Below are 57,671 nucleotides of genomic sequence, written 5' to 3' on the forward strand. Positions count from 1 at the left end.
ATGCAGAAGGTCATGCTGAAGGTTTAGCTGAAGGACGTGCGGAAGGCCGTGCTGAAGGTTTAGTTGAAGGCCGAGCTGAAGGACGTGCGGAAGGTTTAGCAGAGGGGTTAGCAAAAGGAGCACAAAAAACTTTACTGCAAAATATTAAAGGACTGCTTAATTTCGGTATAGATGAATGCAGTATTAAAAAAGCATTGAATTGTACGGATGAGCAGATCCGGGAAGCAAAAGCCAATTAGATAAGATCTTAAGGCAAGGTAAGTTACTTTGCCTTAAGTTTTAATTTAAAGTAGAGATATAAGTACATGGCAATATTGATAAGTTATACAATGGATGATGAACGTTTTTATGGGGCTTTTATGTGTGAAAAGGTTTATAGAGATCAACTTGCGACTGAGAACTGAGTCAAAATAGAAATAGCTGGAGGTAGGGTCAAAGGTTATGCTGAAGGCTTAGCAGAAGGAGCACAAAAAACTTTACTGTAAAACATTAAAGGCTTGCTTAGATTCGGTATGGATGAAAACAGTATCAAAAAAGCATTCAATTGCACGGATGAGCAAATAATAGAAGCAAAAACTAATATTGAGAGGCTATATATTCATCTTAATTTTAAAGATCTGCATTTTCAGTAATAAGTTAATAATAGTATTTGTTTTACAATTCTTAGTAATCGCGCATTCAAATCTTTGAAAAGTTTACATTGCGCGACTTTGTAATAGCTTATGAGTTTTAATGTGAAAAAACGCCGAAGTGTTGTTTGGCAAATTCGACTTTTTCATCAATACTCATGGATTTGGCGTTAGGCAGTGCTTCAATAAGTCTTAATCTCGGCAGTAATCCGGCGTTATTGGCAATTTGTATGGCAAGTCCGGGTCTTGCATTAAGTTCAAGCAGCATCGGTCCTTTATCTCGGTCAAGCACTATGTCGGTGCCGATGTAGCCAAGCCCCGACATTTCATAACAGGACGAGGCGAGCTTTAGAACTTCATCCCAATGCGGAACGCTTAATTTAAATAAATCTTTATGCGTATCGGGATGATATTCAATCGGATCGTTATGCTGAACGCCGCGTACTGCTCTTCCCGTACGTACGCAAATTCCCACACCGACAGCACCTTGATGTAGGTTGGCTTTACCATCGGAGGCCGCTGTAGAGAGGCGCATCATACACATAATCGGAAAACCTTGAAATACGATCACACGGGTATCCGGTACGCCTTCATAACTGTAACCGTCAAAGACTCTGTCAAAGTGAATCAGATCTTCAATTAAAGCTATGTCCTGTTTGCCGCCTAATGAGAATAATCCTGCCAAAATGTTTGATGCATGGCGGCGCAGATCGTGGGTGTTTATCGTTTGCCCGGAGGCTTTGGTAAAAGATTTTCCGTTGCTAGACGTAATCACCAAAATGCCTTTGCCTCCCGATCCCTGGGCAGGTTTAATGCAGAATTCTTTATGTTTTCCGATAATTTCAACAATATTTTGAACATCATGCTGATCGCGGATCACGCCTAAAAGTTTTGGAGTCGTAATACCGTTTTTAAGCGCAATCTCTTTAGTTTTAAGCTTATTGTCAACTAAAGGATAGAGATTTCTTTTGTTGTAGCGCCCGATATAATTTACGTTGCGCTGATTCATGCCCATAATCCCGAAGTTAATGAGATTCATCGGGTTTGTATAGCGCTCTTTAATAGGTCTTAAAAGATTTTTAAAAACCATCATAAGACCTCTTATTTATTATCATCGCTTTGTTTAGAAGACGGAAAACCTTTGGCTTTCTCTTGTTTTAATTCTTTGCGCTCACGCTTTAATTTGCTTGATTCAAGCTCAGTGCTGTCACCGTTTTGGTATTCAATGATATTGTCGGCAAGCGGTTTGAAGCGTTTTAACTCTGAAAGCCTGAATCCGGTGTAATTACCCATAAGCAGCACAAGTGCAAGAATAATAAACTGAAGACCGATAAAGTTAGATGTAAGATGCTCAATTGTAAGACTGCTCATGGCGATATAAGCGCAGACAGCTACAAAAAGCGATCCTCCGCCTTGGACTAACACTTCTTTATAACCTTCTTCTTCCCAGATAATGGACATGCGTTCAATAGTCCAAGACAGAATGATCATCGGGAAGAAGGTAACTTTGATGCCTTCGGTAAGACCGATTTTATAAGTAATGAAGGCGATGGCTCCGATAATGCCGATAACCGTGATTATTACTGCCGATATTCGCGCCACCAGCAAAAGGTTCAAGTGCGACAGCCACGATCTGACGATAAGGCCGATGGCTACGATTGAAACAAAGCCTATAAGTCCGACCGTTAAGGAAGTTTGCAAAAACGCCATGGCAATCAACACCGGCATGAAAGTTCCTGAAGTCTTGATGCCGACGATGATGCGTAAAAATACTACGATGATAACGCCTATAGGCAGCAGCAGAATGCTTTTGAACATTGACTGCTCTTCAATAGGCAGATTATCAAGAGAGAATGAGACGATATCATCTCCAAGGACGCGCGTTGCGGCTACTTTTAGAGCTCCTGCGGTGTTGGCCGGCATGGAACGGCTTACCATGGAGAAACTGATGCGGGCATTCTGACCGCCTTCTACGTCAAGAATGGAACCGTCATGGTTGACCCAAATAAGCTCATTTGATGTAAGTCCCGAATTTCCAGTCGCGGGATCGAAAATTTCATAATTGGTATTGTCAAAAACTGCTACTTTGTCGATTAACCCGCGATTGCGGCGACCGTCTTCAAGATTCAATACTTTAATAACGCGTGCCGGGATCTGACCGATTTCAAGTATTTTTACCAGCAGCTGGGCTTTTGAATATTTGGCATAAAGTAAAGAGGCTATTTCTTTTTGCCGCTGCAGCTCGTTTATAACTTGTACCGTATATGAAAAAGGGGATGAAGAACGAGACATGGCAGCAGATGCTATTTCATTCATCGCTGTAGCATACGGTTCAGGCTCTACATTTTTTGAGAGCTCGGGAACGGTCATTGAAGAACCTTTTGAAGCATCATCAACTAAAAAGTCAGCTTGATAGTAAAGTGTCTGTAAGCCAAAAGGATCACGTTTGGTCCACTGCACGTAAGCTGCGTTGTCTTTAGTTATATAGCTGGTACCGAAGCCGATGCTTGAAGTGTTTTGCTTTATTTGCGAAAAACCGGGCTGGACACCGGGGAGAGCAAGATTAACGGTTACGGCGTTTGATTCAATCGGTTCAAATTCGACTTTAGCCTCTACTGACCAAACGGTACGCTGCTGTCCTGGCAGAAAGGGAATTTCAAAAACAATATGCTGATAAAGCATTAATGCAATACCGATCACGAACAAAATAGCGGTAACGATATAAAAAACGCCGCGTGATACCATGATGAATGTCCTTTAAAATTCCAGAATTTATTATTTTTCTTTTTGGGCCGTATTTAACTTGTCAATGACCGGAGGCAAGGCTTTTTCAGCATCATCGCCGAGATTGGCCCCGTTATCTGCAGGGTAGGCAATTTTTCCGGCTGATTCATTGATATTTTGCTTGTCATACTCGGCGTTGGGGTTTATCCCTTTATCTTTGGCCGCATTATAAGCGTCCCTGTTTAAAAGTACCAGTACGTTATTTTCGCGCTCGAATATATGCTGTCTTGAAACGTCAACAACGGCAATATCCTGAATGAAGGTGCGTCCGATAAGCAATGAATACTGCATCTTGCTTCTGTCTGTAAGAGTAAATTCTGATGAAGTCGAATAGTCGCCGATTTTAACGTTAAGACTTACGACCGGACGCTTTGTCGTTGTATCTTTTGATGATTGACGAATTTCAGAGTAACGGACATGAGGTGCTTCCATTTCAATGAAGCGATCGTTGGCGGCAAGCGTAAAGCGGTACCATTTTTTACCGTTGCGTTCAAATTCGGTGATGTCGGTAGCACTGATGGAAGAAACAGCGGCACCCGTATCGATGCGGGCATCTATATAAGCGTTAGCTTCCTTAACATAAATAAATTCGTCCTCACCGAAAATCATTTTGCCGTCAGGAGTCGAGTTTGAAGAAGATCCTTGGGAAATTACCGTTCCTTCTTTATTGCTTGCAGAGGCTTTGTTTTTATCTTTCATAAGAGTATAAGTCAAGGTTTCATTTTGACGGCGCAATTGTCTTAATTCCCGCAATACGGAATTACGAAAAGCTTTGTCTTCTTTTTGATCGGCATCGATCCTTGATTTTAAAGCGCGTATATTGGAACGCTGACTGTTAAGCTCTTCATTTATGCTTTGCATAACGCCGGATATTTCTGTTAAGCGGTTGTTGGTTTTATCAAGAGTTTCAGTATCGGCCGCATTGACGGAAAATGCGGTTATGCATGATGATAAAACGACGATTTTTAATAGGTTTAACATCTAAGCCTCGTTAAAATGATCACGGCTAGCTATGTAGCACTTTTTATTGGCGATATTTTACTACGCAAAGCCTAACCTAAGAAAGATAGAAAAGAATTAGCTTTCTTTAAAAATATTTGCAAAATTAAAGTTTTCAGGACTTTAATTTTGCGATGCTCTGACGCATCTTAATCATATTCTTTTCAAACGTTTCTTTTTTCAAAATGGAGACCTTGGTGTAAAGCACGTCATTTATAGCCATATGAATTAAACGCGAGACCGACGCTTCAGAATTGTTCTTAACTTCAGGGCCGACTCCTATGAGCACTTCATCGGCTAGTTTTGATGCCGGAGATAAAGTATGGCTCGTTATCAGGATAATTTTGCCGCCGTTTTCTTTTACGATTTGCAAATTGTTTAAAAGATCAACCGAGCTTCCCGTGTAGGATACTGCCATGACTAAAGTGCCTTTAGTTAAGCAGGCGGATAATGTTGCCTGCTGATGCGGATCGGCTGAAAATTCGCAGGAAATTCCCAGGCGCACGAAGCGGGTGGCAATATCTTTGCAGACGGTCGCCGAGTTTCCGTATCCGAAACAGATAAGGCGCGATGCTTTGCAAATAAGCTGGGCGCTGCGATCAAGAGCGTTAAAATTTAAAAGTTTGAGTGTGTTGTTTAAACCGTCTGAAATATTTTGAAAGATTTTATGACTTATGCTTTCACAGTTATCGTTATTTGAAATGTTTTTATCAAAAGTATTAATGCTGTCAGTGCCAGCAAGTACGATTTTAAGCGATTGTAATCCTGGTAGATTCAGTTTTTTGCAAAAGCGTGAAATTGTGATTTCAGATACTGAAGTAGCGCTTGCCAGATCTGAAATGGTCATTTGTAAAAAGTGATTAAGATTGGCGCTTATATAATTGGCAATTTTTATATCCGCTTTAGTAAAAAGTTTTGAATTTGCTGAAAATAAGCTGATTGCCAAAGTGTTATCATGCAGAACGTAGGCATATTTCTTTTCGTTTGGCATAAAAGCTCCTTAACATATCGTGCTTTTTAACTTAGTGGCAACAAGAAGATCCCAAAAAAGGGATCTTCATAAATGATTTTATCTTATTTGCTCCAATTGTGATGAATGGTTTCGCCGTTGTGGATCAAGGTAAAGGTATGAGCGCCGAAGTAGTCGCGCAGTCCCTGGATTAAGTTAGCTCCGACAATCGGGGTGGACATGGTGTCAATATAGCTTATAGCCTGCAGGAAAGTCGGTACCGGGATCCCGGTAGCAACGGCTAAAGCAGCAACTTTACGGGCTGAGGGCAGGCACTTATTGATTTTTTCTTTAAAGAAAGGAGCGTCAATAAGGTTTTTAAGCTCGGGATCGGAGGCAAATGCATTGGTAATGTCATTGAGGAATTTTGCCTGAATGATGCAGCCGCCGCGGAAGATTTCGGCAATTTTACCTAATCTTAAATTCCAGTTATAGGCATCGGATCCGGCTTTATATAAAGCAAATCCCTGTGCATAAGCGGCAATTTTGCCAAGATAGAGGCATTTTTCGACAATGTCGATAAGCTCTTCTTTATCAATGTTTACAGAGATGGGTTTGACAAAAGCATCTTCACGCGATGCGCGAACCTCGGGATTGGCACTGCTAAAACGGCAGTTGCAGGCGCTGTCGATTAAGCTTAGGTCGACGCCTAAATTAAATCCTGAAATTGCCGTCCACTTGCCGGTCCCCTTTTGTCCGGCGCTGTCTTTGATGTCATCAACAAGCGAGCCTGGAGCATAGGGATTTTTCTCGGCAAGAACTTTAGAGGTAATGCTGATTAAATAACTCTTAAGCTCGCCTTCGTTGTAGCGGCTGAAAATATCGGCAAGTTCGTCATTTGAGAAATTACCGAGACGCTTTAACAGTAAATAGCTTTCGGCAATAAGCTGCATGTCTGCATATTCAATTCCGTTATGCACCATCTTGACGAAATGGCCGGCACCGTCGGTACCCATATAAGCGCAGCACGGTTTGCCGTCGGAAGCTTTTGCTGAAATATCTTCAAGAATTTTACCAACAAGAGCATAACTTTGCTCAGTACCGCCCGGCATGATGGCAGGGCCTTTGCGGGCTCCTGCCGCTCCTCCTGAAACGCCGACTCCGGCGTAGATTATTCCTTTTTTTGCAAGTTCAAGGGAGCGGGCTCTGGTATCTTCAAAGTTTGAATTACCGAGATCCATTACGATATCGTCTTTTTCAATTAAACCGTCAAGAGAATGTAAGACGGCATCAACAGCTTTGCCGGCGGTTACCATAATAATGATTTTACGCGGAACTTTAAGGCTTGCCACCATAGCCTTTATGTCAGTAAACGCTTCGGCATTTTCATGCGGTGTTTCTTTTTGGAATTTTTCCACTAAGTCAACAGTGTAATTATAAACGGCGATTTTGTAACCGTGATCGGCAATATTCAGAGCAAGATTGCTGCCCATTACGCCAAGACCGATTAAAGCAATATCATTATGCCCCATGATAATACTCCTTAATGATATATTAATTTGAATGTCCAAGATTGGTTTTGATGGAATACTATCAGTTTAATCTAAATTTAATGAAAGGTTTATATCAAATTTATTATTTCGCAAAACAGATCAAGAAAAAAGAGCAGTTTTTATCCACAAGCCTTTAAAGGGGATTTAAAAAGTTGTCAATGCGGATTTTTTCTGTGATATAGAGCTCATCTGCAAATTGGATGAGTTCATCGGTTTTGTCAAATTCGTCGGGACTTATCAGGTTATCTGATTTAAAGTTAAGGCGTAAGAGTTGATTTTGATTTAAAAGTTTTTTAGCAATTTGATTGGTAGCTTCTGACTGCAATGATGCTAAAAACTCAGTGAGAGTTCTTATCTTCCAGCCGTTAATAAGTCCCCAGCGTTTGTTTTCATCGTCATAAAAGCCAGAAAAATGGCCTGACCCTAAAGAAATAACCTTGATTTTGTCAAAAGGGACTTTAAAGTGATCGCGCGCAATTGCAATGGCTGACAAAATAGGGTTATTGCCCCACATGCCGCCGTCAGCCAAAAGTTTGCCGTCGACCACGGTAGGGTCGAAATAGGTAGGGGCGCTGCAAGAGGCTAAAATCGCTTCATAAAGATAAGGATTGTCATTTGCAAAACTTGAAAATAAGTGACCGGATCCTGCTTTGAGGTCGGTAGTGGGGATTAACAACGGCAACTTGACGTCATGCAATCGCTTTTTCCCGAAAACCTGGCGCAGCACCGCTTTTAAGCGTCCGTTGTCATAAGAGCTTTGGACTGCTTTTTCCAAGAGTCTCGGTCCGAAGAAAAATTTTTTGGAAAAAATAATCGATCCGGAAGCTTGATATAAAGAAACGATAATGCTCGGATCAATTTTTAACGCCATGCAGGATGCGATTATGGATCCGGTACTGGTCCCCGCGATTAAGTTAAATGCAGGCAATTTGCTGCTTGAACGCAATAGCTCCAGGAGCCTTGCGGCAAAAACTCCGCGGATGCCTCCGCCGTCAATGCTTAAAATCACAAATTGCTGCATGTTCAACCTCTTTTGCAATATGCATATTGTAGACGGTAAAAAAATTTTTTGCAGTCAAAAGTCCGCAATTGTCTGTAGAGCACGCATGAAAACCCACCGTTTTGGAATTTTTTTTGTGATGTAATTTACAAAAATTGCCTTGTGCTAAAATTTGCGCACGAATTTTTCAAGAAAGCGGGATTTAACATGAGCTTTATCGATTCTTTCATGCAGATGGCGGTATTGTTTTTACTGGTTATCGTCGGTTTTTTATGTAATCGCTGCAAATTAATGGATGAGCAGTTTGATAGACGTCTTGCCGCTCTTATCATTAATCTTACCGCACCTTTTATCATTTTAGCTTCGGTAATGGGTGACACTTTGCCTAAAAGAGAAGATATTCTGCCCGTGTTCGTGGCCGGTACTTTAGCTTTGCTCTTTATGGTGGCTGTTTCTTTTCCGGTGACTAAATTAATGCGTTTATCCCCGGAAGAGTCAGGTGTTTATAAGTTTATGTATGTTTTTGGCAACATCAACTTTATAGGTTTTCCGGTTGTCGGATCGCTTTTTGGTACCGAAGCGATTTTTTACGCCAGCGTTCTTACCATTCCTTTTAATATTCTGGTGTTTGCATTAGGAGTTTTGTTTATAACCCAGGGCAAGTCCACCACGAGATTTAATTGGAGAATTCTGTTTTCACCATGTCTTACAGCTACGTATCTTTCAATTATCATTGTGTTCTTCCAGATAAAAGTTCCGCATCCTATAGCACAGTGTTCCTCGCTTATCGGATCGATTACCATCCCCGGATCGCTTTTGATTATCGGATCTACTCTTGCAGGAATTCCGGTCAAATCAATGTTCGGATCTCCTAGAATCTACATCATGTGCCTTATAAAGCTTTTAATCGTCCCGGCAATTATTTATGCCATCTTCCTTATTTCTCCCATTGACAGAAAATATGCGGATGTTTTGGTTGTTTTATGCGCAATGCCGGTTGCATCATACGGAACGATGCTGTGCTTAAAACACGGTATTGAGACTAAAACCATGGCGCAGGGCACTTTCATGACAACGTTATTGTCAGTTTTTACCATCCCTCTGTTAGCTATTATGCTTTGATTTTTAGGTAAACCTTAAATTAAGAAGATCCTGTCATGTGCACTTTGACAGGATTTTTATTTTTTACTTACACTTTAGCCGGATTAATTTGTTTTGTATAAGATTGCATTTGTATACTGTTTCAATTGATTTTTACCTATCAGGTTTTATGTAAAAATGAAAAAATTTTCAGTTTTAGCGTTGGCTGCAGCTGCTGCCTTTATCGGTACTGCAGAAGCCTCCTTTTGGATGAATGCGTCAGGCTCTCATAATTCAGATGCTGATTTAAGCGGAGCCCAAGGCGATGTCAGTATTTCAACATACAACATAGTAGGCGGTTATGATTTTGTAACCGTAGGTTATAAGCGTACTGATTATGACTTTTCGTCATCGTCGTCTGACTGGTACGATTCACTTAATTATCTTTATGTGGATTTACATCATAATTTTGCTTTAAACGATACTTTCGGTGTTTTCGGCGGTCTTACTCTTGCGTCAGGCTTTGAAGATGATTTTCATTTTGACGACAATTATTCCATAAGTCCGCGAGCAGGAATTTCCATCAGTTTTACCGATCGCATTACCGGTTTTGCCGGTGCTTATGCACAGTTTAATGAAGTTGACAACAAATATCTGCCGATTTTAGGCGTCAAAATCGGTAATGACAGCGAAAGAGGTTTATCCGGATCAATCGCTTATCCTGCAACTCGCATTAATTATCGCTTTAACAGCATGCTGGCGCTTGAAGGAACTTTCCTTACCATTAAGGATTTATATCAGTTAAGCGACGATTCAAGCAAATTAAAAAAAGGTTATGTCTTTGAAGAAGGGTACGGCGTGTCCGGAGGCGTGGTTTTAACTCCTTTAAAAGGCATGTCGGTGCGAGCCGGAATTCAATCCTATTTTGATCGTGAATACACATATTACGATCATGGCGGAAATGAAAGAAGCAGCGTGGATGTCGATCCTTCAGTAGGCTTTTATGCCAACTTAAGCTACGGTTTTTAGTTAAGCTCGTCAAATCAGACTTTTTAAGCCCTGTTATAAATTTTGTAACGGGGCTTTTGTTTGTAAGTTTCAGCCTATTTTAATTAGCAGTTTACCTATTTCTTTTCTATTTAAAAAGTCCTTAATCGCAGAGTCTGCGTGGAGAACCCGTTGATACCGACTTCTTAAGTGTTGAAATTTAAGGAGCTCTTTATTTAATGTAAGACTCTCATCACTCCATAGAGCGGCATGTCGGATCTTTCTATAATGACCGCATCGATGCGGACTAATGATTGGCTTTAATAAAATTGAGTTAAAGATATGGTCGTTCTTTAATGATATGGGAACCTGGCAGCTTCTATGGTTGAATTTAAGCGCAGCGGTCATCTGGCAACATTAATCATCAACATTTTTATGTTGTGCTGTGGTTTATTAATAACACAGGTGTTTAATGTCGGATCAGCCAAGTGGCTACTGCAGGATTGCGCTTAATGTTTTTTTCATATAAGAAGACTCCATTAAAAAATGTTTAATAAACATTAAATGGAGTTACATACTTTTTCATTTACACACTCTCTATGAAAGAGGAGAATGAAGCTTTCTGAGTTTACATATTGTAATTTTTAAATCCATCCTTTTTGTTTGAATTTCTCAATCATTGCTAAATCTTCCTCAGTTGGTAGTGTGGCGTTGCTCCTATTCTTTTGATAATTGGATTCCCAATCCTGTAAAAGTTGCATTATTTCTGTAGCAACAATTTTATCTCGGTGTTCAATGTTTTCCAATGTCCAGTCATTGTTTGTACTTGCTATCAATATTTTTGTAACTTCTATTTTCGATTTTTGATATTCCTGTTGTTTTTTCTTGAAATAGCCGTTGCTGGCAATTATATTCAATTTCCGTTCAAATGGAGTTTTATTTCCAATATGCTCTATCATTTCGTAGACTTTTTCTGCGTCCACATCTGGGAAATAGGATTCTTGCCATTTTCGTGGAAGAATATGTTCTAATTGCCAATTATCAGGCAATAATTGTTCTTGATGATTGTATGCGTAACATTTCATGAGCATACGCACAATGTTTCTATGTGGAACGCGTATTTGGCTTTCCAAAAGAGATTTGTCTATTTCGCGAAAGTCGAAATCAGGGTGTGGGTCATTAATAATCTTTGCATTTAGTTTCATGATGTCACTTTTGACAGCATTAATGTTAGGAAACAGCAAAAATCGAGTCATCAACTCTTCTATCAATTTGTTGAGGAATAGAAGGAATTCTGTATTGAACATTTCTCTGTTTCGATGCGATAGATAATAATTAATGACAGGATACTTCCAATACTCATTAGGATATGAAGTTAAGATGTCCAAGGCTTTTCTTATTTTTGCATCATCGTCCCAATTTTCTTCTGGTATATCTTGATTTGTATTTACGACTTTCCATAAGTTTAGTACTGTTTTTAATCTTTCCATTAAATTTGGTTCAAAAAGCCTTTCTGATTTATTGGTCGAATAATATTTTCTTACACCTGGTGTTGTGGAACTAACATCATTCTCTTTGGCTCTAAGATAAAACATGTAGTAATAAAATAATTGTTGAATACTTTCGTGTGCTTCTGTAGCCTCTTTTTCCAATGCCTTCCATTGACTGATAAATTTTTCTTTTTCATCGTCTTTCAAGTTATTGTATATTTTAGCTTTGAATATGTCTGCATCGGAAAGAGGAAGTCCTCTGTTGTTTAATGTAGAGAAAATAGTCAAAGCTGTGTCTTGGCTGTCTGCACAAATGGGGAGTAATATAGCCTGATTTAGAAGGGCATAGATAAAGTCATACACCTTTAAAGGTGATTTTGCGCAATGATCGTCATATAGCTTTTGGAATAGCAGGTAATTCTTAGAGTAGTTATCGTTGGCGTCTGGATTGGCCATACCATCTTTTAGAATGTTTCGTAATATTTCATTGCCCTCATTGTCTACTACTCTTGAGGTTAGGAGAATATTGTTATAATCAACTTTTCCTGTACGGTTGTCTGTACGCCAAATAGCAGGTTCTATTTGACGGATGAAATTTTGAGCTGCGTCAGTTTGTACATCATCTCCTTTGTTAAGTTTTGTATAAATGGCGCGTAAAAGCAGAAACAACGATGTGATGCGCTGTTGTCCATCTATGATTTCTTGTTCACTATTTTCATTTTCAAATGAAACAATACTTCCTAAGAAGTATGAGCCATTTCGGTCTAATCCGCCGATGGTGGTGGCAAATTCCCAAATATCTTCAAATAAAGTTTCAACTTGTTCAGAAGTCCATGCATACGGTCTTTGATATTCAGGAATAATGAAAGGTTTAGTTCTTCCGGTTTTCAAGAGTTCTGCTACACTTTGTTTATTGACGCTTATTGTTGTTGCCATTTTTGCTAATTTCTAAAATTTTATTATTTGGATTTATTTTCTATATTACCATATTCAGTCTTTGAGCTCAGCTGCCTGCGTAAGAGTTCTCTAGCAAGCAATACAATTCCTGTTTAGTTGAAGTCTCTTCATTGTATGTCCATTTAACACTCTTAAAAGGTCAATGCTTATTTAAACCTGTTTACGGATGAAATACTGCAGTGACTGCTGCGGAGGTTAAACAAATTTCAGCTACTGTTGTTAAAGGAACGCGAAAGGCCGTCGTTTAACATACAACAAGTTAGGGTATCGTTTTGTCATCACCGTCGCGGTAACCCTTCCCGTCGACAGCGGTAAGGAATCGAAGATAAATCAGGATCAAACGCTGAAATAAGTTGAGGCAGACGGTCAGAATGAAAACGCTGTAACTTAATCTGGATTTTCTAGAAGATATATAAATACTATACCAATCAATATTTTTATAGCTGGTTCGCTTGGACTTTCCCATGCTACTCATCTCCAATGTAATTTTCGGGTTAGGCAAGTACAAACAACAGACATAAAACAAATCATAAGGTCATGGGAATCTTACTTTTCAATACGGTGAGCAGGTCTTTTACAGTTTAAAAAAGGTGCAAAATTTTGTGACTTAAAAAAAGTTCTTGCAAAGCAACCTTTGTAAGCTTAAACTAACCATGGTTGTATTAGCTTTAGCTAATTTATATTGTATAAAGCTAATTATTGTTATCTATGGCTATTAAGATAATTTTATGAAAACACTAGATACGCTAAAACCCGGAGAGAATGCCGTTATTACCGGCATTAACGGACAGAATACGTCTTTGCGCCGCCGCTTGCTCGATATGGGTTTAACCCTAAATACAAAGGTTTCTTTGGTGCGCGAAGCTCCGTTTGGTGATCCGATAGAGCTTGAGGTTCGCGGATACTCACTTACCATCAGAAAAAGCGATGCTCAATTAATTGAGGTTAAATGATATGGCTTGTCAGAAAATAGCGCTTATCGGTAATCAGAATTCAGGAAAAACAACTTTATTTAATGCCTTAACCGGAGCCAATCAGTACGTAGGAAACTGGCCAGGCGTTACTGTAGATAAAGTTGTCGGAACTTTAAAAAGTACCGATACCAAGGTAGTTGATCTGCCGGGACTTTATTCATTGTCTCCGTATTCCCCTGAAGAAATCGTTAGCCGTGAATATTTGTTGTCAGGTGATTACGATCTTATCGTCAATGTAGTTGATGCTGCTCACCTTGAGCGCAGTTTGTCTTTAACGGCTGAACTGCTTTCATTTAATAAAAACATTATCGTTGCTTTAAATATGATGGATGTCGCCAAGAACAATCATATTGAAATCAATGTTAATGTCTTGGAGCAAAAACTCGGAATTAAAGTTATCCCGATGTCTGCATCAACCGGTGACGGCGTACAGGATTTGGTGAATGCTTTAAACAATGTTCCGCAAAGACAGAAGGCAACCATTTATCCGCAGGAAATAAAAGAGGCTGTCGTAAAAATCGGTTCCTATCTAAAAGATAAGAACGATTTTGAGAAAGAATTTATTTCTTTATGCCTGCTGCAAAATGATAAGGTCTATGTTCATGAATATATGACCGATGAGCTTTTGCAGGTTGAGCTTGTTAAAATCCGTGCCGTTTTGGAAAAACAATACGGTCAGGATATGGAAAGCAAGCTTGCGGGGCTTCGTTACGCATTCGTTGATGAGGCAGTAAAAGCATCCGTTGTAAAAGCTGCGGCAAATCGCTCCAAGAATTTCTCTCGCGCCGTAGACAATATCGTAACTAACCGTTATCTGGCATTACCGATTTTTGCCGTTATCGTCTATGTTGTTTACTACCTTGCCGTAAGCACAATCGGTACCTGGGGTACTGACTATGCCAATGACGTTATTTTCGGTGAGTGGGCAACAAATGGGGCTGCTTACGTCCTTGACAGCATCAGCGCTCCTGAGTGGTTGTCCGGCCTTATTATTGACGGTGTTATAGGCGGTGTCGGTGCGGTATTAGGCTTTGTGCCGCAGATGATTGTGCTGTTCATTTTGCTCTCCTTCCTTGAGCAGTGCGGTTATATGACCCGTGTCGCTTTCGTTCTTGATCGCATCTTCCGTCATTTCGGTCTGTCAGGTCGCTGCTTTATTCCAATGGTTATTGCTTCAGGCTGTGCTGTACCTGCCATGATGGCATCAAAATCAATTGATAACATCAATGAAAGACGCATTACTTTAATTGCCACTTCTTTCATTCCGTGCTCTGCTAAACTGCCTATTTTGGCAATGATTGCCGCAGCGTTTTTCCCTGATTCAACCATCGTGGCTCCGGGTGTTTACTTCCTTGCCATTATTTCGGTTATAGTTACCGGCGTTATCTTAAAGAAGGAAAGCGCTTTTAAAGAAGAAGTTTCTCCTTTTGTCATGGAGCTGCCTGACTACCATATGCCGACACTTGGCAATATCGCAAGAAGCGTTTATTTACGCTGCAGAGCCTTTATCGTTAAAGCCGGTACCATCATTTTCTCAACGGTAGTCTTGGTTTGGTTCTTATCAAGCTTTAACTTTACCGACGAAGGCTTTGGTATGGTTGAAGTCGGTGATTCAATGCTTGCCGCCATCGGCTCTGCCATTGCCTTTATCTTCGTGCCGCTTGGTTTCTCTTCCTGGCAGTGTGCGGTCGCAATTTTTACCGGTTTGCTTGCCAAGGAGAACGTTGTCGGTACTTTGGCTGTACTTCTTGGTGTCGGTGCTGATGTTGCCGAAGATGATGCTACCTTGGGTGTAGCCTTGCACGGTGAGTTTTCAACCAGCGCCGCAGCTTTATCTTTCCTTGCATTCAACTTGTTCTCCACTCCGTGTATTGCGGCTTTGGGTGCAATGAAGCGTCAGCTGGCAAGCTCTAAGATGTTTTCTTTTGCCATTGTCTATTTGACGGTTTGGGCATATGTCTACGCCTTTATCATTTATCATTTAGGCGGTCTTATCGTCGGCCAGGTGGCTTTTGGTGCCGGAACCGTGGTTGCGTTGGTTCTTTTGGCTGCAATTCTTTACCTGTTGTTCCGTCCTGAAAAAGAAAAGCCGATGATGGGTATCAAAGTAAAAGCCGTCTGATAATCAAAGTTATTGTGTTTTAGTTTAGAGCCCGCATCGCGGGCTTTTTACGTTTTATAACTTTTTAAAAGAAAGTTTAATAATTATTTTAAATTAAACATTTTGTGAACCGGCTCTAAGAATATTTTTTGCTGTTTTTTATAATTACAACTTGTATATACAAGTTATGATTTAACGGTATAAAAAATGGAATCGGAAAATATATATACCGCAATAGCTGCAAAGCTTAGACAGCAAATCATGCAGGGAGAATTCAAAGACGGCGCAGTTTTTCCCAGCGAGTCGGAACTTACCAAAAGGTTTCAAGTTACTCGCACTACGGTGCGTCATGCTCTTGAACTTTTAGTTAATGAAGGATTGCTTTCAAAAAGCCAAGGGCGGCGCAATCGCGTGCAAATTCGCAAAATAACCAAAACGACTTGGAATTTCGCTTCGTTTTCCGAAGGAATGAGATCTGCCCATGAAATTCCGGTATCAAAAGTTTGTAAAGCGCAAATCATCGCAGCTGACGATGGAAGTTACTTTAACCTAGTACGTCTTCGCGGTATTAAACGCATTGCCGGTATTCAGTTCATGACTTATGAAGATACAAAAGTACCGCTTTCTCTCTTTCCGCAAATTGATCGCTTTGATTTTTCTGTTGTCTCTTTGTATGAAACTATGCGTAAAGAATACGGAATTTATCCTTTTAAGGGTGAGTCGCAAATTTTTGCTGTTTTAGCCGATGAGTTTTTAGCCAAGAGTTTTGCCGTTACGGAAGGTTACCCTTTAGTTAAAGCCGTTCAATCTATTTTTGACAGAGAAGGAAGACTTGTAGAAAAGGTTTCAATAGTTTACGCACCTGAGTTAATCATTAAGCTTACGCAGGATGCCGGACATTAATTAAGGAGATAGTATGTCGCTTAAAGATAAAATTGCCGGAACTTTGGCAGGTATGGTTTACGGAGACGCCTTCGGTGTCCCCGGTGAATTGTGGCCGCGTGAAAAAGTAAGATCAAGGTTCGGGACAATTGACAAGTTTTTAGACGGTCCTGAAGATAACATCGTTGCCTGCTATTTTAAAGCAGGACACTATACCGATGATTCCTCACAAGCACTGGTGATATTAAATGATTTACTAAAGTACGGACACGTACCTGAAGCAGCGATTTTGGCAAAAGATTTGATTGCTTGGGTTGAATCAATGAACGGATTTGAAATCAATCTTTTAGGCCCAAGCTCCAAAGCATCTTTGCTTGCACATGTAAAGGGTGAAGATTATACCAAGTATACCAAGACGGCTTTGACTAACGGAGCTGCAATGCGCATTGCTCCGGTCGGAACTTTCTTTAATTTTGATGAAACTAAAAGTCTGTGCAGGACCGTAGCTAAAGTAAGCTCCGTAACTCACGGGACCGATGTGGCAATTGCCGGTGCAAGTATGGTAGCTCAAGCTGTTGCCAGCGGGCTTTGCGGCAGAAGCTATGATGAAATGCTTGAGGATATCTGTAAGGCTTTTGATTTTGCCGTAACTTTAGGTGAACCGACCTGGGCGGCATCAATCAAAGACAGACTTTTAAATGTGCTTGATAAAGCAAAAGGATGTACCGATCCTGATAAGTTCAGCTTACTTGTATATAACTTAGTCGGAACCGGTACGATGACATCCGAATCGGTAACTGCTGCTTTAGCTATTGCCTATTATTGTCAGGATGTGGAAAAGGCGGCGTTTTTATGTGCCAATATGGGCGGAGATACCGATACTATAGGTTCTATGGCCTGTGCAATTTGCGGAGCATTTAACGGTTTGTCCTCGATAAAGAATGAAACGATTTCTTATCTTGAAAAAACCAATGATATTAATTTTGCCGATCTTGCCGATAAGATTATTAAGGCACGAGCTTCTTTTATAAAGGAGTAATTATGCAATTAGACGGGATTTTAAGCGGTCTCAATCCTAAGCACAAAGTGTTTATTTTAGGCTCGGCAGTGGTCGATTTAGTGCTTAGCGTTAACAGACTTCCGAAATCAGGTGAAGATATAAGTGCCGCCTTTCAAGGCGGCAAGGTAGGCGGCTGTGCTTTTAATGTAGCAGATGTTCTTACCAAGCTTGATTTACCTTGTTCTACGTATTTTCCGGTAGGCGAGGGAATGTTTGCCCAGATTGTAAAGCAGGAATTTATCAAGCGCTCAATTGCGATATCCCAGGTATGTAACTGCGGTGATAACGGATGGAATCTTTCACTGGTTGAACCTGACGGTGAAAGGACCTTTATTACCATGTCGGGACTTGAGTGCAGAATGCAGAAACAGTGGTTTGATAAGTATTCTTTCTCTGATTTTGATTATTTCTATTTATCAGGTTATCAGGCAGAGGGAGAAAACGGCGATATTATGTTGGAGATCTTAAAGCGTAAGCGTAAAGACTCTTTTTTAATATTCGACCCCGGTCCTCGATCTGAATTTATCTCTGCAGAAAAAGTGCACTGTTTTGAGGAATTAAACTGCATATATACTATTAACGCTAAAGAAGCGTGTATTTTAAGCGGAAGGCTTTATCCTGATGATGCGGCTCTTGAGCTGTGTAAGCGTACCGGCAATCCTGCCGTTATAACGGATGGTGCAAAAGGTGCGTATCTTGCTTGCGATAATAAAGTAAGTTTGATTCCCGGTGTTTCTATTAAGGTGGCAGACACCATCGGATCGGGCGATGCCCATACCGGAGGTTTTATTGCAGGACTAATGTGCGATTTATCTTTAGAAGATGCGGTTAAACTTGCAAATTATACGGCAGCTTATGTAACTGCGCATCAGGGAGCAGCTTGTGCTCCGACAGCGGATCAGATGTTGTCTTTTTTTACTGAAACTTTGTAATGTAAAATCTTGAGGAACATAAAATGAGCGAAAACAACGCTTTAGCCTCTAAAATTGAAGTTAACGGAATCAATCCGATTCCTGACAGCGAACGCTACGGCAAACCGTCAGGATTATTTCCGATTTGGTTTTCATGGAATATTTCCATTTTCGGTATAACCTGCGGTATTTACGTTTTAAGTTTAGGTTTGTCGGTATGGCAGGCAATGGTTGCCGGTGTTTTAGGTTATTTTTTGTCCTGCTCATTGGTCGGAATCCTTGCTGTAGGCAGCGTACGCACCGGATTGCCCACATTAGCCCAGTCTCGTTTTGCCTTCGGTTATCACGGTAATAAAATTCCGACTTTTTTCGGTTATGTCGCCAATATGGGCTGGAAAGTGACCATGCTTTCGATGGCTTCTACCACTCTTGCCGATTTGTTATCTAATTTAATGCCGTTTTTTGAGCAGGAGTCGGGATACCCTACGACTTTCTGTCTGCTGATTTCTTTTGCTGTTGTTATTGTATTGACGATGGCAGGAGCCGTATACGGATATAACATGATCGTTAAAGTAGAGAAGTATATTGCCGTTATTACCGGCATAATGACGCTTATCTATTTGTTCTTCTTTATTCCTAATATTGATTTTGCAATTTTAGGTGATAAGCCTTCAGGAAGCATCGGAGTATTTTTCGGCGGTGTGGTTTTGGCTATGACCATGGTAGGCTTAGGCTTTTTAAATTACGGCGGTGATTATTCACGCTATCTGCCGCGCAATACCGGAGCTTTCGGAGTCATTTTCTGGACTACTTTAGGTATTGCTCTTCCTGTGTCAGTACTCCTTATTTTAGGAGTTATGCTCGGTGCCGGAAATGAAGCCTTAGTTGAAAAAGCCGCACATGAACCGCTTGCCGCTTTGACCGGAATTTTACCTTTCTGGTTTTATGTACCTTTTTCAATTGTTATCATTATTTCTCTGATTTCAGCAGGGATGACCGGAGTATACAGTTCAGGTCTTGCTCTTTTGGCGATGGGAGTGCCGTTAAGCCGTGCCGTTACTACATTGTTAAATGCGGTAATTATTGCTTTGGGATGTTTTTATCTGACCTTTGTTTCAGATTCTTTCCTGTCTACTTTCTCATCTTTCTTGGCAACCATTTCAGTTATTATGGGTTCGTGGGGAGCTATTGAGATTGTTGATATGCTGCGGCAAAAAGCTTTAGGCTGGAATGTCGCTATGGTTAATCCATACGGACAGGGCGGACGAGACGGACGCTGGACGGCGCTTTTATCCTTAGGTATTGCAACTTTTATCGGTTTGGGCACTATTACTTCTTCAGATCCGTATATCGCTTACATTACGTCTTTCCTTTTAAGCGATGATTTGAAAAACAGTGTTTTTGCAACTGCCAATATCGGTCTTATCGTAGCTATGATTAGCGGTGCCATTATATATGCGCTGTTAACTTATGTTCTGCAGATTAAAGTTGAACCATATACTCAAAAATAAGTAAATTTATTAAATAACAAGGGCAGGGTAATTCCTGCTCTTATGCTTTTTAGGCAGTATGCTTTATCTAAAATGAAAAGGCCCCGCATTAAGCAGGGCCGAATCAGAAAAGAAGATAGCTTAAATATCTTTTGCAAAAGTCTTGGCACGGCCGATATAAGTGGCAGGAGTCAGTTCGCGCAATCTTGCTTTGGCCTCTTCAGGAATGTCTAAAGAATCAACGAATTTAAGCATAGTTTCTTTGTTAACCGCATGACCGCGGGTCAATTCTTTTAGCTTTTCATACGGGTTGGCGATACCGTAGCGGCGCATTACGGTTTGATAAGGCTCTGCTAAAACTTCCCAGTTGTTGTTAAGCTCATCAGCAGTATGCTGAGGATTGGCCTGTAATTTGGCAATGCCCTTTAAAGTTGACTTCCATGCAAGCAATGAATAGCCGCAGGCAACGCCTAAGTTGCGCAATACTGTAGAATCGGTAAGATCGCGCTGGAAACGAGAAATAGGGAGCTTTGCCGCTAAATGCGCAAAAATAGCGTTGGCAAGACCTAAATTGCCTTCTGAATTTTCAAAGTCAATCGGGTTGACTTTATGCGGCATGGTTGAAGATCCGATTTCTCCTTTAACGGTTTTCTGGGTAAAGGTTCCGTAAGAGATGTATCCCCAAATATCGCGATCAAAATCAATAAGTATGGTATTAAAACGCTGCAGAGCGTTAAAGAGCTCGGCAATGTAGTCATGCGGCTCGATCTGAGTGGTGTAAGGATTGAAGGTAAGTCCTAAGCTTTCTTCAAACTCTTTTGAAAATTGGAACCAATCAACATCAGGGTAAGCTGATAAATGAGCGTTGTAATTGCCGACAGCACCGTTTATTTTGCCCATAATTTCAACTGCAGCTATCTGATCGCGTTGACGGCGCATTCTGTATACTACATTAGCCATTTCCTTGCCTAGGGTGGTAGGAGAGGCCGGTTGGCCGTGAGTGCGGGCAAGCAACGGCAAATCGGCGTAATTATGAGCAAGCTCGGTAATGGCGTCAATAACGGCATCAATGGTAGGGAGCAATACTTCTTCACGGGCGGTTTTGAGCATAAGAGCGTGAGAATTATTGTTAATATCCTCTGAGGTGCAGGCAAAGTGAATGAATTCGCGGGCTTTGGAAATTTCAGGATTGGATGCAGTCTTGTCCTTAAGGAAGTATTCAACTGCCTTTACGTCATGGTTGGTTACCGCTTCGCGATCTTTTATGTTTTGAGCATCTTCTTCCGAAAAGTTTTTGATAATGTCGTCAATAAAGGCGATAGTCTCGGGAGAAAAAGGTTCAACTTCTTTTATTTGCGGGCAGGCGGCGAGTTTTTTCAGCCAAGTCAATTCTACCTGTACGCGAAAACGCATCAGTCCGTATTCTGAGAATATAGGACGCAAAGCAGCGACTTTAGACTCGTAGCGGCCGTCCAAAGGGGAGATTGCGCTTAATGGGGATAATTTCATAGATACCTCGATTAATTAATACCGTTTGACGATGCGCCTTGACGGGCGTATTCAATGATTGCCTTGCGGCGGAAAATGAAAAAGCGTCTTCTGCCTCCGACTTGACGCCATAAGACGATAGCACGGATAGCGGCAAGCAGAAGCGCACGAATCAGTTCTTGGTTATCAATACGTTGTAAATATTCCTCTTCACCGAAAATAATCAGTTTAGGAAAATTAGGACTTATGATTGATGAATAAAGGTCGGCAAACATTTTGATGCAGTCCTTATCCATCACGACTGACGGATCGGCATTTTCATATTCAGGATGCAGCATGAGCACCCGTGATCTTACTTCATCAATTTGGCTGCCGAGACGATTGAAGATTTCAGCGTTTTTTTCTATAGCCAGTTCAAGACTTATAAGCTTAAATGCGGTTTTGGTAATTTCCAGAGTCTGAGCGGATTTATCTGCACCGCTGCCGCCAAGAGAAGAAATGATTTGGCGGAATCCGACCAATAATTTAGACGGGTGATAAATATCTTCACAGGTTTGCGGATTGGTAACGATTATGCCGCGCAACACTGCGGCGGCTGCATGCTGGTCGACATAACCCGACCTGGCAACGCGCTGAATCTGCGTGCAAGACTGAAACAAAGCTGCAAGAGCAAGAGTTTCGTCTTTAATATTTGCCATATTTACTCCTTTATTGCTGTGTTGATAATAGCGCCGCCTAAGCACTCGGATCCTTGGTAAAACACAACGGACTGCCCCGGCGCAACTGCCGCAACCTTATTGTCAAAAAGTACTTTTAATTCATTGTTTTCACGGTATACGGTACAGTTTACATCGGGTTGACGGTAACGGATTTTGCAGGTGCACTTAAACGGCATCTGCGGAGCTTCCACAAGCCATGTTTCATTTTGTGCCATAAGTCCTTTTGAGTATAAAGCAGGATGGTTGTGACCTTGTGCTATGATAAGAGCGTTGTTTTTGATATCTTTATCAACAACATACCAAGGTTCACCGGATCCGTCTTTGCTTCCGCCTATGTGCAGTCCTTTTCTTTGACCTATGGTGGCAAACATCAATCCGTCATGTTCTCCGACAGTTTGTCCGTCAACTGTAATGATAGGACCGCTGTGTGCCGGCAGATAATGCTGCAAAAACTCGTGAAAACGCTTTTCACCGATAAAACAAATTCCGGTGGAGTCTTTTTTTCTGGCTGTTACAAGTCCGCGTTCTTCTGCCATTAAGCGTACTTGAGGCTTTTCTATTGCTCCGACGGGAAAAAGAACTTTATGCAATACATTAGGTCCTATAGCATGCAAAAAGTAGGTTTGATCTTTATTTTTGTCAACGGATCTTAATAAATGAGCGGCAAGAGGGTCGTTGAAACTTCTTTGCGCATAATGACCTGTAGCAATGAAATCGGCATGCAGATCGGTTAAAGCGTAATCAAAAAAGGCTTTAAACTTGATTTCCTTGTTGCATAAAATATCAGGATTAGGGGTACGTCCTGCCTGATATTCGCTTAAAAAGTTTTCAAAAACCCGATCCCAATATTCGGCTGCAAAATTTATAGTTTTAAGCTCAATTCCGAGTTTATCGCATACTTTTTGCGCATCTTCACGATCGGCTGCGGCTGCACATACGGTATCAGTATCATCCTCTTCCCAATTTTTCATGAATAAAGCCGTTACTTTCATCCCGTTTTCTTTTAATAAAGCGGCAGAAAGTGAAGAGTCGACACCGCCGGAAAGACCGATTACAACATGAGCTCCTTGCAGTTCTTTATAAGGAATGGTCGGATCGAATTCCATAAATTATGGCACCACTTTTTCAATAATGGATAAAGGGAAGGCTTGATGATTGAGGTAATCATTCATGCACAAACCGACAAGCCTGGTTCTCCATGCCTCTTTTTGATTGAAAATTTCCTCTTTGCTGTAAAAACGCACGGCAAGAATTTCTCCATCAGGATCGTGAGGTTTAAAAGTTTCAGGCACTTGTTTTAATTTAGCTGCAAAACAGAAACGGAAAATGGTTTCATAATCTTTTACGTAATCGTAAATACCGGTAAGCGCTGTAAGTTCAATTTCACATCCGGTTTCTTCATAGCCTTCACGTAATGCAGCTTCAATAATACCTTCCTTTGCGTCAATATGTCCTGAAGGCATACCGAACACAGTAGCACCGAATTCGTTTTTTTCTTCCACCATTAAAAAACGACCTTCGTGCTCAATAATTAAAGCAACAGTTGCAAAAGGCTTAAAACGTTCTGACATCTTAATTTTTCTCCTAAACATGGTATTTTAATATATCTTGAGGGTAAATAGTAGAAAACATCGTTAGAGCATCAATAAGCCGCGTTTTTGGGCTTGGCGGAAGTGATTTAATTCGGTTATCTATAATTTTTGTCGTGAATCAAAATGGTTTCTTATTAAGATATTCGTGCTCAAGGCCACAGCTTTTGTTAAAATTTCTCTAGTTTTTTTAGGAGTTTTCAATATGACCTTTAAGTCGCAAGTTGTTATTCCTGCTGACGGAAAACAAATTACAGCAGATGAAAACGGCAAGCTCACCGTCCCAGATAACCCTATTATTCCGTTTATTCGCGGTGACGGTATCGGTGCCGACATTTCTCCTGTGATGCGTGCGGTAATAGACGCTGCAGTACAAAAAGCCTATTCAGGAAAGAAGAAAATTGCTTGGATGGAAATTTTTGCCGGCGGAAGAAGTACTGAAGTTTATGGTGAGAATGTTTGGCTGCCAGATGAGACTCTTGATTTTATTAAAGACTATCATGTTGCCATCAAAGGACCTTTGACTACCCCGGTAGGAGGTGGAATCCGTTCTTTAAACGTAACTTTGCGCCAGACTTTAGATTTGTATATCTGTTTGCGTCCGGTCCGCTATTTTAAAGGCGTACCGAGCCCGGTAAAGCATCCTGAGCTTACCGATACCGTGATTTTCCGTGAAAATGCAGAAGATATATATGCCGGAATTGAGTGGGAAGCCGACTCGGAAGGAGCAAAGAAGCTGATAGATTTTCTGCAAAATGAAATGGGAATTAACAAGATCCGTTTTACCGAACATTGCGGTATCGGTGTAAAGCCTATGTCAAAAGCAGGAACCGAGCGTTTAATTCGTGCAGCCATCGAGTATGCTGTCGATCATGACCGTAAAAGCGTAACTATCGTCCATAAAGGCAATATTATGAAGTTTACCGAAGGTGCCTTTAAGAAATGGGGGTATGAGCTGGCGGCAAAAGAGTTTGGTGCGGCAGCTGATGAGAATGGAAAAGTTTCTTTCATTAATCCTAAAACCGGCAATAAGATTGTGATTAAAGACGTTATTGCCGACGCTTTCTTGCAGAATATTCTTTTGTATCCTGCCGATTATGATGTAGTTGCCGCCATGAATTTAAACGGTGATTATATTTCTGATGCTCTTGCCGCTCAGGTCGGAGGTATCGGTATTGCACCTGGTGCAAATATCGGAACCGGTGTGGCTATTTTCGAAGCTACTCACGGAACGGCTCCGACTATTGCAGGAAAAGGTCTTGCAAATCCCGGCTCTATAATATTGTCAGCTGAAATGATGCTGCGTTATTTAGGTTGGGATGAGGCTGCCGACCTGGTAATCAAAGGAATGGAAGAAGCTATTGCCGGAAAGAGGGTAACTGCTGATTTTGCTGCTCAAATGGAAGGAGCAATTCAAGTTACTACTCAAGAATTCGGTGATGAAATAATTTCCAAGATGTAAATCATCGGTTTATCGTTTAATTGAGAAGATCCTCCGTTTTTTACTTTTAAACGGAGGATTTTTTAATTTTTGATTGCTAAGACTTTTTGCGTAAAAATAAATCCGTTACCTATATCAAAGTTTACGATACGGACTTCTTTCATGCCCATTTTTTCATAAAATTTTAGGCCTTGGTTATGATGGTTGATATTAAGCTCTATATCACAAGGTTCGGGATGTTCATTTGATATTTCTTGCAGCAGAGCTTTAAAAAGAGCAGATCCAAGACCTTTTTTCTGATTATCCGGATTTACGAAAATTTTTTGTAAATGGAATAAATCCGGTCCCTCCTGGGTGAAAGAGCCGTATGCACAATCTTTTCCGTCAAGAGACGCAATCAAAAATACTTGTTTACTTTGTTCGCTGTCGGCTAAAGTCTGCTGAGCATATAAAAAATCTTCCAGATAATCTATTTGCTCTGTAGTTAAATTATTTTGATAAGAAGTAGGTATTGTTACGGAGGCAAGATCGCGAATTTTAAAGATTTCGCTGAAATCGGCTTTGCGTACGCTTATAGTCATGATTGTCTCCTTGCTTTTCTTTGCTTTAATACAGCATAGAATTTGAAAAAAAGCGCAGATCTGTATCGCAAAAAATAAAATTAGCAATTAAATACAGTGCTTACATTAAGTAATGTTTGGCAGCAGGAACCCGCCAAGGCTGACAATAGCAGTATTGCTGTTTAGCGGCAGGATCTTCGGCTTTTAGGCAGGGAAGGCGTCAAGAATCAGATTGTTAATTGTATAAGCTTAATAAGAAGAGATTGATAAAATTATATTTATTGAAATGGGAAAACTTAGAGTTTAATGGCTCATGGTTAATTGGTCTTTGCGGTGATGGGATGTTGATATAAAAACGCCGGACAACGTTCCGGCGTTTATTCAAAGAGTTGTTATGAAGCTGATTTTTGAATTAATCCATGTAAATCCTGTAAAGAATTTACAGTATTAAATTCATTTTCAGAAACAGCTTCTAAAGCAGCAAAAGCGGCATTCAAGGTTGTGCAATATGCAACATGGTATTGTAGAGCACCGCGGCGTAGGGATCGTGAGTCAAGAACTGACTGACGGCCTTCAGTGGTGTTTACAATCCAGTCGTAATGTCCGCTCTTGACGTTATCAAGAATATTCGGACGACCTTCATAAACTTTCTTAACAAGTTTTGCCGGAATTCCCGCAGCAACCAAGCAACGATAAGTACCGCCTGTAGCATCAAGCTCGAATCCTGCCTTTATCATCATTTTGCCAAGTTCAGGCAGGCGATCTTTGTCTGAGTTTTTCACTGAAAGCAAAGCTCGGCCTTTACGGACAATTTCACTTCCTGCAGCAAGCTGAGCCTTTGCGTATGCTTCAGGGAAAAGCTTTGCTGTTCCCATAACTTCACCGGTAGAGCGCATTTCAGGTCCTAAAATAGGATCAGAACCCGGGAATTTATGGAACGGAAGCACAACTTCTTTTACAGAGTAATAAGGCGGAATAATTTCCTTATTGATTCCCTGATCTTCAAGAGATTGTCCTACCATAATGCGTGCGGCAATCTTGGCAAGCGGCAAGCCGGTAGCTTTTGACACGAACGGAACGGTACGCGCAGCACGCGGATTTACTTCAATTAAATAAATCTTGTCTTCACGTACGGCAAGCTGTACGTTCATCAAACCGCGAACGTCAAGCTCCATGGCAAGCTCACGTGAAATGCGGGAGATTTCGTCAATGACTTCCTGGCTTAAATGCCAAGGCGGGAGTACGCAGCTTGCGTCACCGGAGTGAACTCCGCACTCTTCGACATGTTCCATGATTCCGCCGATAATGACTTTCTTGCCGTCGCAAACTGCATCAACGTCAATTTCGGTAGCGTGATCAAGGAATTTATCCAAAAGTACAGGTGCTTTGTTTGATACTTTAACCGCTTCGGCAAAGTAACGGCGCAGATCTTCCTCATCATAAACGACTTCCATTGCTCGACCGCCTAAAACATATGACGGACGTACAACCAGAGGATAGCCGATCTTTGAGGCAATATTTACAGCCTGATTTAATGAAGTTGCAGTACCGTTTTCCGGCTGAAGGAGCTTAAGGCGCTGTACTGCTTCCTGGAATCTCTGACGATCCTCAGCTCTGTCGATAGCATCAGGGGAGGTACCGATGATTGGAACGCCTGCTGCCTCGAGTTTGCGGGCAAGCTTAAGCGGAGTTTGACCGCCAAATTGAACGATTACGCCGACAGGTTTTTCAACGCGGGCAATTTCAAGAACGTCTTCAAACGTTACCGGTTCAAAGTAAAGTCGGTCTGAAATATCGTAGTCGGTGGATACCGTTTCAGGGTTGCAGTTGACCATAATGGTCTCATAACCGTCTTCGCGCAAAGCCATTGAGGCGTGTACGCAGCAGTAATCAAATTCAATACCCTGGCCGATACGGTTGGGTCCGCCGCCTAATACAATGATTTTCTTATTGTTTGTAGGATTTGACTCACATTCTTGCTCATAAGTAGAGTACATGTAAGCTGTAGAAGTGGCAAATTCGCCGGCACAAGTATCAACGCGCTTGTAAGTAGGGTAGATATCAAACAACCAGCGGCGTTCTCGCACTTTGCTTTCTGAAACATGAAGAATGTCGGCAAGACGGGCATCAGAGAAACCGCGGGCCTTTAGGTCGCGCATTTCTTCAGGATCTACGGACTTTAAGGTACGTCCTTTTAAGGAAGCCTCAATATCGACAAGCTCTTTAATCTGACTTAAGAACCAAGGATCGATATGAGTATAGTTAAATACTTCCTCAATAGTCATGTTCATGCGGAAAGCATCGGCTACATACCATATGCGGTGAGCACCGGCTTCTTCAAGTTCATGCAGGATCTTGGTACGGGCGTCTTTATGGGTCATGTCAAGACGCGGGTCAAGGCCGTTTTTGCCGGTTTCAAGACCGCGTAATGCTTTTTGCAGTGATTCCTGGAAAGTTCTGCCGATAGCCATAACTTCACCGACTGATTTCATCTGTGTGGTGAGGCGATCGTTTGAGTTCGGGAATTTTTCAAAATTAAAGCGCGGAACTTTGGTTACTACATAGTCAATTGACGGTTCGAATGATGCCGGCGTCTTATCTCCGGTAATATCGTTGCCAAGTTCATCTAATGTATAACCTACGGCAAGTTTGGCGGCAATTTTGGCGATAGGGAAGCCTGTTGCTTTTGAAGCCAAGGCGGATGAACGGGAAACGCGCGGATTCATTTCGATAATTACCATGCGTCCGTTATCAGGATTTATACCGAATTGGACGTTGGATCCGCCTGTCTCTACACCGATTTCACGCAAGACGGCCATAGCGGCGTCACGCATGATTTGATATTCCTTATCGGTAAGAGTTTGCGCCGGTGCTACGGTAATTGAGTCGCCGGTATGAATGCCCATAGGGTCGACATTTTCAATGGAGCAGACGATGATGCAGTTGTCTTTGCGATCACGTACGACTTCCATTTCGAATTCTTTCCAGCCGATAAGAGATTCGTCAATAAGAAGCTCGTGAGTAGGAGAGCTTTCAAGACCCTTAGTGCAGATATCTTCGAATTCTTCAGGATTGTATGCGATACCGCCGCCGGTTCCGCCCATAGTAAATGAAGGACGAATAATGCACGGGAAACCGACTTTTTCCTGTACTTCCCATGCTTCTTCAAGAGAGTGGGCAATACCGGCACGAGGGCACTCAAGGCCGATTTTTTTCATTGCGGCATCAAAACGTTCACGGTTTTCCGCTTTATCGATAGTATCGGCATTAGCACCGATCATTTCTACATTGTATTTAGCTAAAACGCCGTGGCGTTCAAGATCCAGAGCGCAATTTAAAGCAGTCTGTCCGCCCATGGTAGGCAATACGGCATCAGGACGTTCTTTGGCAATGATCTTTTCAACGACGCGCCAATGTATAGGTTCAATATAAGTTGCATCGGCGATATTGGGATCGGTCATGATGGTAGCCGGATTGGAGTTTACCAAGATGACACGATAGCCTTCCTGACGCAGCGCGCGACAAGCTTGGGTTCCTGAGTAGTCAAATTCACAGGCCTGACCGATTACGATAGGACCGGCGCCTAAAATTAAAATACTTTTTAAATCTGTACGCTTTGGCATTCTTCCTATCCTCTGTTACGGTATGCACGCATTAAATCGATAAAATGATCAAACAAAGGTTTGGGATCATGAGGACCGGGGCTTGCTTCAGGATGACCTTGGAAGCTGAATGCCGGGCAATCAGTGCGCTCAATGCCTTGTAAAGTTCCGTCAAATAATGACACGTGAGTTATCTTTAAAGTGTCGGGTAAAGTGTCGGCATCAACAGCAAAACCGTGATTTTGCGAAGTGATATAAACACGTCCCGTTGCAATTTCACGAACCGGGTGATTTGCACCGTGGTGTCCGAATTTCATCTTTACGGTTTTGGCACCGGACGCAAGGCCTAACAGCTGATGACCTAAGCAAATGCCGAAAAGCGGTACTTTAGCCTTCATTAATTCCTGAATTGCTTCAATGGCATAGCTGCACGGCTCGGGATCTCCGGGACCGTTTGACAAAAATACGCCGTCAGGATTCATGGCAAGTACGTCTGAAGCTTTAGTCGTTGCCGGAACTACGGTGATCTTGCAGCCGCGGGAGGCAAGCATGCGCAGAATATTACGCTTGATGCCGAAGTCGTACGCGACGACATTAAACTCAGGATTATCGTTATTGACGTAACCTTTACCCAGCTGCCATTCACCTTCAGTCCAAATATACGGCTCTTTAGTTGTTACGACGCTAGCCAAATCCATACCTTTAAGACCGGCAAAAGCACGTGCTGCAGCAACAGCTTTTTCCGGAGTCATGGAAGGATCTGTAGTAAGACAGCCTGACTGGGCGCCTTTTTCACGGATAAGGCGGGTGAGCATTCTGGTATCAATACCGTAGATACCGGCTTTACCGTGTTTTTTAAGATAATCGCTAAGAGAAAGAGAAGAGCGGAAATTGGATGAAACGCTGGAAAGATCTTTGATAATTAAACCGGCTGCGCAAATATCTGCCGATTCGAAGTCCTCATTATTTGTTCCGTAATTACCGATATGAGGATAAGTTAAAGTTACTAATTGACGGGTGTAGGAAGGATCGGTGAGAATTTCCTGATAACCAGTCATGGATGTGTTAAAGACCACTTCGCCGGTTTCGGTCACACCGGGAAGGCCAAAGCCTTTCCCTTTAAAGACTGTGCCGTCAGCGAGTGCAAGGATTGCGGAAGTTACCACAAATACCCCCAGAATTCAGAGCTGAAACCACAGACTTTTGATCATTGCAAGCAAAAATATGAGATATTTTTGATGTAGATCTAAGTCCGTACTATTTTATCTTGATTTAACATTTTTTTCAAGTTTAGAAGAACCAGATTTAGCGTTGGCGGACAATTTTTTTAAGCAGTATGACTTTGGCCTTTACGGTGAATTTCATATACTACGAAAGATAGAGATAATAAGAGAATTAATATGATGTCGGATGTTGAAATTTATGCTGTTATAAACAGTTCTTTATCAAATGAAAGTATTCCTTTATCTCTTGAAAATGTTGAAGCAGGTTTTCCTCTGCCCAACGGCGGCCAGATAGACAGGCGTTTAGACGTTAATTCTTATCTTCTTGATCATCCTAAAGCGACGATTGCCTTTACTGTAAGCGGAGAGTCCATGATTGACGCGGGGATTCTTCCCGGGGATTTGGTATTGGTCGATACCATGAAGGAAGCTTGCGACAAAGATGTTGTGGTTGCCTCAGTGGATAATGAATATACGATAAAAGAACTCAGAATCGGTCCGCCGCTGCAGCTGTTGCCGAAAAACAAGGAGTATTCGCCGATTAAATTTGAAGACGGAATGGAGGTTAAAATTTTAGGTCCCGTTGTTTCGGTGATCAGAAAATATAAGTGAAAGAGCGCACGAATTTCGTATATAAATTTGCACAATTAAGATTTTTCTTTGAAAATCAGTTATTGTTATATGAAATTGATTAAAATAATAAAGGTAAACGACTTGCCTTAAGATAAGGAGTTTTTTTCATGATTGGAATTGTTGTTGTTTCACATAGCAGTAAGGTCGCAGAGGGTATTTGCGACATGGTACAACAGATTTCTTCTCGCGACGGTGAAAAGTTGCCGATTTATCCTGCAGGCGGTAATGCACAGGGCGGCTTAGGTACGGATCCTCAACGTGTTCTTGAAGCAATTAAAAAAGCAGATCAGGGTGAAGGCGTAGTTGTTTTAGCTGATTTGGGTTCTGCTGTTATCAGTTCTCAGGCTGCTATTTCCATGTTGGATGAGCCTTTGAGATCCCGCGTTAGAATTGCTGATGCTCCTGTTCTTGAAGGGGCAATCGGTGCCGGTGTTGAAGCGGCTTCTGATGATGTAAGTTCACTTGATCTGGTTGTTTCCACTGCTGAAGGTTCACGTCAGCTTCACAAGAAATAGTTCAGAGTTTTTCTATACTTTATCTTATTTTTTAAGAGCGGGAGTAGAAGTACTTCCGCTCTTATCGTTTAGTACCCTAATTTAAATCTAATTTTTATCCTTTATCTTTAGATTTGTGTTAAGTCGTTGTGTTTTAGGAGCAATAGATGAAAAAATCTTTACAGGCTTTGTCTTTATCTTTAGCTGCCGGTGCAATGCTTTTATCTACACAAGCGTTGGCTGACAGCAAGTGTTCCTTAAAAGACGGAAAAATTACCGTTCAGGGAACGGGTACGATGAAAGTAATGCCGGATGAGGCTGTGTTAAGCTTTTCTGTTACCGAAATTAAAGATAATGCAGCAGCGGCCAGAAATAGCGTTGAAGAACGCGTAACCGGATTTATAACAGCATTAAAGCCTTTAAATCTCGGTCAAAACCAGATTTTGGCCGATAACCTTACTGTTTTCCCTAAATACAGCTATAACGAAGGAAAATCAAAGCTTGAGGGGTACAGTGCATATCGTGTGGTTAAGGTAACAGTTGATAATCTTGAGCTTATTCCTAAGGTTACTGATTTGGCCTTGGAATCCGGTATTAATGAAGTTGCAGGTTTTGAGTATCAGGTAAAAGATCTTGAATCGGTTAAAAAAGAAGCAGCTAAACTTGCAATTAAGGATGCAAAAGAAAAAGCTCAGCTTTTAGCTGACGGCTTTGAAGTTAAAATTGCGCATCCTTGTGATTTGCAGTTTGTTGAAGCAGGCTCAATCATGCCTTATCGCAATCGTCTTATGATGGCAAAGGCAGCGTCGGATAATGCTGCGGTTGAGGCATCGTATGAAGTCCAGCCGATGACCGTTACTACTCAGGTCAATGCGGTTTTTTCCTTAAAGTAAGTGTTTAATTAGTATATGTGTTTTTTAGCGGCTGTGTATGACATCACGGCCGTTTTTCTTTTTTGTCTTTTTAGCGGATAATATCGCCATTCCCTTTTAATACTTAAAAAACGATGAGATCTATTGAATTATTAGCTCCTGCAAAAGATAAGGAAACGGCTATTGCTGCTGTTTTGGCCGGATGTGATGCTCTTTTTATCGGTGGTCCGGCATTCGGTGCCCGATTTGATGCTGCAAACAGTTTTACTGATTTAAAAGAAATCTGTGCATTTGCTCATCGTTTTAATGTCAAGGTTCATTTGACTTTGAATACTCTTTTATATGACGAAGAATTAAATAAAGCTCAGGAAATCTTAAATGAAGCGGGAAAATGCGGAGTTGATGCCGTAATTTTTCAAGATCCGGCTGTTTTGCAGCTTGATATCCCTCAAGGCGTAGAGTTGCATGCAAGTACTCAGTGCGATATTTCTACAAAAGAAAAATTAAAATTTTATGAAAATTTAAGCGTAAGTCAGGCAGTTTTAGCAAGAGAGTTGTCTTTAAAGGAAATCCGAGCCCTTCACGATTATTGTCCCAAGATAAGACTTGAAGCTTTTGTTGCCGGTGCTTTATGCGTCGGGCAATCAGGTATTTGTTATATATCTGAATTTATGACCGGAAGAAGCGCCAACCGCGGACAATGTGCTCATATATGCAGACTACCGATGGATCTTTATGATAAAGAAAATAAACCGGTTGCACACGGACACCTTTTATCGATGAAGGATAACTTTGCCGGGAATGATTTAAAGGATCTGATTGATGCCGGTGTAAGTTCTTTTAAAATTGAAGGAAGACTTAAAGATCGGGATTATGTGGTTAATATGACCGCAAAATTCAGAGAACTTTTAGATAAGCTAATTGCATCTTCTGACGGTACTTTATGCAGATCATCAAGCGGCATATGCAAACGAAACTTTATTCCTGATGAAAGACGTACATTCAACCGCGGCTTTACCGATAATCTTCTTTACGGAAATAATGATGATTTGGTTAATATAAAAAGTCCTAAATTTGAAGGAATGCCTATCGGTAAGGTAATTTCCGTAAATAGCAAAGGACAAAATACAAAGCTTTTAGTTAAACCGTTTAAAAATTTTAAAATTGTTAACGGAGACGGCTTTACATATTTTAAAAACGGAGAGTTAACCGGTTTTAGGTGTAATAAAGCAAGTGATAGTAATGGTAATGTTTTAATTGAGGTTCACGGAAAAGCCGATATCCCGACTAATTTAGTATTAAAAAGAAATATTGATACGGCATTTATTAAGTCGCTGCATGCAAAAGATGCAGTAGAACGCTATATGAAGCTTAAAGGAAAACTTTATCTGGAAAACAAAGGAGAAAACTGTAAGCTGATTTTGTGTTATGCAGATGAATTAGAGCGCAGCGGTAAGGCTGAATGCTCTTTTAAATCCGTATTAGGATCTATGGCTCTTGATCCTAAGAATATTTCAGATAAGTTGAAAAAATGTGCCGATCCTTATTTAAAGGTTGAAAGCATAGATTTTGTTTTTGATGATTTTAATTTGCTGACTTTGCCGATTTCAGCCGTTAATGAGTTAAGACGTCAGGCGCAAAATGATTATTTGTCAAAGATTGGTAAAGTAAATCCTGATTATAAGTTTACATTGCCGCATCCTTTGCCGCGTTATCCTTATGCAATAGATGAAAGATTAGTTTTAAATAATAGAGCTAAAGCTTTTTATTCTCAACTTTCAGCTAATGATTCAAAGTTAAAAAATATTGTAAAACAAAGCGTTATGACAAGTAGAAATTGTCTTATCCGTAATCATTGCTTATGTAGTAAAGATGGGGGAAAGACTTCAGGTTATACTTTGGTTATTGGAAAACACCGGTTTAAGATTGTTTGTGATTGCGTTGCCTGCAAAATGCATTTAATTGCCTTGTAGCTTTGTTTGTCTATAGAAATCAAGAGAAAATACATGCAAAAGTATGAGACAGCCGTTGAGTTTTTAGAGGATGATGATTTTGAAACTCAATCTTTGCCTGATTTAAGTGAAGTTTTTGACGCCGGCGGACTTTTAAGCGTAAAACTTAAAAATTATTTTCCTCGAGAGGGGCAAAAAGAAATGGCAAAGGCAGTTCAGGACGCTTTTGCCCGCGGTAAGATTCTAATTTCCGAAGCCGGTACCGGTACCGGTAAAACGTATGCTTATTTAATTCCGGCTTTGCTTGCAAGAAAAAAAGTCGTAATTTCAACCGGAACTAAAGCTCTTCAGGATCAGCTTATAAAATATGATGTTCCCAAGCTTTTAAGTCTTTTGAAACTTAAAACTCCCTATACGGTGTTAAAGGGTTTTAATAATTATTTATGCCGTAAAAAACTTGATGATATAAGGTATGGGAACGTTCTTGCACCTAAAACGTTAAATTATGTTAAAGCAATAGAAAGTGACGCGATAATTAATAAAGATAATGATAATGCTGATTTTGCGGAAATAAATTCCAAGCTGCCGCTTAAAATCACTGAACTTTTAACCTGCTCAAGAGCGCAGTGTGCCGGTAAAGACTGTCCTTATTATCCTGATGAGTGTTTTGCTTTAATGGCGCGGCGCCGATCTCAGAAAAGTCAGGTGGTAATTATCAATCATTCTTTATTTTTTGCTTCAAGGGAAATTGATAAAAACCCTAATAAATCAATGCATTTGCTGCCTGATTTTGATGCTTTGGTTTTTGATGAAGCTCATGCGATCCCTGATGCTTGCCGTTCATTTTATTCTTGCAGTGTTTCGCATCGCGGTTTTATGCAATTTACCGAAGATTTCCTTGCGGTTTTACGCGATATAGATTTTGAGGGAATAGAAGCATTTAATACTTTGTTCGTGAAGCTTAATACTGCTTCACGAGAATTGCTTGACATGCTGCGTCCGTATAAAGGGACAAATGACATTCGATTACTTAAATATTTAAACTTTACAGCCGATGCCGAGTATTCGGAGCTTAAAGTAAATCCGTTGTTTCGTAATAAGATGGGTGAGATTTATTTGGCACTTAAAGATATTGCAAAGTTAATTAAAAATAATGCCGAATCAAATCCTGATCGTTTTGAAAAGTTAACAGAAACGGTTAATGAAATGATGGATACCGTTGTTTCTGTAATGACATTTGATCGGAATAAAGACGGAACGAAAAAAGACAGCAATTATGTTGCTTTTAGTGAATGCAGTGAAAAGAATTATATTTTAACTATATCTCCGCTTGAAGTCGGCGGAGCACTTAAAAAAGAATTCAGTACGCTTTTGGAGAAAGGCACCGGCATCGTTATGACATCTGCAACTGTAAGTGTTAATAATGATTTTACGAAATTTATTTATGATGCCGGCTGTGCGGATTTAGCTCCTGAAACGTTAATCGTGCCGTCGATTTTTGATTATGCTAAAAACTCACGTCTTTTCGTGTCCGAATATTTTCCTGACAGTAATGATGATGCACGTATTGTAAAAATTATAAATATGCTTTTGCCGGCAATTGAAGAGGTTCGCGGCGGTGTATTTTTCTTGACAACGTCATATAAGGCACTAAAAGAAGCAGATTCAATTTTGCGCGAAAAACTTAAAGATAAGCGTCAAGTTTTATGCCAGGCATCAGGCAAATCAAATTTTGCGATGATGGACGAATTTAAAAAAGACGGAAATGCTGTTTTAATCGGTACTTCTTCTTTTTGGGAGGGAGTGGATGTCCCCGGAAAGGCTTTGTCTTTAGTTATTATTGATAAGCTTCCTTTTGCTCCGCCTAACGATCCTATTTATCAGGCCCGAGCAGAAAAGTGCCGATCTAAAGGTATTGAACCTTTTGTTAATATTTCATTGCCTGAAGCCGTAATTACTCTGCGTCAGGGAGTAGGCAGATTAATAAGACAGGAAAACGATACCGGTGCAATGGTTATATGCGATCCGCGCTTAATTGCACGTAATTACGGACGGTTATTTTTATCTTCATTACCGCCGATGCGTCGTTGCAAGGATATTTCGGATCTTATGAGTTTTTTAAAAGCTCAGAATTAAAATAAAAGCTTATTATTTTTTTTTAATTTTAAAGATTTTGCGTTATTCTAGCGCTTAAAGTTTTTAAACGGTTTCGGAGGATCTTTCAGTGCTTCTTGCTTTGGATACGGCTACGGAAAATTGTTCGGCAGCTTTGGAAAAAGACGGAAAAATATTTAGTGTCAGCGAAGTTGCGCAACAAAAGCATGCCGCGATTATTTTGCCGATGATTGACTCCTTGTTAAGCAGTGCACAAGCAAAACGCGAAGATTTGCAAGGAATTGTATTCGGCAGAGGGCCGGGTTCATTTACAGGAGTACGCATAGGTACGTCAATTGCTCAAGGATTAAGTCTCGGACTTAATATTAAAGCATTGGGCGTAAGTGATTTGAAAGCCCTTGCCTTTGAAGCTATAGGAGAAAAAGAGGGAAAGGTTGTGGCTTCAATTGATGCAAGAATGGGTGAAGTATATTTTTGCATTTATGAGAAAAAAGGCGTTGATTTAATTGAACTATGTGAAGAACAGGTAATAAAACCGGAAACGGCAGTTTCCTTATGTAAAGAAAAAGCTCCGGATGCTGTATATGCCGGTACGGGAGTGGCAATTCTAAAAGATCATGGTTTGGATCTTAATACTCAGGTGTCCGTTCTTTATCCCGATGCTAAGGCAATGTTAAAACTTGGAGCTCTATCTTTTTCAAGTGCCGCATGCGATCCGGCTGAAGCTTTACCGGTATATTTGCGTAATGAGGTAACTTGGAAAAAGGTTTCTGAACAAAAATTAAAAGTTTAAGCGGCTAATTTTTTGCTAATTACCGAGTTTGATACTATATATAAAGTATCAAATAAGAGGATTGTTTTATGCAAAGAAGCGGTTTATTTTTTATTATATGCGCGTTTTCCATAACCGCTCTTTGTGCATGCTCATCATCTGTTGATTTCAAACCGCAGTATGCAAGCGGAGCTGAACTTAATCCTAGGGTTCAAGGTGTTCCTGCCGTTTCGTTGATGGCTCCGAATGCAGCTTTGAAAGTTAAAAAAGCCGATAGTGATAAAAATTTATCCGGAAAGTTAAGTTCAAGTGAGCCCAAACCTGCCGTGGAACCTCCTGAGGCTAAGCAGCAGAAAGTAAAAGTAAAGCGGGTTTATGTGCCTTACTACTACGATGATTATTACTATCGTCCTTGGTTTCGTCCCTACATGGGGTGGCATTGGGGCAGTCCGTGGCGTCACAGATCACACTCTCATTTCGGGGTCGGTCTCGGCTTCGGTTTTTAATATTTAAGTTTTTTCTTGCGATTTTTTTTAATTCGGCCTGAAAGATCGTAATTTGTGATAATTATTTCCTTTATCTGACCGCGAGTGCTGCCGCTTGCGTTAATGCTGCGTGTAGCATTAATCATTTCCATTTCAAAATTTTTGTAAAGATTGATAATAAAAGGAGCTGTCGAGTTAGACAGCATAAATTTGATGCCGCGTTTATCAAGTTCTTTACAGAATTCAAAAAGCTCGTAGTCATTTTCTTCAGTCCACTGAACAGGCTGATATGACGTAAATGATTTTTCGGAAATAGGGAAATAGGGCGGGTCGAGATAAACGAAAGCATCGGAGTCTATATCGTCCAGTAAATCATAAAAATGGCCGCAGCGTATGTCGGTCGGGTTTTTGTGCATATAGCTGTTAGCCGCATCAAGAACCTCATCATCGCAAATTTTAGGATCTGTATATTTACCGAAGGGGGTATTAAAATAATTTTTGCTGTTTACTCGATAAAGTCCGTTAAAACAGGTTTTTATAAGATAAATAAAACGTGCGGCTCTTTTAATTTTAGGTAAATTCAAAAAGTCAGGATCACGATCTAATGCACGGATCTTCAAGAAAAAATCTTTGTCGTAAGGATAACTTCTTAAAAGTGTTTTTAATTCGTCAAGATTGTCTCGAATTTGAATATAGGTATTTATAAGCTCCTCATTAGTATCATTGATAATTGATTTAGGAGCATTTAAAGCAAAATATACGCATCCGCTGCCTACAAACGGTTCGACAAAACTTGAAATTTTGTCAGGCATAAAGAATAAAAGCTGATTTAAGGTACGGCGTTTTCCTCCGGCCCATTTAATAAAAGGTTTAACCATATCATTTTTATTTACGGTATACATTTGTGATCCTTTTTATTTTTAATTTTTTAAAGTTCAGCTTTTTTTGTATCTGGTGTTGTTGCGCCGTCATTTATTGGTTTTTCTGTCGACCCGATTTCGATCGGATCTCCTAAGAATGTCGGCTTAGTATGTAATATATACATGTCGATAACACATTTTATTCGGGCAAAGAATTCACGCAATTTAACTTTAAAATTACTGCCTTCGCTGTAAGGGTCGGATGCGTTAAAGCCGATAGCATCAATACCAAGGTGATTTGCAATGAACAACGCTCTTTCATTATGGAATTCTTGCGAAATTATCGTTACTTTGTTAAGCATGAATACCTTGTGGGCGCGAATAACTGAATCATTGGTTCTAAATCCGGCGTAATCGGCAACTATTCTATCTTGCGGAACTCCGGCCTTGAGTAAGGCTTGCATCATCTGGCGCGGTTCATTATATGAAGCGTGACGATTGTCGCCTGAAACTAAAATGTAATCGATTTTTTTATGACGGTATAAGTTCGCTGCCGCCATTATCCGGTTAGTAAAGTATTCGTTAGGTTGGCCAGGTGCAACGTTTGAAGATGTTCCCAGAAGTAAACCTACTTTGTTGTAAGGAACATCATCGTAACTGTCGTAAGTATTAAAAGCAAAGCTTGAGATTCTAAGGATACCGAGCAGTAAAAACATCGCAAACACGAGGATGGCGATTGATGCAAGATAAGCTAATATCTTGATAAAACGTCCGAATTCGTATTGAAAATCGGTTTGCGATGAACGGTACATAATAATTTAAAGAACGTGTTTTATAAAATCAATTTTTCCAAGATGCTGATACAGATCTTCAATGTTTTTAGCATTCAAAACCTGCACCGGAATCGTATAAGAAATGTATTTACCGTTAGAACTAACGCGCGGAGATGCAACAATTTCTTGTACGCTTCCGGGCACTATTTCTTCAATATGTTTTTTTACTTCATTTAAAGCATCTTTTTTAAGTGCATCGACAATAATGCGGAAATCGACGATGCACGGGAACTTTAAAAGTTCTGAGAACTTACTTGTCATTGCTGTCGTTACTCTCGCTGGTAAAGAACATGTAAGCTTTATCCCAAAGCTGGCTGAAGAATCCGCCTTCATTAACCGCTTCTTTTGCTACCAAAGGAGCGCGGGATAATGTTTTATCATTTAATTTGAATTCAATTATGCCAAGGTTATCGCCTTTAGCTATAGGTGCGGTGAAAACAGCTTTATTCAAACGATAGCTTATTTTTATATTAGAACTGCTGCCGCGCGGAATCATCATTCCTACATCTTCATTTACGGTTAAATCAACAGAATCGGTGTCACCTAAACGAACCTCGCGTTTTAAAATGCTTTGGCCTTGTTTGAAGGGAGTATAGAGTTCAAAGAATCTAAAACCGTAGGAAAGCATCTGTCTGCAGAAATCAGCTCGCTGTGACTCACTTTTTGCTCCGATAACAGAGGCAATAAGACGCATGTTGCCGGACGGGGCTGAAGCTACGAGATTATAACCTACTTGAGACAAGTGTCCGGTTTTGATGCCGTCGACATTTAGGGTTTTGTCCCATAAAAGACGATTACGATTTGACTGCTTGATGCCGTTGAAAGTAAATTCCTTTTGGGCATAAATTGAGTACTCTTCAGGTAAATCCCGAATAAGAGCCCGACCTAAAAGAGCCATGTCGTAGGCGGTAGAGTAATTGTCTTCAGAGAAAAGTCCGTGTACGTTTGAAAAATGGGTATGGTTAAGTCCGAGCTGTTTTGCATAGGTGTTCATTACACTGACAAAACCGGCTTCAGAACCGGCAAGATGAATTGCCATGGCTACGCATGCATCGTTGCCTGATTGGATGATTATGCCTTTATTTAAAGAGTCAACAGAAACGGTATCACCTACTTCAATAAACATTTTTGAAGAGTCGGAATAATTTTTTGACCAAGCTTCTTCCGTAATCATCACTTGATCGTCAGGTTTAAGTCGTCCGGCTTTGATTTCCATTCCGATAACATAAGAAGTCATCATTTTGGTAAGGGAGGCCGGCCAAATTTTCTTTTGTCCGTTGTGCTCAAATAAGACTTGACCTGAATGGTAATCCATGAGTACCCAAGACTCAGCATCAAAAGTCGGAGGAGACGGCAATACCAAAGGTGCCGATGCGGTATTTTGTACGCCTGATGCATTGGGAGCTGCTGCGGTCGGATTGTTTTTAAATTGAGCAAAGGGATCGGGAATGGCTTCTGCGCTTACTGCACAGGAAGATACGGTTAAAAGAAAAGCGCTTGCTGCAGCGATGATATTGTTGCGATTAAAAATATAGTTCACTTTATTTAAGTCCTAAATTTTTTTTACGAAACTGTCGTTATACCCTAAGTTTTTCATTTCTTCAACTGCATTTTCAAGATCCTCTTCAACAATAGGACCGGTACGTAATCTATAGTATCCCGATTCTTTATTGATAACGATAGGATACGAGGTTAAACCGCGCAGCCTGTCAGAGATTTCGGAAGCACGATCTGAGGATTGAGTTGAGAAAAACTGTACGTAAAAACCGCCGGAGAGAATGTTGCTGTTCTTGTCTTGAAGAATAGGGGCAAGTACATTTTCATCTGAATTTTCTACAGTATTTTGTGCAATGTAGGAAGATTGAGAAGAGTTTAAAATCGTTCCGTCAGGGCTTACCTTTACCAGTTCTATTCTTACTTTTCCCGTACCTTTTCTAACTATATCAAGATAACGGGCTGCACTTTCTGATAGGTCAATGATGCGATTGCCGTGAAAAGGTCCGCGATCGTTGACTCTGACGATAACTGATTTGGCATTATTTAAATTAGTAACTTTAAGGTAGGATGGCAACGGAAGGTTTTTGTGCGCTGCAGAAAAACCTTTTTGATTGTAGGTTTCACCGTTTGAGGTTTTATTTCCATGGAAACCGGGACCATACCATGAAGCGGTACCTATTTCCTCATAGGATTTGACATCGTTCCAGACTTTATAGCTTTTACCTAATACGGTGTAATTTTTGTTTCCTCCGCGGCTGTAGGGTTCGTATTTAACTTTGGCACCGGGAACTCCGGTTATATCTACAGGATCTTTTTGCGGATAGGGAATGGAGTTGTTCGGTCCTGTTCCGTAAACACCTCCTGATGATGATATCGCACCGTGGGTTTTATTGATGTCGCTTGAAGAGGAGCATCCGTTAAGGATAAAAATTGCGCTCAGCAAGGAGGCGACTAAAGTATAAGAAATTTTGTTTTTCATTTATTAATTATGGAATTCTGCTGTGTGGTTTTACCTTAATTCCGCGTTCAAGCAGGCGCTTATCGTGTTCTGCTCTTATGAAAACACTCAATTCATAAACGGCGCGAGCATAAAGCGGACTCTTGTTATATTTCATTATAACGTTAAAGTTGTGCAGACCTACGCCAAAACCAAGCTTATTATCTTTAAGTTCGAACTTAAATAAACGTACTTTTTCATCTGCAGGAATATTTACTTTGGTGGAAATGCCGTTTTCATACATTTCCCCAGCCGTAAGATTCCATTCCTTTTTCATTAATTCCGTAGGATCTTTTTTGGCAAGTGCCGGATAAAAAATGCCGTGGCCTTGATCCCAGCCGTGAGCTTTAAAGTAGTTGGCAACAGAGCCGATAGCATCTTCTATGTCATTAAACAAATTGATTTTACCGTCATTGTCAAAATCCACTGCATAGCTTAAGTAAGAGCTCGGCATGAATTGACCCATGCCCATGGCTCCTGCATAAGAGCCCAAGACGGATTTTAAATCCCAGTTTTCCCGATCGGCAAGGGCAACGAAGTTGGCAAATTCTTTTGAGAAATATTTTTCACGGGGAGGATACTTAAAGCCTAAAGTGTATAAGGCATCAAGTACGGACCAATTACCCATGTTTTTACCGTAGAAGGTTTCAACGCCGATGATGGCACAGACGATTTCGGGAGGAACTCCGGTTTTTGCTTCTGCATTTTTTAGCGTATCTTCATGTTTAAAATAAAAATCAACGCCGGCGTTAACTCTTGATTTGGTAATAAAAAGATTTCTGTATTCCCACCATTGTTTACTTTCATAAGGCCTTGTCATAGTCTCAATGATTTTAGGTTGGAATTGTGCAAGTGAAATCGCTTGTTCAAGGCGTTTTACACTAACGCCCGAATGTTTTGACAGTTCGTTAAGATCGGCTGAATATGCAGTGCACCAGGGTAGAGCCATACAGAGTAAAAATACAGATAATTTATTCTTAAACATGAAATTTTTTCCGAAAAAAACATTTAATAAAGGATACCATAGTAATAATTATTTTTCCTTTATTTAAAGCTTAATTCACGTTTGTGCGTTTGTACTGACATAATGATTCCGAAGCAAACGCTTAACGTGATCATTGCTGTTCCGCCATAACTTATAAGAGGAAGGGGCACCCCGACAACAGGCAGGATCCCGCTGACCATACCGATATTAACAAAGATATAGAAAACGAAAGTAAAGGATAAGGCGGCACATAGAATGCGTTCGAAATTACTTGAAGCGTTAAGAGTAATATAAAGGCATCTTGAAATAAGATAGGTATATAAAGCCATTAAAACTAAAAAGCCGATAAGTCCGGTTTCTTCGGCTAAAACGGCAAAAATGAAGTCCGTATGAGATTCGGGAAGAAAATCCAGCTGTGATTGACTGCCGTTTAACCATCCTTTGCCGTACAGTCCGCCGGAGCCGATGGCAATTTTTGATTGAATGATATGATATCCGGCACCTAAAGGATCGGATTCGGGATTTAGCAGGGTAAGAACTCGCTGCTTTTGATAGTCATGAAGTACGTAATTCCACATGATGGGAATTATGGCTATGCCGGCGATAACTCCGGTTGCAAGCCACCAGATACTAAGTCCGGCAACGAAAACACATAAAAAACCTGATACTAAAATTAAAATTGCTGTTCCTAAATCCGGCTGATGCAAAATAAGACCGACCGGAATCAAGATAATGACAAAAGCCCACAATACCGTTGAGGTCCTTGGCGGAATATCGTCACGGCTTAAAAAAGCAGCGATGGTAAGGGGCATTACCACTTTAAAAAGCTCTGACGGTTGAATGCGCATAAAACCGAGGTTAAGCCAACGCTGCGCACCTTTTGAAATATCGCCTACAAGTTCGACTAAAATCAGCAGAATTAATCCGCCTATATATAAATAAATTGTTGATTTGGCAAAAAGTCGCGGAGGAATTTGGGCAACGCAAACCATTACGCAAAAAGCAAGACCGGTTCTTATAATCTGCCGAAGAAGCATATCGGCATGCTGCCCTGACGCAGAATATAGAATAAACAAAGACAGCATTAAGGTTAAGATTTGTCCGAGCAGTAAAGGCAGGTCTATATGCAGATGCCATAAAAGCTTCTGCAGATTATTAAAACGGTGCGGTTTGTTGTCAATAATGACTTTTTTTTGCACGAACATTACAGCCTCTTATTGCATATTGGCGTAACCGCCTAGTCCGAATTTCATTCTTACCGGTGTTTTTTCACCCATATATCCGGGATAGAGCTCAAAGTATTTATCCATCATTTGACGGATAATCGGGGCACCTTTTGCCGATCCTCCGCCTTCATTTTCCAGGATCACAGCAGCTAAAACTCGAGGATGATAAAAAGGAGCAAAAGCAACAAATAAAGCATTATCCCGGTGTTCTACGCGTAATTTACGTGCATCATAACGCTCATCTTGCTTTATGGATACTACTTGAGCTGTTCCTGACTTACCTGCCGCTTTGTAGCTTGCATCATGAAAAGCTCGCCTTCCGGTACCCTCAGCTCCGTTGATTACAAGGTACATGCCGGTTCTTACTACATCAAAATAGCTGTCGCTTTTTACTTTTAATTTTTTTCCGGCTTCAGGATCTTTATAGCTGTTTTTTTCATTTTGCATCCTTATTTCTTTGAGAAAGTGCGGCGTAACAAAATGACCTTTGTTGGCAACTAACGCGTGCGCTTTTATAAGCTGCATCAAAGTAGTAGTCCAATATCCTTGTCCGATGCCGATAGGAACGGTGTCTCCCATGTGCCATGGTTGTTTAAAACGTTTTTGTTTCCATTCCCGTGACGGATTAACTCCAAGAGACTCTTCATGTATATCAATTCCGGTAGAACGGCCGAATCCGTATTTATCAAGATATTCATGAATAACGTTTATGCCGGCGCGGAAGGCCAAATCATAAAAATACGTATCGGCTGAAACTTCAATGGCTCGGTACAAATCAAGCCAGCCGTGTCCGGATGCTCTCCAGTCGCGGAAACGGTGGGTTGAGCCCGGAAGCATAAACGCCGATGCGCCGAAATAGGTAGAAGTGGGAGTTATAAGATTTTCATTAAGTCCCATAATTCCTAAAAGCGGCTTGATAGTTGATGCAGGGGCATATCCGCCTTGGGTGGCACGATTTATAAGCGGACGGTTAGGGTTGTTTAAAAGCTTTGAATATTCACGGCTGCGGATGCCGCGCACAAAAGGGTTTGGATCGTATGATGGATTTGAATAACAAGCTAAAAGTTCACCGTTGTTAGGATCCATAACAACAATTGCCCCGCGCATCGATCCTAAAAGCTGCTGCGCATAATACTGAAGTCTCACATCTAAAGTTAAAACCAGGTTTTTTCCCGGTATCGGTGGATTGTAGTTAAGGGTTCTTATTATCTGCCCGTGGCTGTCAACTTCCACTTCTCTGGTTCCGGTTATACCGTGAAGGATATCTTCGTAGTAACTTTCGACACCTAGTTTGCCGATTGCGCTGGTTCCTTCGTAATTATCGATTTTTCCTTCTTCGGTCAGGCGTTTGACATCGTTTTCATTTATTCGCGAGACATATCCTATTGCATGAGTCAATACGTCGGCAAAAGGATAGTTGCGCTTTAAAGATGAAGAGACCTGCACATTTGGAAATGCGTGACGATGAACTGAAAATGTGGCAATTTGATCTTCACTTAACATGTCGGAAATTTCAATGCCGGTAAAACGCTTACGCGTTGAGGCCATAAATATGATGCGTTTTATATCGGCATCCGAAAGACCGAGATCCATAAGAGAGTTGAGTTTTAAAACCGTTTCTTTGGTGTCGAACTCTTTAAGAGGATAAAGCATTAAATGGTAGACGGGAAGATTTTCAGCCAAAACCACCATATTTCTGTCATAGATCATACCGCGCTGCGGAATGACGGGTAACACGCGAATGCGGTTTTCATTAGAGCGGGTTTGATAGGTGCTGTGAGAGATAACCTGTAAATAATAGAGGTTGCCAAAAAGTATCAAACACAAAAATATGGAGCAAATTACGCCGAATAAAACGCGGTTTTTAAAAATGCGGTTTTCAAGTTCGGTATTGCGGATCCTTATATTTCCGCGCGCACGCGTTTTGCGCGGCTTTTCTTTTTTGGTAAAAAGCTGTCTTTCTTTAGAACGTGAGGATTTAAAACCGAACACTGTTTTTACCTGTCAGGCACGATGATAGGGAAGTCCTGCGTCAATACTGTAAGCTCGATATAAAGTTTCGGCAAGGACCACGCGAACTAACGGGTGGGGCAGTGTCAGTTTAGATAAAGACCACAATTCCTGGGCTCGCTCTTTACACGCTTGACTAAGTCCGTCAGGGCCTCCGATGAGTAAAGCTATATCTTGTCCGTAATTTTTCCAAGCACCGAGTTTTTTGGCTAAATCCATGCTGTTAAATTCTTTGCCGTGCTCGTCAAGGGCAATGACATAGGCTTTTTTCGGAATCGCGTCAAGAATCGCAAGACCTTCGCGCTCGGTGATTTTGGCAATATCACCTTGGCGGCGTTTATCCGGCTGAATCTCATGAAGTTCAAGCCTCAGTTCCGGAGGCATTCTTTTTTGATATTCAGTAAAACCGGCAGTAACCCAGGCAGGCATTTTAGTGCCTACGGCAATCATGATGATTTTCACTGTTCGTCAATTCCGGCAGCCATGCAGCGATAAAGGTTTTCAAGTTGGTAGCGTTGGCGGGCTTCGTCCTGCATGATATGAACCATAACATTGCCAAGGTCGGCAAGAACCCACTTGCCTTCAGCGGTTCCGTCAACTTCAACTCCGTGGATACCGTGTTTGGCTAAATAGTCGACAAGTCTGTCTGCTATAGCGCAAACATGACGATTTGAAGTTCCGGTACAAATAAGCATGGTATCGGTAATAGAACTGTGTTCTTTTACATCAATCGCGATTATATCGAGAGCTTTGGAGCTCTCAAGACTTCTGATCGCAGCTTCCTGCAATTTTGCAGTAGTATCAAATTCGTTGGTGGTATTAATGATCACTTTTCATCCGTCAAGTCAAAAGTTTTGGAAATTATAACATGCAAAGAGCAACAGCATCAGTGTTCTATATTAATGAGTATAGGTGGTGATGCTTTATATATTCAATGACTTTTGCATCAATAAAAGGTTGCAGCTTGGCCTCGAAAATTTCAGGCGTTCCATATCCTTCATGGATGATAGTTCTAAGGCGTGTAGATGATATGTCAAGTTCACGTGAATCAATCCAGAAGACATTTCCTGATGGAGTATTTAATGCCTTTATTGCCTCATTACTTGTAGTTTCCGTTATGAGGCGATCTTTTAGAAAGTGTTTGACAGAAAAAGGCAGTAATTCAGGGTTGTATTGAGGTCTTGAAATTACTGCAAGGTGAGCATAGTCAGTCAGGCTGAAACCGTTTTTCCAGGTGTCAAGAGAGCATAGAGAATCATAGCCCATCATAAAAAATAAAGCGGTATTCTGTCCGTAAAAATTTCTAAACTCTCTTAAAGTATCATAGGTGTAATGAACGAATGCACTGTCACGCTCACATTGATTGATATGTACAAAAGGGCATGAGTCAAAAGCAAGTCTTAACATTGTAAAACGATCATTATAACTTGCACCGGGAACGGTTTTATGCGGCGGATTTCCGTTTAAAATAATTTCTACACGATTTAACTGTAAATCGTCTTTTAGTTTCTTTACCAAAACGGTGTGTCCAAGATGGACGGGATTGAAGCTTCCGCCGAAAAAGCCAATTCTCTCCATCTTAAAGCTCCTTTAAGTTCATTACTGAGAAATCATTGACGGCAACACACATTCTCTGCAGGCATAAAATTGCCGCTTTATTGTCAAACGAACTATAAGCTTTTGAAGCACATGCAAGAGTTTTGTTAAGATAATTTATCAATATGTCAGGCATTTGCAGGGCAGCTTTCATTATTGCATTTTGCGATTGAGGCAAACGTATACCGAAACCGGCAAAAAAAGCGGTCTTTTCTTGAAAACCGGCATTTCTTAAATTCTGGGTTTTGGCAGCGGCAAGAGCGCTTAATGCATTATCAAGACGGGATAAAATCAAGGGCAAATTAGTAGTTAAAGAGTTTCCTTCAAGTGAACATAGAGAATTTAAAATATTAAGAGCTCTCAGCCCCTGGCCGTCGAGTATTGCATCAGTCAATTCAAATCCGGAAAAGCGGCTGTCTTTGCTAAAGTACGTAAAAATATCTTTAATTGTGATTTTTTCGGTTTTTGCCGTCATTTTAACAATTTGCAGACATTGATCGATGGCCGTAAGATTCCCTTCATAGGCAGAGGATAAGAATACGGCAGCATCAGGATCAATATAGAGACCTAAACGACGAGCTCTTGAACTTATCCAACCGGGCATTTCTTGTAATGACGGCGGGTACATGATCTCAAGGACAGCATTTTGATTTTTTAAATAGGAAATAGCGTCTTTTACGCGCAAGTCGGCTTTACGGTTTTTTTTACTCTCCTCTGCAAACGGTTTTGCCGATACCTTATTGAAACTTGCTGCAATTCGCGGCAAATCAATTATGATTTGCAGATCATCGCGTTGTTTTGAAATATATTTTGCAAGCAGCATTAGTACGTCAGCTGCAGTTTTATCGATATCTTTTAGATAAATTTTAATAACTTTATTCGATGTAAAAAGACCGCCGTCAATAAGTTCGTTTTCAAGTACCGCAAGATTGCTTTGTCCGCTTGAAGCAAAATCCGAATAGGTAAAAAGCAGATATTCAGAGTCAGGATGTTTTTCTTTGTAACTATGGTAAATTTCACTACTGCGATCGTTTTTTAATAAAGGATCGTCAGAGGATAAGATAAAAACAGGGACAAAAATCTGCATCTTACACTTAGATATTAAGATCTTCAGGGGCCGCGTGCAGCAATTTTGGTTCTACTTTAGGCAGCTGGGGACGATGATTCAACACGTCTTGTCCGTTATTGAGGTTATCAAGAGACATTTCCGATGACATTGCTTTTTCGGCGGTGTCTTGCGCTTTTAATGCTTCAATTAAAGTCATTCCTTCATAACCGGAGGTTTGAATTTCAAGTGCGTAAGGATCATCTCCTTCGCTCGGAACGAGGACTAATTCTCCGGGCTGGGGAACTCTGGCATCAGGATCTGACTGTCTGCCTAAATAACTAAGACGCATTACCAGCTGACTTGAAAGTTCATCATAAGTTTCATTGATAACAATGTTGATTTCATTATGTGAAGCAAGATTTTGTCCCGATTTATCAAGTACCTGACGGGTAAGGGAATTTTGCATCACAATCGGACGATGATTGGGAATAAGTAATGTTGCGGCAGCTCTAACGATAATAGATCGTTCAAGCGCTTGAGCTCTTGAATCAACAGACGCAACGCGATTTGAAACTGAGGGAGACGGGATCATTAAAGAAGGAAGATCCGCGTTTTTAGGAACAGTCGGGGAGTTTTGACTTATAACGTTAACTCCCGACAAACGTAATTTCTGTACCACCATCTTGTAGAAAGGATGGTGGTAAGAGCCGGTAACGATTATTTCAGGCATTGCTTCGTTTAATTTGGTCTGATGCGGCAAAGAAAAACCGCAGCCTGTAAGTACAAAACTTACACAGGTAATTAAAATCAAAACAGCCTGACGCACGTTACCTCCTTAGGCGGCTACGATGTTAACGAGACGGCCTTTTACATAAATTACTTTCTTAACGCTCTTGTCTTCAAGATACTTGACGATAGCTTCATTTGCAAGAGCTGCTTGTTTTACTGATTCGTCATCAAGAGTCGGGTCGACATTGATGCGGGCACGAACTTTACCGTTTACCTGAACTACGATAAGAATATCTTCTGCCTTTAATGCATCAGGATCTGCTTTAGGCCAAGATGCATCGTCAATTTCACCTTCATTGCCTAAAAGTTCGTAAAGCTTAAAGCAAATATGCGGAGTGATAGGGTAGAGCATCAGGATAACGGCATTATAAATCTCATAGCGAAGCGCAATTGAGGTTTCATCCGTACCGGTTTCTTTAGCTGCTGCATTTAAAAGTTCCATAATGGAAGCAATTGCAGTATTGAAAGTTTGGCGACGACCGATGTCATCAGTAACTTTAACAATAGTGGTATGCAGCTGATGGCGCAGTTTGCGCTGAGCAGCGTTAAGTTTGCTCTTATCGAGAGCTTTGAATGAAGAAACGGAGGTCAAATCATAGACTTGATTCCATAATTTTCTTAAGAAGCGGTTTGCTCCTTCAACTCCGGATTGGCGCCATTCAAGAGTGAGTTCGGCAGGAGAGGCAAACATCATAAACAGACGTACGGTATCAGCACCGTAAAGGCGAACCATATCTTCAGGATCGATGCCGTTGTTTTTGCTCTTTGACATCTTGATCATGCCTTCATGAATAAGTTCATGACCTTGCTTGTCAACAGCTTTAGTGATATTGCCTTTGTCATCGCGGGTAACGATTGCATCAAGCGGACTTACCCATACACGAGCGCCGTCATCTATATAATAGAAAGCATCTGCAAGAACCATGCCTTGGCATAATAAACGTTTAAACGGTTCATCATATTTGACCATGCCGCAGTCACGCATCAGCTTGAAGAAGAAACGTGAGTAAAGCAGATGTAAAACGGCATGCTCAATACCGCCGATATATTGATCGACAGGCAGCCAATAATCACCGGCATCTTGTTCCACCATGCCTTTGTCGTAGTTAGGAGAGCAATAACGGGCAAAATACCATGATGACTCCATAAAGGTGTCAAAGGTATCAGTTTCGCGAGTTGCGCTTTGACCTTTATAAGTGGTTTTATACCATTTTTCGTCGGTTTTAAGCGGGGAAATTACACCGTCAATGGTGACGTCTGTCGGCAACTTGACCGGAAGGTTTTCATCAACTTCCGGAACCAGTTCACCGGTTTCGTCAACGGTAAGCATCGGGATAGGGGCACCCCAGTAGCGCTGACGGGAGATACACCAGTCACGAAGACGATAGTTAACGGTACGTTTGGCACAGCCCAAGCTTTCAAGCTTGTCGGCAATGGCATCGAAAGCCTGCTTGAAGTTTAGACCGTCAAATTCACCTGAATTAAAGAGAATTCCGTGCTCAACATAAGCTTCTTTTGAAATATCAACTTCACTACCGTCAGCAGGACGGATTACCGGAATTTTCTCAAGACCGTATTTTTCAGCAAACTCATAGTCGCGCTGATCGTGGGCCGGCACAGCCATAACGGCACCGGTACCGTAATCCATGATAACGAAGTTGGCTACCATGATTGGGATACGGCGTCCGTTTAACGGATGAATAGCATATCTGCCTGTTGCCATGCCTTTTTTCTCCATAGTGGAGATATCGGCTTCAGCAAATTTCTGGGTAAGGCATTCCTTGCAGAAAGCAGCAAGCTCAGGGTTATTTTCACAAGCTTCCTTGGCAAGAGGATGTGCTGCGGAAATTGCCATATAGGTTACGCCCATGAAGGTATCGGGACGGGTGGTGTAAACTTCACAGGTTTCCTCTGATCCTTCAATTTTGAAAGTTATCTGCAAGCCTTCTGATTTGCCAATCCAGTTGCGCTGCATAGTGCGGACGCGCTCAGGCCAATCGGTCAAGGTGTCGATATCTTTTAACAGTTCTTCGGCATAAGCGGTGATTTTAAGATACCACTGGGGAATTTCACGCAGTTCAACTTTACTGTCACAGCGCCAGCAGCGTCCGTCAACTACTTGTTCGTTGGCAAGAACGGTATTGTCGTGCGGACACCAATTAACAGTTGATACTTTTTTATAAACAAGTCCGCGCTTGTAAAGTTCACCGAAAAATTTTTGTTCCCACTTATAGTATTCAGGGCGGCAGGTTGCTACTTCACGATCCCAGTCATAAGCAAGACCTAAAGCTTTTAACTGTCGCTTCATATATTCTATGTTGGAGTAGGTCCAGTCGCTGGGTTGAGCGTGATTTTTAATGGCGGCATTTTCAGCCGGAAGTCCGAAAGCATCCCAGCCTATGGGCGCCATGACGTTTTTACCGAGCAAACGGTTATAACGGGCAATTACGTCGCCGATTGTATAGTTACGAACGTGTCCCATATGAAGTCGGCCTGACGGATACGGGAACATTACGAGGCAGTAATATTTTTCTTTGTTTTTATCTTCGGTTGCGTGGAAAGTTTTATGTTCTTCCCAAAATTTCTGAATTTGCGGCTCAATCTCTTGCGGATTGTATGCAACGTTGTTAGTTGCCATTAGTTTGTGCTCCGTTATGCGGCAAAAACGCCGTCTTGATATTTAACTTAAATTACCTTAAAAGGCTATCTGAAAATAAATGTATATTTTGCCACGAATCGTTTAATTTGTGCAGTATGAGTATCTAAGTGGAGGGATTTAATTTATTTCTAAATGCGATTATTAATATTTATATAAAGTTTTTCTTAACGTTTTGAGTTTTGTAAAAAAGTAATTTGATGAATTTATGGTACTTTTTTAATTAAAATCATCATAATAATGATACGAGAATTTACAGAAAATAAAGATCATCTGAAGATATTGCGTTGATTTGGTGCAAAAAAAGTGTAAAAAATTTAATCGGTTTAAGTAAGATTTGAATAAAAAAATGAAACACATGAAATTTTTGTCTGCTGTATAGGATTTAAAGCAGCATTTTGCCGGGAGATTTGGCATGCCGGTATATTTACGTTGTTTACTAAAATATACTGAAAAGCCGTCAAAATACTGTATAAGCTGAAAGTCAGCAATTTTTGTTGTTATATAAAAGAGGTATGCGTCTTAACTGAAATCCAATCATGTAATGGGAAATTATATATGAAGAAGTTATTTATCATCGGCGGGACTATGGGGGTTGGGAAAACTACTGTTAGTCAGCTTTTAAAGCAAAAATTGCCTAATAGTGTGTTTCTTGACGGTGATTGGTGTTGGGATTCGTGTCCGTTTCAAGTTACAGCTGAAACAAAGGAAATGGTAATGCAAAATATATGTGCTGTTTTAAATAACTTTCTCAAATGCTCTGTTTATGAGAATGTTATTTTTTGTTGGGTTATGCATGAACAATCCATTATTGATAAAATAATTTCCAGCCTTAATACCGTTAATTGCCGTATTATAGCCGTATCTCTGATTTGTTCTGAGCAGGAACTTATTTATCGCTTACAAAAAGATGTGACAGCGGGTATTCGTACTTCTGAGGTAATTAAGCAAAGCATACAGCGTATTCCACTTTACCGGAGCTTAAACACGATAAAAGTGAATACATCAGGAAAGAGTGCGACAGAAGTTGCTAAGGAAATTGCCGAACTATAAGGAAATTCCGGAAATAATGATCCGTTCTGCTTTTTTCCTTAAGTCTATAAATTACGTGAGATAGGTATGATCCTGTGCGTCAACAGGGTGTTTTAAGATTATGTTCCGATAATTTCGGTATTGTTCTTCGATATGCTTTAACAGTAATTTAAGGTTAAAAACTTTTTCTTTTGGAATATTTAATGAAAATTTAGCATAAACGTTGGGTCAATTTGTAATTTAACTTGTTGATTTATTGGTATTTACTGTAATTGTTTTTAATGTTCTGGTTAATTTTTATTTAAAATTTTACTTTATAAAATAAACATAGATTTAATATTAGGATCATTTGTGCTTAATACCTCATTTTTATAATTTTGCCAAACAGTCAACTTTGGTGCATAAAAATGTTGGAACTTAAGAATGTTTCTAAGAGCTTTGGCTCAAATGTCGTACTTAAAGATATAAGTTTACAGATAGATACCGGTGAAATTGTTTCAATTCTCGGCCCGTCAGGGTGCGGCAAGACTACTTTATTAAATGTGATCTTAGGTCTTACTGATTTAACTTCAGGGCAAATTTTTTTTGACGGAGAGAGCTTAAGCAATGTTCCGATGAAAAAACGCGGCTTTAATATCGTGTTTCAAGACTTTGCTTTGTTTCCGAATCTAAATGCTTACGAGAATATAGTTTACGGTCTGCGTAATAATCCTCAAGCATCTACTATGCAGGAAGTTCGCGATTTAATTGATCTGCTTGATCTTGAAAAGCATTTGAACAAACGCATTGATGAGCTTTCAGGAGGGCAGAAGCAGCGTGTTGCTATTGCCCGTACTTTGGTGATGAAACCGAGACTTCTTCTGCTTGATGAGCCGTTATCAGCCCTTGACGGCATGATAAAAGAATCAATTAAAGCCAGAATCAAGCAGATTGCCAGACAATTCAATCTTACTACGGTCATTGTGACCCACGACCCAGAGGAAGCTTTGTCCCTTTCCGATAAAGTCCTTATCTTAAACGGCGGTTTGATTAGCCAATATGCAGATCCTTTGAGCATTGTCCATAAGCCCGCCAATACCTTTATTAAGGACTTCATCTTAAGGCAGCTCACCATAAAACGCGACAATATTTTCCGATTATTCAACACAGAAATTGCGGCTTAATTATGTTTGCTTTTTTAGGAAAAGGACAATTTGAGCTGAAACTTTCTTTTGCCCTTATATTTCTTATTCTTGGTATTTCCTTGGTTTATCCGCTTTATAGCGTGTTAAATCAGTCTTTTTTTAATGACGGCGGTTTTACTTTTGATAATTATTTGACTTTTCTGTCTAAGGGAAGTTTTTGGGAGTCGTTGTTTAACAGTTTTAAAGTGTCAGGAGCCGTAGCTCTTTTAGCCACGACGATTGCTTTTATCAGCGCTTACGGACTTAATTTCTGCGCCTACTCGCAAAAATTAAAATCTGCAATTGAAATTATTATTTTGCTGCCGTTGTTTCTGCCGTCGATTACCTACGGATTTGCGGTGATTTATTCATTCGGTCGTCAGGGATTGATAACCAGGCTTATAGGGCAACTGCCTTTTTCCATTTACGGATTTTACGGTCTGTTGATTGCCGGTGTTATTTATACTCTACCGCCTGCGTTCATGATTTTAAACAACGCGTTTAAATATGTAGATAAAAATTTCATCACCGTATCTAAGGTTATGGGCGACAGCAAAGCACGTACTTTTTACATAACAGGAATTCGTCCCGTTGTAGGTTCGATGGTCGCTGCTTTTATTTTATCGTTTTTCTTAAATTTCACTGATTTCGGTATCCCGACATCAATTGCCGGTAAGTATGATGTTATCGCTACCACTTTATACGCGACAATGATGGGAGCCGTTCCGGATTTTGCCAACGGATCCGTAGTTGCTATGGCGATGCTGGTTCCGTCAATTATCGCTATTGTTTTGTTGCGTTATTGCGACAGGTTAAATTTTCGCTATAACAAGATTTCAATGGTGCATCCTGTTCCCGATAAATTACGGGATGGCGGATTTCTCGCTTTTTATCTTGCCTTGACGCTTTTGCTTTTGTCGGTTTTTGCCATCATGTTTATCGTTCCTTTTGTCAAAAGCTGGCCGTATCAACCGTGGTTCACCCTTGAAACCGTCAAGCGTATTTTTGCCGAAAGTGCAATTTTAGGCGTGTATATAAACTCTTTATATGTGGCGATATTGACTGCAATTTGCGGAACAGTACTTTGCTATCTTGCCGGTATGATTAATGCCCGTTCGCATCTTACCGGATGGTGTAAGAGTTTGATGGATGTTTTTGCTATGGTTACCAATACCGTGCCCGGTATGGTTCTCGGTGTCGGTTTCCTCTTTGCTTTTACAGGAACTTCTTTAACCAATACTTTTCTTATCCTGATTATTGCTAACGTCGTCCATTTCTTTACTACTCCTTATCTGATGGCCAAACAGGCATTTTCCAAAATGAATGCCTCTTGGGAAACTACCGGAGCTTTAATGGGAGATACATGGTTTAAGACAGTAAGACGTGTGGTTATACCCAATACAAAGAGCACCATTATAGAGATGTTCTCATACTTTTTCGTCAATGCTATGGTCACGATTTCGGCAATCGTTTTCCTCGCCGGAGCAAGAACTATGGTAACGACCGTGAAAATCAAGGAGTTACAGTACTTTGAGAAGTTTGACGCTATTTTTGTTCTGTCATTATTGATTTTCTTCACCAATGTTGCGGCTAAATTGATTCTGGATCGCCTTACGGTCAGAAAATCAGTTAAATCCGCGAAAACTACTAAAACAGAAACTAAAACCCCACTTGAGGCTTTATCATGAAAAAATCATTTATCGTTAAGTCATTATCTTTAGTTGTAGCCGCTGCTTTATATAGTTCAGCAGCTTTTGCCGACAATGAAGTCGTCATTTATACCAATGCCGACGAAGAGGCACAGGTTGCTATGCGTCATGCTCTTGACAATAACGGCTTTGAAGGTCAGTACCTCATGCAGTCCATGGGAACTTCTGAACTCGGCGGTAAGTTGATAGCAGAAGGCAAGAATATTGAAGCTGACGTTTTGACTTTAAGCTCATACTATCTTGATTCAGTACAGTCAAAAGACAAAGTTTTTAAAGATTTAACTTTTGATCATAAAACTGTAAACGGTTCGGATACTGCATATTATGCTCCGATTTTAGGTGTTACCGGTTCAATGTTCGTTAATACCGAAGTTTTAAAACAAGACGGACTTACTGCTCCTAAGGCTCTTGCGGATTTGGCAAAACATGAGTACGCAGGTCATATTTCTATTCCTGATATTACCGGTTCTTCAACCTCTTGGCTTTTGACCCAAGCTTTAATTAAAAAATACGGTGAGAAAGAAGGTACCGATATTGTTAAGCAAATCGAAAAGAATGCCGGCGATCATCTTGAAATGTCAGGCTCTGCTCCGCTTAAGAAGCTGCGTGCCGGTGAAGTAGCTGTAGGTTTCGGTTTGCGTCATCAGGCTGTTGCCGACAAGAAGAACGGTTTGCCTATTGATTACATTGATCCTGAGGAAGGTAATTTTACTCTTATCGAGGCTGTTGCCGTAGTCGATAAGGGAGAAAACACCAATCCTAATGCCATGAAAATTGCTGAGTGCATCATCAAAAACGCACGTACCGAATTGCTTCAGAACTATCCTGTAGCTTTATATCAAGGTGAAAGCGTTGATGAAGAATTAAAGCCTAAGAATTCTCAGACTTTCCCTGAAAAACTTACCACTGAATTGCTCGTCAAGCACCAGAAATTAGTTAAGGGCGAATAAAGTGAAAGATTTGAATACTTATAAGCTGTTAACACCGGGACCTCTTACTACTACCCCGACAGTAAAAGAGACAATGTTAATTGATCGTTGTACTTGGGATAGCGATTATAACGCTATCACTCAGGAGATAAGACATGAGCTTTTAAGGCTCGCTCATGTGGATAACGGTCAATATACTGCGGTTTTAATGCAGGGAAGCGGTACTTTCGGAGTAGAGTCAGTTTTAACATCCATTCCGGCAAAAGATGATACCGTGCTGGTGTTGGTTAACGGAGCATATTCAAAGCGCATGTGCTCGATTTTAAAGCATGCCGGCATCAAGTATGAAACTTTGGAATATGCATGGGATGAAATACCGGATATTAATAGCGTAGATGATTATCTTAATGATCATCCGTATATCTCCATAGTATCCATGGTACACTCCGAAACAACCTCCGGTCTTTTAAATGACATTGAGTCCATAGGAAAAATCGTCAAAAAATACGGTAAGATTTTTGTTGTCGATGCGATGAGCTCATTTGGCGCC

Annotated in this window: 49 protein-coding genes and 1 pseudogene (1 of these 50 running past the window's edge); 22 read left to right on the forward strand and 28 right to left on the reverse strand. The window is 40.7% G+C overall.

The features are described 5' to 3' along the window. A pseudogene (locus HMPREF9444_RS11180) lies at window positions 1-239 on the forward strand (hypothetical protein); the annotation flags it as partial. A gap of 490 nt (window positions 240-729) precedes the next feature. Here HMPREF9444_RS11180 and HMPREF9444_RS00620 read toward each other — a convergent pair. The 6 genes from HMPREF9444_RS00620 to HMPREF9444_RS00645 form a co-directional block, all read right to left on the reverse strand. Next, window positions 730-1,722 (reverse strand): alpha-L-glutamate ligase-like protein, encoded by a 993-nt coding sequence (locus tag HMPREF9444_RS00620; protein WP_009142360.1) that lies wholly within the window; start codon window positions 1,720-1,722, stop codon window positions 730-732. An 8-nt stretch (window positions 1,723-1,730) separates the two neighbouring features. Continuing rightward, on the reverse strand, window positions 1,731-3,374 hold the full coding sequence (locus HMPREF9444_RS00625) for an inactive transglutaminase family protein (RefSeq protein WP_009142361.1): 1,644 nt from the start codon (window positions 3,372-3,374) through the stop codon (window positions 1,731-1,733). A gap of 30 nt (window positions 3,375-3,404) precedes the next feature. Next, the gene (locus HMPREF9444_RS10395; RefSeq protein ID WP_009142362.1) at window positions 3,405-4,394 is read right to left on the reverse strand and encodes an ATP-dependent zinc protease family protein; all 990 of its coding nucleotides are present in this window, start codon (window positions 4,392-4,394) and stop codon (window positions 3,405-3,407) included. A gap of 133 nt (window positions 4,395-4,527) precedes the next feature. Continuing rightward, a complete protein-coding gene (locus HMPREF9444_RS00635) occupies window positions 4,528-5,403 on the reverse strand; it encodes a MurR/RpiR family transcriptional regulator (protein ID WP_009142363.1) in 876 nt (291 codons plus the stop codon). Between the two features lie 83 nt (window positions 5,404-5,486). Beyond that, window positions 5,487-6,893 carry an NADP-dependent phosphogluconate dehydrogenase gene (gene gndA, locus HMPREF9444_RS00640; RefSeq protein WP_009142364.1) on the reverse strand — a complete coding sequence of 469 codons (1,407 nt, stop codon included), beginning with the start codon at window positions 6,891-6,893 and terminating at the stop codon, window positions 5,487-5,489. A gap of 154 nt (window positions 6,894-7,047) precedes the next feature. After that, complete coding sequence (locus tag HMPREF9444_RS00645; RefSeq protein ID WP_009142365.1) at window positions 7,048-7,935, reverse strand: patatin-like phospholipase family protein; 888 nt, start codon at window positions 7,933-7,935, stop codon at window positions 7,048-7,050. A gap of 186 nt (window positions 7,936-8,121) precedes the next feature. Here HMPREF9444_RS00645 and HMPREF9444_RS00650 point away from each other — a divergent pair, with 186 nt between their 5' ends. After that, window positions 8,122-9,036, forward strand: a complete 915-nt coding sequence (locus HMPREF9444_RS00650; RefSeq protein WP_050778964.1) for an AEC family transporter — start codon at window positions 8,122-8,124, stop codon at window positions 9,034-9,036. A gap of 156 nt (window positions 9,037-9,192) precedes the next feature. Further along, window positions 9,193-10,023 (forward strand): hypothetical protein, encoded by an 831-nt coding sequence (locus tag HMPREF9444_RS00655; RefSeq protein WP_009142368.1) that lies wholly within the window; start codon window positions 9,193-9,195, stop codon window positions 10,021-10,023. Window positions 10,024-10,625: 602 nt separating this feature from the next. On the opposite strand, the gene HMPREF9444_RS00660 is transcribed toward HMPREF9444_RS00655, so the two are convergent. Continuing rightward, window positions 10,626-12,407, reverse strand: coding sequence for a DUF262 domain-containing protein (locus HMPREF9444_RS00660; protein WP_009142371.1), 1,782 nt, complete (start codon window positions 12,405-12,407; stop codon window positions 10,626-10,628). 749 nt (window positions 12,408-13,156) lie between these two features. On the opposite strand from HMPREF9444_RS00660, the gene HMPREF9444_RS00665 reads away from it, so the two are divergent. The 6 genes from HMPREF9444_RS00665 (at window position 13,157) to HMPREF9444_RS00690 (ending at window position 19,867) form a co-directional block, all read left to right on the forward strand. Next, complete coding sequence (locus HMPREF9444_RS00665; RefSeq protein WP_009142372.1) at window positions 13,157-13,381, forward strand: FeoA family protein; 225 nt, start codon at window positions 13,157-13,159, stop codon at window positions 13,379-13,381. A 1-nt stretch (window position 13,382) separates the two neighbouring features. Then, window positions 13,383-15,524 (forward strand): ferrous iron transport protein B, encoded by a 2,142-nt coding sequence (gene feoB / locus HMPREF9444_RS00670; RefSeq protein ID WP_009142373.1) that lies wholly within the window; start codon window positions 13,383-13,385, stop codon window positions 15,522-15,524. A gap of 186 nt (window positions 15,525-15,710) precedes the next feature. Continuing rightward, complete coding sequence (locus HMPREF9444_RS00675; protein ID WP_009142374.1) at window positions 15,711-16,406, forward strand: GntR family transcriptional regulator; 696 nt, start codon at window positions 15,711-15,713, stop codon at window positions 16,404-16,406. Between the two features lie 13 nt (window positions 16,407-16,419). Continuing rightward, window positions 16,420-17,424 carry an ADP-ribosylglycohydrolase family protein gene (locus tag HMPREF9444_RS00680; RefSeq protein ID WP_009142375.1) on the forward strand — a complete coding sequence of 335 codons (1,005 nt, stop codon included), beginning with the start codon at window positions 16,420-16,422 and terminating at the stop codon, window positions 17,422-17,424. 2 nt (window positions 17,425-17,426) lie between these two features. Continuing rightward, window positions 17,427-18,377 carry a PfkB family carbohydrate kinase gene (locus HMPREF9444_RS00685; protein ID WP_009142376.1) on the forward strand — a complete coding sequence of 317 codons (951 nt, stop codon included), beginning with the start codon at window positions 17,427-17,429 and terminating at the stop codon, window positions 18,375-18,377. Between the two features lie 23 nt (window positions 18,378-18,400). Continuing rightward, the gene (locus tag HMPREF9444_RS00690; RefSeq protein ID WP_009142377.1) at window positions 18,401-19,867 is read left to right on the forward strand and encodes a purine-cytosine permease family protein; all 1,467 of its coding nucleotides are present in this window, start codon (window positions 18,401-18,403) and stop codon (window positions 19,865-19,867) included. Between the two features lie 120 nt (window positions 19,868-19,987). Here the strand turns inward: HMPREF9444_RS00690 and purB are convergent, their stop codons facing one another. The 4 genes from purB to HMPREF9444_RS00710 are packed head-to-tail and all read right to left on the reverse strand — an operon-like array spanning window position 19,988 to window position 23,624. Next, entirely contained in the window at window positions 19,988-21,355 is a 1,368-nt protein-coding gene (gene purB / locus HMPREF9444_RS00695; RefSeq protein WP_009142378.1) for an adenylosuccinate lyase, read from the reverse strand. Between the two features lie 11 nt (window positions 21,356-21,366). Next, window positions 21,367-22,032, reverse strand: coding sequence for a DUF489 family protein (locus tag HMPREF9444_RS00700; RefSeq protein ID WP_009142379.1), 666 nt, complete (start codon window positions 22,030-22,032; stop codon window positions 21,367-21,369). Window positions 22,033-22,034: 2 nt separating this feature from the next. Continuing rightward, the gene (gene mnmA, locus HMPREF9444_RS00705; protein ID WP_009142380.1) at window positions 22,035-23,159 is read right to left on the reverse strand and encodes a tRNA 2-thiouridine(34) synthase MnmA; all 1,125 of its coding nucleotides are present in this window, start codon (window positions 23,157-23,159) and stop codon (window positions 22,035-22,037) included. Between the two features lie 3 nt (window positions 23,160-23,162). After that, window positions 23,163-23,624 carry an NUDIX domain-containing protein gene (locus HMPREF9444_RS00710; RefSeq protein WP_040909006.1) on the reverse strand — a complete coding sequence of 154 codons (462 nt, stop codon included), beginning with the start codon at window positions 23,622-23,624 and terminating at the stop codon, window positions 23,163-23,165. Window positions 23,625-23,847: 223 nt separating this feature from the next. Here HMPREF9444_RS00710 and icd point away from each other — a divergent pair, with 223 nt between their 5' ends. Further along, complete coding sequence (icd, locus tag HMPREF9444_RS00715; protein WP_040909007.1) at window positions 23,848-25,104, forward strand: NADP-dependent isocitrate dehydrogenase; 1,257 nt, start codon at window positions 23,848-23,850, stop codon at window positions 25,102-25,104. A 62-nt stretch (window positions 25,105-25,166) separates the two neighbouring features. Here icd and HMPREF9444_RS00720 read toward each other — a convergent pair whose 3' ends face one another. From HMPREF9444_RS00720 to carA, 3 genes are all read right to left on the reverse strand, one after another. Next, a complete protein-coding gene (locus HMPREF9444_RS00720) occupies window positions 25,167-25,664 on the reverse strand; it encodes a GNAT family N-acetyltransferase (protein WP_050778965.1) in 498 nt (165 codons plus the stop codon). 371 nt (window positions 25,665-26,035) lie between these two features. After that, entirely contained in the window at window positions 26,036-29,266 is a 3,231-nt protein-coding gene (gene carB, locus HMPREF9444_RS00725; protein WP_009142384.1) for a carbamoyl-phosphate synthase large subunit, read from the reverse strand. A gap of 5 nt (window positions 29,267-29,271) precedes the next feature. Next, window positions 29,272-30,411, reverse strand: a complete 1,140-nt coding sequence (carA, locus tag HMPREF9444_RS00730; protein WP_009142385.1) for a glutamine-hydrolyzing carbamoyl-phosphate synthase small subunit — start codon at window positions 30,409-30,411, stop codon at window positions 29,272-29,274. 234 nt (window positions 30,412-30,645) lie between these two features. Here carA and HMPREF9444_RS00735 point away from each other — a divergent pair, with 234 nt between their 5' ends. The 7 genes from HMPREF9444_RS00735 to HMPREF9444_RS00765 all read left to right on the forward strand — a co-directional run bounded on the left by HMPREF9444_RS00735 (window position 30,646) and on the right by HMPREF9444_RS00765 (window position 37,812). Continuing rightward, complete coding sequence (locus HMPREF9444_RS00735; RefSeq protein WP_009142386.1) at window positions 30,646-31,080, forward strand: LexA family protein; 435 nt, start codon at window positions 30,646-30,648, stop codon at window positions 31,078-31,080. 128 nt (window positions 31,081-31,208) lie between these two features. Next, window positions 31,209-31,616, forward strand: a complete 408-nt coding sequence (gene dhaM, locus HMPREF9444_RS00740) for a dihydroxyacetone kinase phosphoryl donor subunit DhaM (protein ID WP_009142387.1) — start codon at window positions 31,209-31,211, stop codon at window positions 31,614-31,616. Between the two features lie 146 nt (window positions 31,617-31,762). Beyond that, window positions 31,763-32,488, forward strand: a complete 726-nt coding sequence (locus tag HMPREF9444_RS00745; protein ID WP_009142388.1) for an SIMPL domain-containing protein — start codon at window positions 31,763-31,765, stop codon at window positions 32,486-32,488. Window positions 32,489-32,601: 113 nt separating this feature from the next. Continuing rightward, window positions 32,602-34,440 (forward strand): peptidase U32 family protein, encoded by a 1,839-nt coding sequence (locus HMPREF9444_RS00750; protein ID WP_009142389.1) that lies wholly within the window; start codon window positions 32,602-32,604, stop codon window positions 34,438-34,440. Between the two features lie 33 nt (window positions 34,441-34,473). Beyond that, entirely contained in the window at window positions 34,474-36,555 is a 2,082-nt protein-coding gene (locus tag HMPREF9444_RS00755) for an ATP-dependent DNA helicase (RefSeq protein WP_009142390.1), read from the forward strand. A gap of 88 nt (window positions 36,556-36,643) precedes the next feature. Continuing rightward, the gene (gene tsaB / locus HMPREF9444_RS00760; RefSeq protein WP_009142391.1) at window positions 36,644-37,327 is read left to right on the forward strand and encodes a tRNA (adenosine(37)-N6)-threonylcarbamoyltransferase complex dimerization subunit type 1 TsaB; all 684 of its coding nucleotides are present in this window, start codon (window positions 36,644-36,646) and stop codon (window positions 37,325-37,327) included. Window positions 37,328-37,395: 68 nt separating this feature from the next. Further along, window positions 37,396-37,812: a hypothetical protein gene (locus tag HMPREF9444_RS00765; RefSeq protein ID WP_009142392.1), complete on the forward strand. Its 417-nt coding sequence runs from the start codon at window positions 37,396-37,398 to the stop codon at window positions 37,810-37,812. Here HMPREF9444_RS00765 and HMPREF9444_RS00770 read toward each other — a convergent pair. From HMPREF9444_RS00770 to leuS, 14 genes are all read right to left on the reverse strand, one after another. After that, window positions 37,809-38,693: a DNA adenine methylase gene (locus HMPREF9444_RS00770; RefSeq protein ID WP_009142393.1), complete on the reverse strand. Its 885-nt coding sequence runs from the start codon at window positions 38,691-38,693 to the stop codon at window positions 37,809-37,811. The genes HMPREF9444_RS00765 and HMPREF9444_RS00770 overlap by 4 nt on opposite strands. A 26-nt stretch (window positions 38,694-38,719) precedes the next feature. Continuing rightward, window positions 38,720-39,463: a SanA/YdcF family protein gene (locus HMPREF9444_RS00775; RefSeq protein WP_009142394.1), complete on the reverse strand. Its 744-nt coding sequence runs from the start codon at window positions 39,461-39,463 to the stop codon at window positions 38,720-38,722. Between the two features lie 6 nt (window positions 39,464-39,469). Next, entirely contained in the window at window positions 39,470-39,745 is a 276-nt protein-coding gene (locus HMPREF9444_RS00780; RefSeq protein WP_009142395.1) for an HP0495 family protein, read from the reverse strand. Then, on the reverse strand, window positions 39,735-41,024 hold the full coding sequence (locus HMPREF9444_RS00785; RefSeq protein ID WP_009142396.1) for a serine hydrolase: 1,290 nt from the start codon (window positions 41,022-41,024) through the stop codon (window positions 39,735-39,737). Before HMPREF9444_RS00785 ends, HMPREF9444_RS00780 begins: the two co-directional genes overlap by 11 nt. Window positions 41,025-41,036: 12 nt before the next feature. Next, window positions 41,037-41,960, reverse strand: a complete 924-nt coding sequence (locus HMPREF9444_RS00790) for a septal ring lytic transglycosylase RlpA family protein (protein ID WP_009142397.1) — start codon at window positions 41,958-41,960, stop codon at window positions 41,037-41,039. A 7-nt stretch (window positions 41,961-41,967) separates the two neighbouring features. After that, window positions 41,968-42,963: a lytic murein transglycosylase B gene (gene mltB / locus HMPREF9444_RS00795; protein ID WP_009142398.1), complete on the reverse strand. Its 996-nt coding sequence runs from the start codon at window positions 42,961-42,963 to the stop codon at window positions 41,968-41,970. A 59-nt stretch (window positions 42,964-43,022) separates the two neighbouring features. Continuing rightward, on the reverse strand, window positions 43,023-44,168 hold the full coding sequence (gene rodA, locus HMPREF9444_RS00800) for a rod shape-determining protein RodA (RefSeq protein WP_009142399.1): 1,146 nt from the start codon (window positions 44,166-44,168) through the stop codon (window positions 43,023-43,025). 9 nt (window positions 44,169-44,177) lie between these two features. Then, window positions 44,178-46,181 (reverse strand): penicillin-binding protein 2, encoded by a 2,004-nt coding sequence (gene mrdA, locus HMPREF9444_RS00805; RefSeq protein WP_148514289.1) that lies wholly within the window; start codon window positions 46,179-46,181, stop codon window positions 44,178-44,180. A gap of 12 nt (window positions 46,182-46,193) precedes the next feature. Further along, window positions 46,194-46,661: a 23S rRNA (pseudouridine(1915)-N(3))-methyltransferase RlmH gene (gene rlmH, locus HMPREF9444_RS00810; RefSeq protein ID WP_009142401.1), complete on the reverse strand. Its 468-nt coding sequence runs from the start codon at window positions 46,659-46,661 to the stop codon at window positions 46,194-46,196. Further along, the gene (rsfS, locus tag HMPREF9444_RS00815; RefSeq protein ID WP_009142402.1) at window positions 46,658-47,029 is read right to left on the reverse strand and encodes a ribosome silencing factor; all 372 of its coding nucleotides are present in this window, start codon (window positions 47,027-47,029) and stop codon (window positions 46,658-46,660) included. Before rsfS ends, rlmH begins: the two co-directional genes overlap by 4 nt. Window positions 47,030-47,093: 64 nt before the next feature. Continuing rightward, the gene (nadD, locus tag HMPREF9444_RS10400; protein ID WP_009142403.1) at window positions 47,094-47,777 is read right to left on the reverse strand and encodes a nicotinate (nicotinamide) nucleotide adenylyltransferase; all 684 of its coding nucleotides are present in this window, start codon (window positions 47,775-47,777) and stop codon (window positions 47,094-47,096) included. 1 nt (window position 47,778) lies between these two features. Beyond that, window positions 47,779-48,882: a DNA polymerase III subunit delta gene (gene holA / locus HMPREF9444_RS00825; protein ID WP_009142404.1), complete on the reverse strand. Its 1,104-nt coding sequence runs from the start codon at window positions 48,880-48,882 to the stop codon at window positions 47,779-47,781. A 7-nt stretch (window positions 48,883-48,889) separates the two neighbouring features. Beyond that, window positions 48,890-49,669: an LPS-assembly lipoprotein LptE gene (locus tag HMPREF9444_RS00830; protein ID WP_040909008.1), complete on the reverse strand. Its 780-nt coding sequence runs from the start codon at window positions 49,667-49,669 to the stop codon at window positions 48,890-48,892. Between the two features lie 9 nt (window positions 49,670-49,678). Then, window positions 49,679-52,270: a leucine--tRNA ligase gene (gene leuS, locus HMPREF9444_RS00835; protein WP_009142406.1), complete on the reverse strand. Its 2,592-nt coding sequence runs from the start codon at window positions 52,268-52,270 to the stop codon at window positions 49,679-49,681. Window positions 52,271-52,846: 576 nt separating this feature from the next. On the opposite strand from leuS, the gene HMPREF9444_RS00840 reads away from it, so the two are divergent. The 5 genes from HMPREF9444_RS00840 to HMPREF9444_RS00860 all read left to right on the forward strand — a co-directional run. Next, window positions 52,847-53,341, forward strand: a complete 495-nt coding sequence (locus HMPREF9444_RS00840) for an AAA family ATPase (protein ID WP_009142408.1) — start codon at window positions 52,847-52,849, stop codon at window positions 53,339-53,341. A 386-nt stretch (window positions 53,342-53,727) separates the two neighbouring features. Further along, the gene (locus HMPREF9444_RS00845; RefSeq protein ID WP_009142409.1) at window positions 53,728-54,483 is read left to right on the forward strand and encodes an ABC transporter ATP-binding protein; all 756 of its coding nucleotides are present in this window, start codon (window positions 53,728-53,730) and stop codon (window positions 54,481-54,483) included. Window positions 54,484-54,485: 2 nt separating this feature from the next. Then, complete coding sequence (locus tag HMPREF9444_RS00850) at window positions 54,486-56,171, forward strand: ABC transporter permease subunit (protein ID WP_009142410.1); 1,686 nt, start codon at window positions 54,486-54,488, stop codon at window positions 56,169-56,171. Then, a complete protein-coding gene (locus tag HMPREF9444_RS00855; protein WP_009142411.1) occupies window positions 56,168-57,142 on the forward strand; it encodes an extracellular solute-binding protein in 975 nt (324 codons plus the stop codon). The genes HMPREF9444_RS00850 and HMPREF9444_RS00855 overlap by 4 nt, the downstream gene beginning before the upstream one ends. 1 nt (window position 57,143) lies before the next feature. Beyond that, window positions 57,144-57,671: the 5' end (the start) of a 2-aminoethylphosphonate--pyruvate transaminase gene (locus HMPREF9444_RS00860; protein ID WP_009142412.1), read on the forward strand. It continues 582 nt past the right edge of the window; the window shows 528 of its 1,110 coding nt (coding positions 1-528); it begins with the start codon at window positions 57,144-57,146; its stop codon lies beyond the right edge, outside the window.

Origin of the sequence: Succinatimonas hippei YIT 12066, assembly GCF_000188195.1 — a bacterium.
GTDB lineage: Bacteria > Pseudomonadota > Gammaproteobacteria > Enterobacterales > Succinivibrionaceae > Succinatimonas > Succinatimonas hippei.

What these genes read in the sequence shown, in the direction of transcription:
- feoB (WP_009142373.1), top strand. Translation starts at nt 13,383, where the DNA reads ATGGCTTGTCAGAAAATAGCGCTTATCGGTAATCAGAATTCAGGAAAA.
- HMPREF9444_RS00650 (WP_050778964.1), top strand. Translation starts at nt 8,122, where the DNA reads ATGAGCTTTATCGATTCTTTCATGCAGATGGCGGTATTGTTTTTACTG.
- HMPREF9444_RS00790 (WP_009142397.1), bottom strand. Translation starts at nt 41,960, where the DNA reads ATGAAAAACAAAATTTCTTATACTTTAGTCGCCTCCTTGCTGAGCGCA.
- HMPREF9444_RS00710 (WP_040909006.1), bottom strand. Translation starts at nt 23,624, where the DNA reads ATGTCAGAACGTTTTAAGCCTTTTGCAACTGTTGCTTTAATTATTGAG.
- mltB (WP_009142398.1), bottom strand. Translation starts at nt 42,963, where the DNA reads ATGTTTAAGAATAAATTATCTGTATTTTTACTCTGTATGGCTCTACCC.
- gndA (WP_009142364.1), bottom strand. Translation starts at nt 6,893, where the DNA reads ATGGGGCATAATGATATTGCTTTAATCGGTCTTGGCGTAATGGGCAGC.
- HMPREF9444_RS00850 (WP_009142410.1), top strand. Translation starts at nt 54,486, where the DNA reads ATGTTTGCTTTTTTAGGAAAAGGACAATTTGAGCTGAAACTTTCTTTT.
- dhaM (WP_009142387.1), top strand. Translation starts at nt 31,209, where the DNA reads ATGATTGGAATTGTTGTTGTTTCACATAGCAGTAAGGTCGCAGAGGGT.
- nadD (WP_009142403.1), bottom strand. Translation starts at nt 47,777, where the DNA reads ATGGAGAGAATTGGCTTTTTCGGCGGAAGCTTCAATCCCGTCCATCTT.
- icd (WP_040909007.1), top strand. Translation starts at nt 23,848, where the DNA reads ATGACCTTTAAGTCGCAAGTTGTTATTCCTGCTGACGGAAAACAAATT.
- HMPREF9444_RS00685 (WP_009142376.1), top strand. Translation starts at nt 17,427, where the DNA reads ATGCAATTAGACGGGATTTTAAGCGGTCTCAATCCTAAGCACAAAGTG.
- HMPREF9444_RS00655 (WP_009142368.1), top strand. Translation starts at nt 9,193, where the DNA reads ATGAAAAAATTTTCAGTTTTAGCGTTGGCTGCAGCTGCTGCCTTTATC.
- holA (WP_009142404.1), bottom strand. Translation starts at nt 48,882, where the DNA reads ATGCAGATTTTTGTCCCTGTTTTTATCTTATCCTCTGACGATCCTTTA.
- HMPREF9444_RS00755 (WP_009142390.1), top strand. Translation starts at nt 34,474, where the DNA reads ATGCAAAAGTATGAGACAGCCGTTGAGTTTTTAGAGGATGATGATTTT.
- HMPREF9444_RS00855 (WP_009142411.1), top strand. Translation starts at nt 56,168, where the DNA reads ATGAAAAAATCATTTATCGTTAAGTCATTATCTTTAGTTGTAGCCGCT.
- HMPREF9444_RS00625 (WP_009142361.1), bottom strand. Translation starts at nt 3,374, where the DNA reads ATGGTATCACGCGGCGTTTTTTATATCGTTACCGCTATTTTGTTCGTG.
- purB (WP_009142378.1), bottom strand. Translation starts at nt 21,355, where the DNA reads ATGAAATTATCCCCATTAAGCGCAATCTCCCCTTTGGACGGCCGCTAC.
- HMPREF9444_RS00745 (WP_009142388.1), top strand. Translation starts at nt 31,763, where the DNA reads ATGAAAAAATCTTTACAGGCTTTGTCTTTATCTTTAGCTGCCGGTGCA.
- HMPREF9444_RS00770 (WP_009142393.1), bottom strand. Translation starts at nt 38,693, where the DNA reads ATGTATACCGTAAATAAAAATGATATGGTTAAACCTTTTATTAAATGG.
- HMPREF9444_RS00765 (WP_009142392.1), top strand. Translation starts at nt 37,396, where the DNA reads ATGCAAAGAAGCGGTTTATTTTTTATTATATGCGCGTTTTCCATAACC.
- HMPREF9444_RS00660 (WP_009142371.1), bottom strand. Translation starts at nt 12,407, where the DNA reads ATGGCAACAACAATAAGCGTCAATAAACAAAGTGTAGCAGAACTCTTG.
- HMPREF9444_RS10395 (WP_009142362.1), bottom strand. Translation starts at nt 4,394, where the DNA reads ATGTTAAACCTATTAAAAATCGTCGTTTTATCATCATGCATAACCGCA.
- HMPREF9444_RS00675 (WP_009142374.1), top strand. Translation starts at nt 15,711, where the DNA reads ATGGAATCGGAAAATATATATACCGCAATAGCTGCAAAGCTTAGACAG.
- HMPREF9444_RS00700 (WP_009142379.1), bottom strand. Translation starts at nt 22,032, where the DNA reads ATGGCAAATATTAAAGACGAAACTCTTGCTCTTGCAGCTTTGTTTCAG.
- HMPREF9444_RS00690 (WP_009142377.1), top strand. Translation starts at nt 18,401, where the DNA reads ATGAGCGAAAACAACGCTTTAGCCTCTAAAATTGAAGTTAACGGAATC.
- mnmA (WP_009142380.1), bottom strand. Translation starts at nt 23,159, where the DNA reads ATGGAATTCGATCCGACCATTCCTTATAAAGAACTGCAAGGAGCTCAT.
- HMPREF9444_RS00775 (WP_009142394.1), bottom strand. Translation starts at nt 39,463, where the DNA reads ATGTACCGTTCATCGCAAACCGATTTTCAATACGAATTCGGACGTTTT.
- HMPREF9444_RS00845 (WP_009142409.1), top strand. Translation starts at nt 53,728, where the DNA reads ATGTTGGAACTTAAGAATGTTTCTAAGAGCTTTGGCTCAAATGTCGTA.
- HMPREF9444_RS00750 (WP_009142389.1), top strand. Translation starts at nt 32,602, where the DNA reads ATGAGATCTATTGAATTATTAGCTCCTGCAAAAGATAAGGAAACGGCT.
- carB (WP_009142384.1), bottom strand. Translation starts at nt 29,266, where the DNA reads ATGCCAAAGCGTACAGATTTAAAAAGTATTTTAATTTTAGGCGCCGGT.
- HMPREF9444_RS00720 (WP_050778965.1), bottom strand. Translation starts at nt 25,664, where the DNA reads ATGACTATAAGCGTACGCAAAGCCGATTTCAGCGAAATCTTTAAAATT.
- HMPREF9444_RS00620 (WP_009142360.1), bottom strand. Translation starts at nt 1,722, where the DNA reads ATGATGGTTTTTAAAAATCTTTTAAGACCTATTAAAGAGCGCTATACA.
- HMPREF9444_RS00780 (WP_009142395.1), bottom strand. Translation starts at nt 39,745, where the DNA reads ATGACAAGTAAGTTCTCAGAACTTTTAAAGTTCCCGTGCATCGTCGAT.
- HMPREF9444_RS00840 (WP_009142408.1), top strand. Translation starts at nt 52,847, where the DNA reads ATGAAGAAGTTATTTATCATCGGCGGGACTATGGGGGTTGGGAAAACT.
- HMPREF9444_RS00665 (WP_009142372.1), top strand. Translation starts at nt 13,157, where the DNA reads ATGAAAACACTAGATACGCTAAAACCCGGAGAGAATGCCGTTATTACC.
- leuS (WP_009142406.1), bottom strand. Translation starts at nt 52,270, where the DNA reads ATGGCAACTAACAACGTTGCATACAATCCGCAAGAGATTGAGCCGCAA.
- HMPREF9444_RS00680 (WP_009142375.1), top strand. Translation starts at nt 16,420, where the DNA reads ATGTCGCTTAAAGATAAAATTGCCGGAACTTTGGCAGGTATGGTTTAC.
- HMPREF9444_RS00735 (WP_009142386.1), top strand. Translation starts at nt 30,646, where the DNA reads ATGATGTCGGATGTTGAAATTTATGCTGTTATAAACAGTTCTTTATCA.
- HMPREF9444_RS00645 (WP_009142365.1), bottom strand. Translation starts at nt 7,935, where the DNA reads ATGCAGCAATTTGTGATTTTAAGCATTGACGGCGGAGGCATCCGCGGA.
- rodA (WP_009142399.1), bottom strand. Translation starts at nt 44,168, where the DNA reads ATGTTCGTGCAAAAAAAAGTCATTATTGACAACAAACCGCACCGTTTT.
- HMPREF9444_RS00635 (WP_009142363.1), bottom strand. Translation starts at nt 5,403, where the DNA reads ATGCCAAACGAAAAGAAATATGCCTACGTTCTGCATGATAACACTTTG.